This window comes from Exiguobacterium sp. s64 (genome assembly GCF_018618035.1).
GTDB classification, from domain to species: Bacteria; Bacillota; Bacilli; order Exiguobacteriales; family Exiguobacteriaceae; genus Exiguobacterium; species Exiguobacterium mexicanum_A.
Window position 1 is genome coordinate 341,222 of record NZ_JACSLH010000002.1, and the last position, 57,671, is coordinate 398,892.

Consider the following 57,671-nt stretch of genomic DNA (forward strand, 5'->3'; position numbering starts at 1 on the left):
CTTGAACACATGCCGCGATGGCCGCTCCGGATGAACTTCCGACGAGCAAGCCTTCTTGTTTAGCGAGATGAGCGACATAATAAAACGCCTCTTCGTCCGTAATCGTGTAAATCCCGTCGACGAGGTCGTGCGGCAAGAACGCCGGCCACGCCTCGACCCCAATTCCTTCTGTCTTATGGGGGCCAGGAGCTCCCCCGTTCAAAATCGACCCTTCCGGCTCGACGACGATCGCCTTCGTCCCGTTCGGCCGCAACTTGCTCGCGACACCGGTAAACGTCCCCCCTGAGCCGGCTCCGGCGATGAACACATCGATGTTCGGAAGGTCGGCCTGAAGCTCGAGCGCGAGCGTGTCGACGTACGCGTCCGGGTTATCCGGGTTCGAGAACTGTTCCGGCACATAGGCGTCATGTTCGATGGCGAGCTCTTTCGCCCGCGCGATGGCGCCTTTCATCCCAAGTTCGGTCGGCGTGTTGACGACGGTCGCCCCGAGAAGCGTCATGAGCGCCTGCTTCTCTTGACTGAACTTCTCCGGGGTGACGGTCATCAACTTGATGCCGTGTCGTTGACAGGCGAGCGCGAGCCCGATTCCGGTGTTCCCGGCCGTCGGTTCGACGACCGTTCCCCCGCGTTCAAGTTGTCCACGTTCAAGCGCCCGTTCAATCAATTGCAGACCGAGCCGGTCCTTGACGCTACCGCCCGGATTCATCATCTCGAGCTTGCCGTATACTTTGACGCCCGCAGGTACCGGCAACGTCCGTAACTCAAGCAGAGGCGTCTCACCAATCAATTCATAGACGCTTTGGACAATCATTTACGCTTCGTCCTTGAAGATGATGTGCCACTCGTCACGCTTGGCAAGCATATCGGCCGCGAGCTTCTTCGCGCCTTCGAAATCGTGATGGTTCGCGCTCCCGCATTGAATTGGGTTTTGTGCCGGCAACTCCGTCGCATTTGCTGCGTCGCGGAGTGTCGCTTCGACGAGGTCGAGCATCGCTTCGTAATCCCCATCGTTCAACATCGTCCAATAGAAGCCTGTCTGGCAACCCATCGGCGAGACGTCGATGATTTGATTCGAATGGCTACGGCTGTTCTCGGCGATCAAATGCTCGAGCGAGTGGACGGCCCGCATTGGCATGAGCCCTTCGTTCGGTTGAATGAAGCGAATGTCATATTTATAAATCGTATCGGCCGTCCCTTTCTTCACTCCGGCTAAACGGACGTAAGGCGCTTGTACTTTTGTATGGTCTAAATTGAAGCTCTCGACTTTATAACTTTTCATGATTGAGTTCCTCCTGATTGTTTCGTGGCCACGACGAGCCAGACGAATTTATTTTTTTGCGTGAGCGTAACCGTATAGCCGTTTGCTTCGAGCATCGCTTGAATCGTCTGGGTATACGGATAAAACTCTCGATTCAAATCCTCGAGTAAATCGGTATAGCCGTTCGCTTCGGCCCAGTCCAAGATGTCCCGTTTCGCTGTTGGCGAGGCGAACATCGTATCGAGCAAGACGAAGCGCGGGGCGTCGAGGTGTTCGACGTAACTTCGAATCGCCGTCCGTTTCTCGTCATCCGTCAAATGATGGAACGCATACGACGACACGATCGTATCGACGGACTTGTCCGTCGGATAGTTGAGAAAATCACCGTCAATGATATCGAGCTGTAACTTCTCAGCCGCGACGGCCCGCATCTCTGGCGACGGTTCGACAGGGATGAGGCCGTGCCTCTCTAGAATTCTTGCGCTTAAGTTCCCCGTCCCAATCCCGAACTCCATCACTCGGCCTTCTAATTGGTCGACGACCTCGCCGAGCATCGTCTCGTACCCCGCGAATACTTCGCGATATTGTTCGTCGTGTCCGGTCACGGCCGCGTCATATTCCGACGCCCACTCCTTAAAAATGTCCATGAACTGTAATCCCATGTTGTCACCCCATCATCTTTATTCCGACTATATCGATAAGTTTTATATGATTTATCTACTACAGACTGTATCAACTTACGCTAGAAATCTCAAGTAAATTGTTCATTTTGTTTTAGAGACTTCATTTTTTTGAGAATTGGAGGCCTACACTGGAAAAAGACCTATATGCCAATTTGAGCACATAGGTCCAAAGTAATTGTCAGAATCTTTTAATTTGTTCAAATTCATTACCCTTCCGTTTAAAAAACAGGAGGATTTTTAGATTTAAATCCGCTATCATTTTCCACAAATGGATTTATTTTTTCAAAAAACGATTGGAGGATACTAAATTGCCACAACCAAAATTTTATTTGAACGTCTCCCTCGCGACATGTCTCGCGTTGACCCCTGGCCTGCTCGGTCTCGGTGCCGAACCGGTCTTGGCCAAACCGTCCGTCAAACAAAGCGTGAACACGACGGACAAACACGAGAAGTTACGTGTCGTCGTCGAACTCGTCGGTGCCCCGGCGATCGATCAAGCGAAAAAGAAAGGCAAGAAATTCAATGAATTGACGAAGACCGAGAAAGATGGCGCCCAAAAGGTCGTCAAAGCCGAACAAAAGAAAGCAAAAGCGGCCATCTCGAAAAAAGGCGTTAAAGCCGTGACGCTTGAAGAGTTCACGACCGTCTTCAACGGGTTCAGTACGATGCTCACAGCGACCGACGTCAAAAAAGTCGAGGCGTTACCTGAAGTTGCGCACGTCCACGTCGTCAATGAGTACGAACGTCCAGAAGTCAAACCGGATATGGTCACGAGCAACGGCATGGTCCAATCGCAACAGACGTGGGGCGACTATGGCTTCACGGGCGAAGGCACGATCGTCGCCGTCATCGATACAGGCGTCGACGCCGACCATCGCGACTTCCGTCTTACGGATGATTCGAAGGCTGAGTTATCGCAAACCGAAGTCGAGACGGCCGTCAGCACGTTCGGCATGCCTGGAGCTTACATAAACGAGAAAGTCCCATACGCTTATAACTATTATGATGAGAACGATGACATCCGTGACGATTCGCCTGGCGCCTCGATGCACGGCATGCACGTCTCCGGTACCGTCGCCGCCAACGGTGATGAAGCCGCGGGTGGATTGAAAGGTGTCGCTCCTGAGGCACAAGTGCTCGGGCTCAAAGTATTCAGTAACGACCCGAACTACGCTTCGACATATGGCGATATTTACATTAAAGCCATCGATGACGCCATCAAACTCGGGGCGGACGTCATCAACATGAGTCTCGGATCAACGGCCGGATTCGTCGACGCCGACTCACCGGAACAACAAGCCGTCCAACGTGCCGTCGACAACGGTGTCTTCATGTCCATTTCAGCAGGGAACTCGGCCTACTTCGGGAACGGTTATGACCTTCCATACGCCAACAACCCGGACACGGGCGTCGTCGGTGCCCCGAGTGTCAGCTCGGCATCAACATCGGTCGCATCGCTTGAGAACGATCAAATCCAATTGGACGCGTTCTCCATCAAGTCAGGCGACAACACCGATAAAATCGGTTGGAAAAAACAAGACGGTCCCGCCTTTACACAAGGAGACTATGAACTCGTTTACGTCGGCGACGGGCAACCGAGCCAGTACGTCGGAAAAGATGTCAAAGGGAAAATCGTCCTCGCCGTCCGTGACGGCAGTTACTTCTATTCGAACATTCAGCAGACGGCCGAAGCGAACGGCGCGGCCGGTGTCATCGTCCGCGGTGCTGTCGGTCACGGCGACTACGTGAGCATGGCCTTGTCAAACCCGCAAGTCCCGATGGCCTCGCTCAGCATCAAGGACGGAAACGCCTTGCAACAACGTCTCCTTGCGGGCGAACAGATGACAATCGGCTTTGCCGGCGATCGACTCAGCGTCGTCAACGGTGCGGCCGGTCAGCTCTCGAACTTCACATCATGGGGCATGACGCCAAACCTTGACTTCAAACCAGAGATCTCGGCACCAGGCGGACAGATCTTCTCGACGTTGAACGATAACCAGTACGGCTTGATGAGCGGTACATCGATGGCTGCACCACACGTTGCCGGTGGAGCCGCCCTCGTCCTCGAACGCGTTGACCGCGACTTCAACTTGACAGGCACGGCACGTGTCACGATGGCGAAGAACTTGCTTATCAACACGTCAAAAGCTGTCACGGATATCGGACCGCTCAACAAACAGTTGCAACAAAACCTCCCTTACACGCCGCGTCGTGGTGGAGCTGGTCTCATGCAATTGCATGCTGCCGTTTCGACACCAGCGATCGCGTACGAAAAGAAAACGAAAGAAGCAAAAGTCGCGCTCAAGGAATTGAACCGCAGCAAAGCCACGTTCACACTCGTCGTCGAGAACTTGTCGGATAAGGCCGTGTCGTATAACGTGTCTTCGTCACTCCAGACCGACCTCGCCATCGAGCAGACGGCCGGACTCGTTCAGAACGCGATGGAAGCACAAGCACTCGAGAATGCAAAAGTAACGGTGAATGGCAAAAAAGTTCGCACGGTCAAAGTGAAACCAAATCAAAAAGTTGAATTGAAAATCGCGCTCGACGTCTCGAAAGCGAAAGTGCTCAATCCGAAAACGCTCGACGGCCTCGTACCGGCGAAAGACGTCTTCGAGAACGGTTACTTCGTCGATGGATTCGTCCGCTTGACGGACGTCAACGGTCCTGAGGGCAACCCGTCACTCGTCGTACCGTTCGTCGGTTTCGAAGGAGACTGGGGCAAGGCACCGATCTTCGATGCCTCCATCTATGAAGACGGCTCGTTCTATGAAGTATCAGGCATGGTCGACCAGACAGGAAACTATCTCGGATCGAACCTCGACAAGTCTGTCGATGCCGACGCAATCGCCTTCTCCCCAGACAAAGATGGCTCAAAGGATGTCGCTGTACCGGTGTTCTCGTTGCTCCGTAACGCCAAGGATGTCAAGTACCGCATCGTCGACGAGTCAGGGAACGTCGTCCGGACGCTGTTCCAAGACGAAGAACTTCGTAAGAACTACTTTGACGGTGGTGCCAACACGCCTTACTACTACTCGGCCGCTTACACGTGGGATGGTCAGTTGAACGGCAAGCCAGCCCCTGCCGGCAAGTACTTCTACGAAATCGAAGGAAGCATCGACTACATGAAGAAACAAGCCCAGACGCTTCGCTTCCCGGTCAAAGTCGATTACACGGACCCGACGTTCACGACGAAATGGCAAGGGGACAGCTTGGCCGTCCAAGCGAAAGATGAGTTCTCAGGCATCCATTCGGTCGAATATTTCTTGAACGGAAAATCCGTCGCCAAACAGGCTGACGACAAAGCGGCATACACGTTCGCAGGCGTCAGTGACGCTGATCAAGTCAGCGTTCGCGTCGTCGATCACGCCGGCAACAGCACGACGAAGACGGTCGCCTACTCGACAGACACCGATAAGCCGGGCGTGTTCGTGAACGCCCCGCTCGCATTGACGCCATACGCGACATCGGACATCCCGGTATCTGGAACGATTCAAGATGCATCTGCGATCCAATCGTTCCAAGTTGATGGCGTTGACGTGCCACTCACATGGGATGATGCGAAGAAAGAACACGTCTTCAACACGACCCGCAGTTTCGTGGACGGCGTCCATAAATTACGTTTCGTCGCCGAAGACGCGGCCGGCAACGTGACCAACTTCCAACGTGCGATTTTCGTGGACACGACACCAGCCGTCATCGAAATCGGGAAACTGCCGAAGAAAATCGGTAAAAAACAATCGACGGTCAACGTCGACGTGACCGTGAAAGACAACTTTGATGAAGTGAAGCTTCTCGTCAACGGTGACTTGAAATTCAGCCAGACGCTGAAGGCTCCGTATGAGATGCGTTCGTTCACTAAAACCGAGCGAATCGCGTTACCTGTGACATCAGGTGAGAACACGTTCACGTTCGAGGCGACTGACCTCGCCGGAAACGTGACGACGAAGACGATCACACTCGTCAAAAAATAAGTGGAAGGGTTCGCCTCTTAGATGCGAGCCCTTTATCTTTCCACAAAAGATGGCTCTCGCATATGCGAGAGCCATCTTTTGTGGTGTATCAATTCAATTCAAGGGCGTAGGAAATAGCTGAGAGCGCATAGAGCGGAGCCGTTTCCGAACGCAAGATACGCGGACCGAACGCACAAGGTACGGCACCCGCCTCGATCCAACCGGCCACTTCCGCTTCATCGAAGCCGCCTTCTGGACCAACGAGAAGCAGGAGCTTCGAGCCCGGTCGAGCGGATGTCAACACCGTCGCAAACGCGGAACCCTCTCCGTGTTTGGCCACCTCTTCGTACGCGAGAACGACCGCATCATATGCATTGAAACGAGCCGTTAGCTCTTTTGGGGTGAGATAAGCACATGTCGGGACGACGGCGCGGTACGACTGTTCGGCCGCCTCCTGCATGATTTTTTGGAGCCGTTCCAGCTTTTTCGGCACCTTCTTGGCGTCCCATTTGGCGACCGAGCGCTTCGACTCGAACACCAACAGATGATGCATACCGAGCTCGGTCCCTTTTTGGGCAACGAGTTCGACTTTATCCCCTTTCGGGAGCGCGTAGGCGAGCGTCACGTCAACCGGCAGTTCGGTCGTCGCTTCCCGCTTCTCGACGACGCGTGCCGTACCGGACTTCTTATCGAGCGTCACCACTTCGGCCACGTATTCAAATCCGGTCCCGTCCAAGAGCACGAGTTGATACCCAGGACCTCCCCGAAGCACTGTGCCGATGTGATGCACGACGTCGGCCGGCAATTCGACGAGATCGCTTCCAAACGCTTCACGTTGTAAAAAGTATCGTTGCATGGCTTACCCTTTCTTCGCGATGATGGCGACCCAATCTTCCATGACACGCGTCTCTTCAATCGTGAATCCAGCCGCTTCGAGCGCAGCTGTCACTTCGGCCCGCTTCTGACCGATGATTCCAGACGTGATGAAGTAACCGCCTGATTTGACGCGCGCATAAGCATCATCGATGAAGAGCATGATGACGTCGGCCAAAATGTTGGCGACGACGAGATCGTACTCGCCCGTCATCCCTTTCAGCAGATCTCCCGTCTTCACGTCGACGACGTCTTGGGCATCATTCGTCTCGACGTTTTGACGCGCCGATTCGACGGCGACCGCATCCAAATCAAGCGCCTCGACACGTTCGGCGCCAAGCTTCGCCGCGGCGATGGCGAGTACACCGGATCCGGTTCCGACATCGATCAAGCGGTCACCCGGCTCAATATAATTCTCGATTGCTTGAATACACAGCATCGTCGTCGGATGTGTCCCGGTGCCAAACGCCATGCCCGGGTCAAGCAAGATGACATTCTCTTCAGGTTGAGGCTCATAATCTTCCCAGAGCGGGACGATCGTGAGATGTTGCGAGATTTTGACGGGCTTGTAGTATTGCTTCCACGAATGGGCCCAGTCCTCTTCGTCCATCTCGACGACCGTCACTTCGCCGGTGCCGATGTCGAGCATATGACGCAACCCGTCCACTTCTTTTTTGAACGCGGCGAGGGTGTCTTGGAAATCACCCGACGCCGGGACGTACGCTTTCACGTAGACCCCGGACGTCGGATACGATTCGCGTCCGGAAACGTCCCAAATCTCTCCGAAATGGTCTTCGGCCATCATCTGGTCGTAGTCCTCGACGTCCTCGATGACGACCCCTTGTGCCCCCACTTCATGTAATAAGTTCGATACGGCTTCGACTGCCTGCTGTGTCGTGTGGACACAAATTTCAGACCATTTCATCGTTTCACACGCTCCTTTTACTGGCTAAAAAACTTCTTCATTTTTTGGAACAGGCCGTGCTGTTCTTCGACGCCTGCTTCCCCGCTAATCTCTTCGAACTCACGAAGCAGTTCTTTTTGACGGTCGGTCATGTTCGTCGGCGTCATGACGACAATATTGACGTACTGGTCGCCGTTGCCGCCGCCGCGGACGCTCGGCATCCCTTTGCCGCGCAAGCGGAATTTCGACCCGGTCTGCGTTCCGGCTGGTACTTTCAGGCTCACCTTGCCGTGGACGGTTGGCACTTCGAGCTCGGCACCGAGTGCTGCTTGTGCGTATGTGACCGGCATCTCCATCGTGATGTGTTGGTCGACCCGTTCAAAGATCTCGTGGGCCCGGACGCGGACAACGATATATAGGTCACCGGCTGGTCCGCCGTTATAACCTGGGCCGCCTTTACCGGAGAGACGGATTTGTTGGCCGTTGTCAATCCCGGCTGGAATCTTGACTTCGACTTGCTTCTGTTTCTTGACGTGGCCAGAACCATGGCACGTTTCACATTTTTCTTTAATCGTCTTCCCGCTGCCGTGACATTGGCTACACGTCCGCTGGTTGACCATCCGCCCGAGAATCGTGTTCTGTTCAACCGTCTCGACGCCGCTACCGCCACAACGGCCACACGTCTCTGGTTTCGTCCCTGGTTTGGCACCGCTGCCCATGCACGTGTCACATTCCACTTCGATCTCGAGGTCGATTGTTTCCGTCTTACCGGTTACGCTCTCCATGAAATCGAGATCGACGACGTATTGATAATCTTCGCCGCGACGTGGAGCGTTCGGATCTTGACGACGTCCGCCGCCACCGAAGAACATGTCAAAGATGTCACCGAAGCCACCTTGGAAGTCGCCACCGCCACCGAATTGGCTGGCCCCTTCAAAACCGAAGCGGTCATACTGGGCCCGTTTCTGCTCGTCTGACAGCACTTCATACGCTTCTCCGAGCTCTTTAAATTTATCGGCCGCATCCGGCTCTTGGTTGATGTCTGGGTGATATTGTCGTGCGAGCTTACGATACGCCCGCTTGATGTCTTGTGCCGAGGCCGATTTATCCAGGCCAAGCACTTCATAATAATCTCGTTTCGCCACGTTACTCTCTCCTCTACACTGTCTAAACTAAGATTCTACCGAATCTACCTTAACATGGAAAGAGCCAAAGCAGAAACCTGCTTTGGCGCTCTCCTATCTATCGGTTGCCTTATTTACGATCGTCGAGGTCTTCAAACTCCGCGTCGACGACGTTGTCGTCTTTCGCTTCCGTCTGTGTCTCGGCACCTTCAGCACCTTGCTCTTCAGCCATGTTCGCATATACTTTTTGCGTCAATTCTTGAACGACGTTTGACAATTCGTCTTTCGCCGTACGGATTGCTTCGAGGTCTGTGCCTTCGAGTGCTGACTTGGCTTTTTCTTTCGCCGCTTCAGCACGTTCTTTGTCAGCCGCATCGACTTTGTCGCCAAGGTCTTTGATCGCTTTGTCTGTCGCGAAGACGAGTTGGTCCGTTTCGTTGCGGAGTTCGGCTTCTTCTTTACGCTGTTTGTCCGCTTCTGCGTTCGCTTCCGCTTCTTTTACCATGCGCTCGATTTCAGCCTCATCGATACCTGAAGATGATTGGATTGTGATCGACTGCTCTTTGTTCGTACCGAGGTCTTTCGCCGATACGTGAACGATTCCGTTCGCATCGATGTCGAATTTGACTTCGATTTGCGGCACACCGCGTGGTGCCGGCGGGATGTCCGTCAATTGGAAGCGGCCGAGCGTCTTGTTATCCGGCGCCATCGGGCGTTCCCCTTGGAGGACGTGGATGTCTACGGCCGGCTGGTTGTCAGCTGCCGTCGAGAAGACTTGTGATTTCGAAGTCGGGATCGTCGTGTTACGGTCAATCAACTTCGTCATCACGCCACCCATCGTCTCGATACCGAGCGAAAGCGGAGTCACGTCGAGAAGGACGACGTCTTTGACGTCACCAGCGAGGACACCACCTTGGATGGCTGCACCGAGAGCAACAACTTCATCCGGGTTGACACCTTTGAACGGCTCTTTTTTCGTGAAGTCGTGAATTGCTTTTTGGACCGCTGGGATACGTGTCGAACCACCGACGAGGATGATCTTGTCGAGGTCAGATGGTGTGAGCCCAGAGTCTTTCAAAGCACGGCGTGTCGGTTCCATCGTGCGCTCGACGAGGTCGGCTGTCAACTCATCGAATTTCGCACGCGTGAGCGTCGTTTCAAGGTGAAGCGGACCAGCAGCTCCGGCCGTGATGAACGGAAGGCTGATGTGTGCGCTTGTCACGCCTGAAAGGTCTTTCTTCGCTTTTTCAGCTGCGTCTTTTAGACGTTGGAGCGCCATCTTGTCTTGTGCGAGGTCGATGCCATTCTCTTTTTTGAATTCAGCTACGAGGTAGTCGATGACTTTTTGGTCAAAGTCGTCACCACCGAGACGGTTGTCCCCTGCAGTAGCCACAACTTCGAAGACACCATCGCCAAGTTCGAGGATCGACACGTCGAACGTACCGCCACCGAGGTCATAAATCAAGATTGTGTGGTCTTCACCTTTGTCGAGTCCGTAAGCGAGTGCTGCTGCCGTCGGCTCGTTGATGATCCGCTTGACATCAAGTCCAGCGATTTTCCCTGCGTCTTTCGTCGCTTGACGCTCGGCATCGTTGAAGTAGGCAGGAACAGTGATGACCGCTTCTGTTACTGACTCACCGAGGTAGTCTTCTGCATCTTTTTTCAATTTTTGTAAGATAATCGCCGAAATTTCTTGCGGCGTGAACTTCTTGCCATCGACTTCTACTGTATGAGCCGTACCCATGTGACGTTTGATCGACTGGATCGTGTTCGGGTTTGTGATCGCTTGACGTTTCGCGACTTCTCCGACTTGACGCTCTTCCCCTTTGAAGGCGACGACAGATGGTGTCGTACGGTTCCCTTCCGCGTTCGAGATGACGACTGCTTCGCCACCTTCCATCACTGCTACACATGAGTTCGTTGTACCTAAGTCAATTCCGATAATTTTACCCATTGTCTATTCCTCCATCTAATTAAGTAATGTTATTCTGAGACTTTTACCATGCTCGGACGAATGACGCGCCCGTGCATCGTGTATCCTTTTTGAAGCTCCATCGTCACGATCCCTGATTCGAACTCATCGCTCGGCTCTTGCATGACCGCTTGATGATAGTTCGGGTCAAACGGTTGTCCGACCGCTTCGATCGCTTCGACGTTCTCACCGTTCAAGACGTCGAGCAACTGGCGGTGAATCATGTCGACACCGGCTTGAATCTGCTTGGCGTCGTCCGAATTCGCTTCAACTTGGAGCGCACGCTCAAAGTTGTCGATGAGCGGAATCAATTTCTCGACGACCGTCTGCGATGCGAATTTGACGCGTTTCGCGTTCTCTTCGTTCGTCCGGCGTCGGAAGTTGTCAAAATCCGCACGGATGCGGAGCTCGCTCGCCTTGAGCGCGTCGATTTCTTTTTGTAAATCCGTCCCCTCAGAAGTTTCTTCCACAAACTCAACATTTGAAACCTCTTCAGCTTCGACTGCTTCCGTCTGTTTCGGATCAAAATCTTTTTCTTCGAGCACTTCTTCTGGCTCTGGCCCATTCTGTTTGTCAGTTGTCATAATGAGGCTCCTTTCCATCACTCTTCTAATTTCGTTCGCCTGAGCGCCTCGATGATTTGTCCCATCATCTGAACCCCGTGTCGATAATCCATCCGGGTCGGTCCGATCATCGCGATCGTCCCGAACGTCTGACCGTCGAGCGTATAGTCGGACGTGATGACGCTACAATTTTGAAGCGCGACGATGCCATTCTCGCTTCCAATGCTCACATAAATCTCGCGGTTTGGCAACGATTCGAGCCAGTCGGTCAACCGCTCCTGCTCGTCGATCCATTCAAGGAACGGACGCAACGTATCAAGTGTCTGGAACTCAGGTTGGTTGAAGATGTTCTTCTTCCCGCCTAAGTAGAGCGAAGCAGGATGTTGGACGCCGACGGTCGATTGAATGAGTTGCATCATGAACTCGAATTGTTCCTGATGCGCGAGTCGAAGCTTGGACACTTCTTCTCCGATCCGGAACTTCAGCTGACCGAGTGGAGTTCCTTTCAGACGATCGTTCAAGAAGCGGATCGTCTGTTCGACCAGGTCCGGCGCCATCGGAGAGTCGAATACGACCGTCCGATGTTCGACGTGGCCTTGGTCGGTCACGATCAAGACGACGCCACGCCTTTCGTCGAGCGGCATCAAATCGATTCGGGCCAGCCGATTCATCTGGCTGTTCGGACCGAGCGCCACCGTCGTATAATTGGTCAGGTCAGAGAGTAGGTCGGCGGCTTGACGGATGAGCACTTCCGACTCTTGGGCCGAGGCACGTAGCCGTTCGCCAAGGCGATACGTCTCCCGCTCGTCGATGATTTTCGTCTCGACGAGATGGTCGACATAATACCGATAGCCGACTTCGGACGGGATGCGTCCGGCCGACGTATGCGGCTTTTCAATCAGACCCATATCTTCTAAATCAGCCATGTCGTTCCGAATCGTCGCCGAACTGAATGACAAGTCATCCCGCTTCGATAACGTCCGCGAACCGACTGGTTGGGCCGTTTGAATATAATCATCAATGATGGCTCGTAAAATGAGCAATTGTCTCTCTGTCAGCACAACGTCACTCCTCTCTGAAGGATTGGCCTCGCTTTATTAGCACTCATATTTACTGAGTGCTAATTACACTTCAAATATTATCATGTTCTCCATATTTGTCAATTCATTCGCATCATTTTTTCCAGTCCCATAGAGCCTTCCGGTATGCATGTTTCTTCAAGTTTCGGTATGATACGAATTGAGGTGATTAGATGTTTACAACACAACAATTTAACGTATTCACGCAAGACGGACTCGATGCCCGCATGGCAGGCATCCGCTCTGAGATTCAACCGCTGTTCCATCGTATCTATGAAGAGGTCGGTCCCCAACTCGAGGCCGATGTCGGTGTCCCACTTTACTTGCATGTCGCCAAACATGCCCGTCGGACGGTCAATCCACCGAAAGACACGTGGATGGCGATCGGCCATGACAAACGCGGCTATAAGAAGCATCCCCATTTCCAAGTCGGATTATTCGACGACCGGGTCTTCATCTGGCTCGCGTTCATCTATGAGATGCCGAACAAAGAAGCGATCGGCTGTCGACTCATGACGATCGACTTCAAATCAGAGTTCCCGGACTTCCATATCGCCGGGGATCATATGAAAAAAGACGCGTTCTTAGTCGAGGAGTCGTCAGCTGAATCGATCGAGGCGATCACAGAACGGTTCGCGACGGTGAAGAAAGCGGACTTCTTGATCGGTCGTCAACTTCCGGCCGATGCGTCGATTCTACAAAACGAAGCCGCGTTCCTAGCACTCGTCGAGGATACGTTCAGCCGGCTCATGCCGATTTACCGCGATCTTGTCTTATAACCAAAACAAGGGCGAACCCAATCCGGGTTCGCCCTTGTTTGTTATGACATCGATGTCTGTTCCGGTGAGTCGCTCATCCGTGCCTCGCCGATGAAGGCAGCGAACGCCTCGTTGGCGAGCGGGAGCCCAGATTCGGTCAAGCGGACGTGTGTGTCCGTCGTCTCGATCAACCGTTTTGCCTCGAGTTCCGACAAGACATGCCCGAATACCGAACGCATCGACACACCATACTTCGACTCGAACGTCGCAAACGACACGCCTTGACGCATCCGGAGTCCGAGGAACAGTTCCTCTTCCATCTTCTCGACCGTCTCGAGCGTCGTCGTATTGCGAACCGGTAGCCCTTCCGCCTTGATATAGTGCGGAATCGGCGCGATGTTCGCTCGACGCTCCCCGTTCAAATAACTGTGCGCCCCGGCCCCGAAGCCATAATACTCTTCGTTGCGCCAGTACACTTGGTTGTGACGGCTTTCGCGTCCTTCGAGGCTATAGTTCGAGATCTCATACTGTTTCAAGCCTCGACGTTCGAGCGTCTCCATCACTTTCAAGTACATCTCGACTTCGATATCCTCGCCCGGGAGGCGCAACTTCCCTTTCCGCTCTTGAATCGCGAACACGGTGTGCGGCTCGAGAATCAACGAATAGGAAGAAACGTGTTGGATTGGGAGCTGGAACGCCAAGTCGAGGTCGCGCTCAATCTGTTCGAGCGTTTGTTCCGGCAAGCCGAACATCAAGTCGATCGAGATGTTATCGAATCGCTTCGCCGCTTCCGTCACGGTCGCGAACACGTCATCGGCCCGGTGTGTCCGTCCGATTCGTTCGAGTCCACCGTCATCGAACGTCTGGACGCCGAAACTGACGCGGTTGACCCCTCCTTGTTTCATCGTATCGAGCTTCTCGGCGCTCACGAAGTTCGGATTCGCCTCGACCGAGTATTCGAGGTCCGGCGACGCGAGCGGGAGCAAGTGACGCGCGACCATGTCCATGAGTCGTTTCATCTGCGCCTCATTGAGGGCGGTCGGTGTCCCGCCGCCGATAAAGATCGTCTCGATCGTATCGGTCGGGTATTGTTCGAGCGAGAGTTTGATTTCTCGTTCTAATGCATCTAAATAGTCATCAACCGGTTGGTTCTTCAAGAACACCTTGTTGAAATCACAGTAATAACAAATATGTTCACAAAATGGAATGTGAAGATATACGGCTTTAGCCATGGCGGCCACCCCTTTCTTCTCTTCCATTTATAACGCTTTTCACGCCGTGACGCCACTCTGCACGTTCAATCGAACCGATGAATGAACAGACCGCTCTTTAATTTCGGTTCGAACCACGTCGATTTCGGCGGCATTTGACCGCTCTCGTCGGCGACGCGCATCAGCTCTTCCATCGCCGTGGCGTGACACGTCAACACGACGACGTCATCACGTTCAGCCAAGTCGGCGAGGCGCGTCGGGGCATCTTTGCCGCCGATGAAATCGATTCGTTTGTCCGTCCGTACGTCTTTGACATGGAAATACGGCTCGAGCACATCCCGTTGCAACGTCGCGACGTCGAGCGCCGTCGTCGTCTGCCGTTTTTTGAGCATGAAATGCTCGCCCCGGTAAGACAAACCGAACGTGCCCCGCTCGTTCGGGACGTGTAAGGCAGGCACCGATTCAATCTCATACGAGAAAGCTAAACCGTCAAGCAACGCTCTGACTTCTTCTGGCGCCACATCGTTCAAAATGCGATGATACGGCAAAATCGTCAGCTCATCGCTCGGGAACAAGACGCCGAGGAAGTGGTCCCGCTCTTGCTTTGATTCCGCTTCATGGATCGGATGACGAGCGACGACAGCTGCGGCTTTGGCCCGGTGATGTCCATCGGCGATATAGAGGGCTGGGATACTTGCCCCGAGCATGATGACGCGTGCTTGATGCTTGGATGGCACGGCATAGCCTTCATGGATGACACCTTCACTGTCCGTGAAGGCGAACAACGCCTCTCCTGTCGTCGCGTCGTCCAAGATACGACGCAATCCTTCTTCCGGGACGTGACTCATCAAGATCGGGCCGGTGTGCGCTTTCGTCGCCGATACGTGTTCGACCCGTTCGCGCTCTTTCACCTCACGTGTGTGCTCGTGGATTTTGATTCTCCCCGTCTCATAATCGGTCACCGAGAACGTGGCGACGAGTCCGGTCTGCACATGTCCATGGTCGGTGAGCCGGTAGACGTAAAACCCATGTGTCCGCTCGGTCAATTCTGATTCATAGAGCCGTTCGAGCTCATGACGGGCTCTGCGTCCCCAGGCGTCGAGCGGCATGTCCGCCGTGAACAGTTCTGGTTTATCGACCGAAAGAAAAGAATCAGGACGCTGTTCGACGTCTTCACGCGCCTGTTCGACAGTGACGATATCGTACGGGGCGGCAGCGACCGCCTCGGGGTGTTTCGGCATATACGGGGCAAACGGTTTAAATACGACCATGGTCATTCCTCCTTAAAATTCGCGGACGCGCATGACACCCTCGATGTCATATAGGGCATGCACGGATAACGTCTCATGTTTATGGTTGTCGATGTCAATCAACGTATAGGCCACATCGTTGCGGCTCCGGTTGACCATGTTATCGATGTTGATGCCGTTTTCGGCGAGCCGGCTCGCGATTTGACCGACCATATTCGGGACGTTCAAATGAAGTACCGCCAAACGCCGCTTGCCGACATACGGGAGCTCCGCGTTCGGGAAGTTGGCCGAGTTACGAATGTTACCGGTCTCTAAATACAGTTTGAGCGTATCGACGGCTTGAATCGCACAGTTCACCTCAGACTCGTGCGTCGACGCCCCGAGATGCGGGAAGGCGACGACTTGCGGATGACCGAGCAGCGCCTGTTTCGGGAAGTCGGTGATGTACGTCGCCACGTTCTCATCGAGCGCCTCGAGCAAATCGGAATCGTTCACGAGCTCACCGCGGGCAAAATTCAAGATGGTGGCGCCCGGTTTCATCTGTTTGAACCACGTCGCGTCGATCATGTGACGCGTGTCATCGGTGAGCGGCATATGAATCGACAGGATGTCGACATCTGCGAGCAATTCGCTCAACTGCTTCGCCCGCTTCACTTGTTGCGAGATGTTCCACGCCGCGTCGACCGATAAATGCGGGTCGTAGCCGACGACGTCGATGCCGAGGTGGAGCAAGTCGTTGGCGAGCGACGCGCCGATCGCACCGAGACCGATGATCCCGACTCGCTTGCCTCTTAGCTCAGACCCGACAAAGCGCCGCTTCTCGTCTTCCATCGCCTGCTCGAGCGACGCCTGATCGGAAAACGTATGATCATTGACCCAGTTCGCCCCTTCTAAAATCGGTCGGACCGACAACAGCATGCTGGCGAGCACGAGTTCCTTGACGGCGTTCGCATTCGCACCCGGTGTATGGAACACGACGACCCCTTGACGAGCCAACCGTTCGAGCGGAATGTTGTTCACACCGGCACCGGCCCGGGCGATGGCCAGCAAATAGGGCGGGATGTCCGCCTGATGGACGTCATGACTCCGAATGACCCAGGCGTCGGCTTGCTCCGCATCATTGACGGCGTACTCGCTCGGTTCGAAGCGTCTTAGCCCGTCTTGGGCGATTTGGTTATACGTTTTTATATGAAGCATCTTGTCCCTCCTGTTCAAACTCGTGCATCACGTCAATGAGACGCGTCACACCTTCAAGTGGCATCGCATTATAAAGGCTCGCTCGAAGACCCCCGACCGACCGATGACCCCCGAGCTCGATCAACCCGCGCATCTCCGCGAACTGCCGGAACGCTTCATCCGTCGCGTCATTTCCGCTCGTGAACGGGATATTCGTCAGCGACCGATCCTTGCCGGAGACGAGCGCGCGAAATACCGGTGACGTATCCAAGGCGTCATATAACAGCTTGCTCTTCTTTTCGTTGCGACGTTCCATCTCGTCGACGCCCCCTTCGGTCTCGACCCAGGCGAGAACCCGCTCAGCGACATATAAGCTGAACGTCGACGGGGTGTTGAGTAGCGTGTCGACATGCTTGCTGTAAGCCAGATACGACGGCAAATCGCGCTCGGTGACCAAGTCACGACGGATGATGACAATCGTCAAGCCGGCCGGACCGATATTTTTTTGGGCACCGGCGTACAAGAGACCATAGCGCTGTACATCGATCGCTTCCGCTAAAATGTTCGACGAGATGTCGGCGACGAGCGGGACGTTCGTATCCGGCAACGTCGTGTAGCGCGTCCCTTCGATCGTATTGTTCAACGTCACGTGAAGATAATCCACATCCTGAATATGTTCCGGCCACTCCGGGATTGCGTCGTAGTTGGATGACGCTGAACTACCGGCGACGATGACGTCACCGAAGTGTTTTGCGTCATTGATCGCTTTCTTCGACCATGTTCCACTGTCGAGATAGGCGAAGCGACCCGATTCCCGCAGGTTCATCGGCACCATTGAAAATTGAAGCGTCGCCCCACCTTGAAGGAACAGGACGGCATAATCGTCTGGAATCTGCATCAATCGCCGCAGTCTCGTCTCGAGCTGCTCGACGATTGTCGCGAACGTGTCGGAGCGGTGACTCATCTCGACGATGGACACCCCTTGTTTATAGGAAAGAAACTCGGCTTGCACTTCTCGTAAGACAGGTTCTGGCAATACGCCCGGCCCTGCTGAAAAATTATATATCGACACCGCCACTCCTCCTCTATTTATCTGTAAGTGGGTACTATTCCGTACCTGGCCCACCGAATCCTGCCAAATACGAAAAAAACGCCCTCATCCGTAGATAAGGGCGAACGATTATTCTTCGTCCATCGACAAGACGGACATGAACGCTTCTTGCGGCACTTCGACAGAACCAACCATCTTCATGCGCTTTTTACCTTCTTTTTGTTTCTCGAGCAATTTACGTTTCCGTGAGATATCGCCGCCGTAACATTTGGCGAGGACGTTTTTACGGAGCGCCTTGATCGTCGAACGGGCCACGATCTTCGTTCCGACCGCTGCCTGAATCGGCACTTCGAACTGCATACGCGGAATGAGCGCCTTCAATTTCTCAACGATGACCTTCCCACGTTCGTAGGCAAAATCGCGGTGCACGATGAAGCTGAGCGCATCGACAAGTTCGTTGTTGAGGAGGATATCCATCTTGACGAGGCGTGACGGGCGGTAACCAATCAAGTCGTAATCAAGCGACGCATATCCTTTCGTGCTCGACTTCAACTGGTCGAAGAAGTCATAGACGATTTCACTGAGCGGGATGTCATACGTGATTTTGACACGCGTCGTATCGATATACTGCATGTCGATGAAACTGCCGCGCTTCTTCTGACAGAGCTCCATGATGGCGCCGACATAGTCATTCGGTGTCATGATGGCCGCTTTGACGTACGGCTCTTCAATCGACTCGACTTTTTGTTGTTCCGGCATTTTCGACGGGTTATCGACATGGATAACGTCGCCCGCCGTCGTCGTGACGTGATAGATTACCGACGGTGCCGTCGTGATCAAGTCGATCCCGAACTCACGCTCGATTCGCTCTTGGATGATCTCCATGTGGAGCATGCCGAGGAATCCGCTGCGGAATCCGAAACCAAGTGCTTGTGACGTCTCCGGCTCAAATTCGAGCGCTGCGTCCGATAACTGAAGCCGTTCGAGCGCTTCGCGTAAATCGTTATATTTGGCAGCATCGATCGGATACAGACCACAGTACACCATCGGGTTCATTTTCCGGTAGCCCGGGAGCTGTTCCGTCGATGGATTTTTAGCGAGCGTGATCGTATCACCGACGCGGACGTCGCCGACCGTCTTGATTGACGCCGATAACGTACCGACATCGCCGACGTTCAGTTCCTTCACCGAGACCGGTTTCGGTGTCGAGACGCCGAGATCCGTCACGTCGAACGATTTGCCGGTCGACATCATTTGGACTTTGTCCCCAACTTTGACCGAACCGTTGACGATTCGGATCGAGGCAACGACGCCACGATAGGCGTCATAATACGAGTCGAAGATAAGTGCTTGGAGCGGTGCCGACGGGTCACCGGTCGGTGGTGGAACGAGTTCGACGACCTGCTCGAGAATCTCTTCAATCCCGATTCCCGCCTTGGCAGAAGCCGGCACAGCGTCACTAGCGTCAAGTCCGATCACATCCTCAATTTCTTGACGGACGCGTTCGACGTCAGCCGATGGCAAGTCGATTTTGTTGATGACCGGGATGATTTCAAGGTCGTTATCAAGCGCGAGATAAACGTTCGCGAGTGTCTGAGCTTCAATCCCTTGAGCCGCATCGACGACAAGGACCGCCCCTTCACAGGCTGCGAGCGAGCGCGACACTTCATATGTGAAGTCGACGTGTCCCGGTGTATCGATCAAATGAAGGATATACTCTTCACCGTCTTTTGCGGTATAGTTCAATTTAACGGCGTTCAATTTGATTGTGATCCCACGTTCCCGTTCGAGATCCATCGCATCAAGCGTCTGTTCTTTCATTTCACGCGCTGTGAGCGCACCAGTTCTCTCGAGAATCCGGTCAGCGAGTGTCGACTTCCCATGGTCGATGTGGGCGATGATGGAAAAGTTACGAATCTTCTTTTGACGATTCTCTAATTCTTGTTTGTTCATATATGGGTTCACCTATCCTTCTCATGCATACCGTGTCATTATATCAAAATCCTAAGTTAATGTGTACGACCTACTACAACAATACCACATATAGTTTTCAGAATAATCATCAAGTGGTTGCTTTTCGAATAACCGTTTGCTACAATTGTGCTTGTTCTGTTGAATGATTACTTGAAGTAATGAGAACATACACTTTCTTGTTTCAGGAGGTGAAATAACATGGCAAATATCAAATCAGCAATCAAACGTGCAAAAACTTCTGAAAAGCGTCGCGTAGCGAACTCGCAAGAGAAAGCAGCAATGCGTACAGCAGTAAAACGTGTTGATACTCTCGTTGTAGAAGGTAACAAAGAAGCGGCTCAAGAAGCTTTCGTCCTCGCTACGAAGAAAATCGACAAGGCTGCAGCAAAAGGTCTAATCCACCAAAACAAAGCAGGTCGTGACAAATCACGTCTCGCAGCTCGCATCGCAGCTCTCTAATTAGAGACTAAAACGAAACAGCCGCCTCCATTAGGAGCCGGCTGTTTTTTCGTACTTCATCACATAATGGGGTCCAATCCCTGGAATGTCGAACGCGTCACCGACCGTCACCAATCCGTTCCGTTCATAGAACCGGACGGCGATCGCTCGAGCGTTGCACCACCACGAATCACTGACCGCTTCATGCAACGCCTGTAAAAAGGACGAGCCAATTCCTTGGCTAGCAAATGCCGGGTCCGTTGCCATCCCTCTGAGCTGATACGGCACCGTCTGACCGTCGAAGTCACGCCCCACTTCCATCACGGTCGCAATCGACACGACACGACCGTCTTCGACCCAGGCATAGTGGCGTGTCGTCTCGGCGTCATCCCCTTCAAAATAACATGTCTCGACTGTCTGTCCCGGCCGTAACACTTCATGCCGGAGCGGAATCACGTCCACGAGTCTCACTTCCTGTAATCCCATGTCTTCACCTCACAGTAACGTTAATTGGCAGACGAGTGTGTCAAAGACGATTTGCTTGTCGCCCCGTCCCGTCTTCATCGCCTCGTCCGCATCGGCAATCATCGTCAGCGCCCGGGCGAGCTGGGCCTCTGAGAAATTCCGGCTCGCTTGTGAGGCGAGTTTTACCGTATATGGATGCGCCCCGATTTTCGAGGCGATCTGCTTCTCGCCATAACCTTTCTCGGTCAACTGTTTGGCCAGATACATATTCCGGTACTGCCGGGCGAGGAGCGACAACAGACCGATCAATTCCTGCCCCTGTTTCTCCAAGTCCCGTACAAGCCGAAGCGCAGCATCCGCACGTCGGGCCACTAAAAACTCGGATAGCTGGAATACGTTATCCTCGAGCGTCCGCGGGACCAAGTCGTTGACGATCTCCATCGGGATGTCGGCGCCTTCACTCGCATAGAGTTGTAATTTCTCAAGCTCGCGCACGAGTTTTCCCCAATCGTCCTGACAGAGGAACAACAGACGCTCGACGGTCGCCCGCTCCATCTTTTGACCACGACGATTCAATTCGTCGCCGACGTAACGCATTAATTCGGATTGGCTCGGTTTTTTCGCTTCGAGGACGATGGCCCGTTCTTTCAGGCGTTTGACAACTTTTTTTCGTTCATCGAGTTTTTCCGCTTCAATGACAAAGACGAGCACAGAGTAAGGCGCCGGTTGTAAGATGTAATCCGTCAAGCGCTCGACGTTTTGTTTCTGCTTTTCTTTCGCCCCCGTCAAAAACTGGGCATGTTTGACGATGACGGTCCGATACTCACTGAAAAAAGGTACCGTCTCCGCTTCATCAAGCGCCGTATCGAGTGACGTCTCGTGCAAGTCGAGCTGCATGACATCAAATTGATCACCAGACGGGTTGGCGGCTTTGATGATCGACCGTTCCCACGTCTCTAGTAAATATTTCTCTGTCCCAAATAGGACATACACGTTCGACAACTTTCCGTTATGCAGCCACGGTTCATTCAAAACACACACCACTTTCACAATTTATTCTTATCTAAACATAGATTATCCTTCACTGATTCGCTATACTTAGGACGGAACCATTTCAAGGAGGGACTCACTATGCATATTAACTCTGTTCGCCCACAAAGCGAAAACCCGTTCGAGAACGACGTGCAGTGCAAACGTAACGATGCCATCGATTCAGCAATCGGCTTCATCGTCCCGTTCGGCTTTTTCTTCACCATCTTCGCGATCGGTGTCCTCATCAAGTTCTTGAGCTTATAAGTCAGTCAGAAAGCGATTGCCCCGGGGGAGCAATCGCTTTTTTAGTTTATCATAGATTTCTTGGAGTGACCCCCCTCGTTACGATCCCGCGACAGCGATTTCGTTCACAGACGACCATCCCGTCCTCGTCCGTCCGCAATAACCGTCTTCCTTCGATTCGCTCTAACGTGTCGGGGTGGGGGTGACCGTAGCGATTGTTCGCCCCGACGCTGACGACAATCCATTCCGGATCGACCCGCTCAATCAACTCACGACTCGAGGATGAGTCCGCCCCGTGATGTCCGAGCTTGAATACATCGACGTCGACGGTCGGGATCATCCCTTCCCGTGTGTCCGGTAAGTCTCCGGTCAATAAATAAGTGAGGTCCCCGACTTTCATGAACAGTGACACCGAGTTCGCATTCTCATCCTCTCCTGACTCGTCCGGGGCGACGACCCACATCCACGGGTACGGCCTGTCCCCGCTCGACAGGAGCCGGACCGGGACCTGATAAGCCGCCAGCTCGGCCAGTAACACGTCTCGTTTGCCTTGATCCGCTACTTCCGCCGAGAGCCACACCTCATCGACTTCGATGGACGAGAGCAAACCGGACAGTCCGCCGACATGATCATGATCGGCATGGGTAAGCAGCAAGAAATCGAGACGCGTCTCCCCTCGCTTCCATATGTACGGGGCGACGACATCCGCTCCCGGATCATACGTGGACCGTTTCGATTCCTTCGGGTCTTGAAACACTCCGCCGACATCGATGACCCCGGTCACATCGCCATACTCGACGACGATTGCATCGCCCTGCCCGACATCTAGAAACGTGACGCGTGGCTGTTCGGTCCATTCCAACGAGACGTGAAGGAAGAAAAGGGAACTGACGGCCAGCGCCCAGCCCGTCCAGCGCTTCCATTCGAGTAAGATCAACCCACCCCACAGCACGGCAGCGAGCGTTACAGCGTGCCAAAACGTGAACTCGTGCAACGGGAGCCACGGCTGCCAGTCATGGTGCAGTTGGAACGTCCCGTTCAACCCGTCGAGGACCGGATAGAGGAGTGGTTCGGCCGTCGGTACGAGGTACGAGAGCAGTGTGATCAGGATGATGAACCAAGAGATCAACAGCCCGACGAGCACGTTATATACCGGTGCCAACATCGATAGAATTGGTTGCACGGGCCATAGGAAGACGAGACCGAACCATTGCGCATATATGGCCAATCCGAACGGCCCCTTCCACATCGACCGGGTCACGAGCAAAAATAGCGTCATCGCGACCGTCAATTGAAACCCTAGATTCCAGAACAGATAAGGTTGCACGGCGAGTAGCAACGCGGCACACCAACTCAGTAACCGAATCGGGTCACGGACACGGTAGCCGAACAGCGACAACCCGAGCAACAGATCGGCGACGAGAACGGCCCGTGCGACCGGTGGCGAAAACCCGGTCAGCCAGCCGAACAGCGTGACCGCGGCGATGATGAGTTGCGTCTTCGTCTCCTGACGAAACGGCAAACCGCGCATCAGCCAACGGAACGCCAAAACGAGGAGCGCGATATGTGACCCGGAGATGACGAGCAGATGAAGCAGACCCGTGACCCGGTAAGAGAACGAGGTGTCCTCATCGAGCAATCGGCTCTCCCCAAACAATAACGCCTCCATGTATAGCGCCACATCTGGTCGATACGTTGCCTCGATTCTCGCGAGCTGCCGTTCTTTCCAGCGGAGCATCCGCCCAGCTATCCCGTCACTCGGACGACACGCCTCGATGGCGACGTCACTCCCTTTGAACGTCAGACCGGCTCCGAGCGCCCACGCCGACTCATTGAATCCGCCCGTATTACGCAGCGGTGCGAACGGGATGTGCGTGAACGTGACGAGGCACGTCTCTCCGGGACGACCGAGTGCGAGGTCACGACCGGTCAACACACCTTCCGTCCCGTCGATTTGTCCATACAGCCGCGCTGATAGTCCGTTGTCCCGCCGGCTCTCGATGGCGAACAGATAGGGCCCGGCCTCCGGCAACGGTTCGGCGTCAGGACGTACGAACACGAACAGGACGAGCAGGACGGCGCCGATATGCGCATAGACGGATTGACCGCGACAGGTGAACGCGATGGCGACAGACAACAGGAGGCAGAGGGCGACCGACCCGTACATCCCGGCAATGAATAGGCTGATCGGCAATAGTGGATACAGCGGCATGTCACGGGACCAATAAATAGCCTTCCATGCTTTCTAACGTCTTCTCCCCGAATCCTTTGACGTTGCCAATCTCTTCGTATGACTTAAACGGCCCATGTTGTTTCAAATGATTGAGAATCGCCTCGGCTTTGGCCGGGCCGATGCCCGGTACGGTCATCAGTTCGTCCTTCGTCGCACTGTTGACATGGACCCCGTTCGTCCCCCCGCTCGCTTCTTCAGTGGCCGGCACAACGACCGTCTCTCCTTTTTTCGGGACGCTCACTTTCGTCCCATCGACGAGCAGTTGAGCCAAGTTCAATTGCTCAGGGTCGGCCTCATCCGTCAAGACAGCGAGTGACAACACGTCACCGACACGCGCCCCTTGTGGCATCGTATACATGTCCGGTGCCTCGACCGCCCCGGTCACATAGACGACGATTTCGGTCGGGACGCTCGGCTCGACTTCCGGTTCGGGTGTCGCAACGAACTGTTCGACCATCGGCGTCTCCGGTTCTTTCGAATAAAACATATAGCCCACCCCGATAAGCAGTCCAATCAGCAGCACGACGACATATCGTTTCCACTTCTCCATACGTCCCCTCCTCGAGCGAGTCTTTTCTATAGTATGAAGAAACGTTGTCATCTGTGCCGAGGCCAAACTCGTCGTTTTCCACGCGCCTATCGGACGAAGGCATCCGCTTCCCGTACATAACAAGACGACAAAAAAGAGACAAGCCGAAACTTGTCTCAGTGCTCTTCAAAATGTTGGACTTGGTTCGCGAGTGCCGCGGCTTGCCCTTCTAGCTCTTGCATCAAAGCGAAAATCTGATCGAAGCTCGCTTGCTGCTCTTTCATCGAGGCTGCGACTTCTTCGTTCCCCGCCGCAAGTTCCTCGGTTACACCGCTCACTTCTTCAACCCGTTTCAAGACGTTCGTCACTTCCGAACTCGAGGCGACCATCTCGCGTTCAATCGTACTGACAAACGAGGCGACGTGGTCCGTGCGGTCATGGATTCGGTTGAACGCCTGCTTCGTCATTCCGAACGCCTCGAGCTGTGCCGTCTGTTCCCGACTCGACTCTTCGACCATGTCCGTCAAGCGGACGACCTCGTCCCGGATCGTCTGGACGACACCAAAGATAGAACGTGTCGCCACGTTGCTCTCCTCGGCCAATTTCTTCACTTCGCTGGCGACGACTGCAAAACCTCGTCCTGCCTCCCCTGCCCGTGCAGCCTCGATGGCCGCATTCAAGGCGAGCAAGTTCGTCTGGGCGGCGACATCTTCCACGAGCTTCGCCATTTTTTCGATTTCTTCTGTTTTCCGGGCGAAATCATCCATCCGGTTGACGAGCGATGCGTTACGTTCGCTCGAACGTGCTAAAATCGCTTCCTGGTCCGTCAACGTCTCGATGCCGGCTGCGACTTCGCGTGTCATCTCAGACGTCTGTTCGGTCGTTTGCTTCGTCTGGTTCAAACTTGTCTCGAACGAGGTCGCCATGATGCCGACCGATTCAAGTGTCTCTTGCAGTTCGGTCGCGATCGACTGGGCCCCGTTCGCCATCTCATCGACCGCATTCGTGATGTTCGATGTCGTACTGACCACGGCCTCGTTCTCAGCAGCCGCCGTCTCTGTCATATCGTTCACTTTCATCGACGTGACACGGATGGAACCGATGACCGTCTGGAGCGACATCGTCATTTCCCGCATCGCTCGTTCTAAGCGTCCGATTTCATCACATCGCGTCGAATCCGGCAGCGTGATCAATCGTCCGGCCGCGATTGCTTCCGCCGCCTCGACATTGCGTTCGAGCGGGTGGGTGATCGAGCGGGCGAAGAAGAAGTTGTATACACTGAGTGCGACGATGACAAAGACCGTCAACAATATGGACACGAGCAGGAGACGTTTTGTCTCACTCGCCGCCTCGGCTTGTAACGCCTCGTAGAATGTTCCATTTTTCAAGAGGAGCGTATTCACATCGTTCAATACCCCTTCAAGCTTCGCCGCTTGAATCCGGGCGGCGATTCCGCCGGCCTCGGCCGCCTCGACCTCGGCTCCGATTCGCTCATACTTCATCGTCGCACGTTCGAGGTGGTTCGCAAATTCAGGAATAAGATATGTCTGTTTCAATGTCGTAAACGTCTCCGTGTTTGTCGTCCGAATCCGCTCGAGCTGCGTGAGCGTCGATTGGCTCATCTGCTCACCGAGCGAGGTCCACAGGGACTGCTCCTGCAAGAGCGACGTCTCGAGTTGGGACAACTCAATCATCTGGGTGCCGTACTGCTCGTTATAAGTTTGCAGACGATTCAACGTCGACAAGACATAACTCATCATCAAGACAATCAATAAGACCGTGAACACGGTCGAAAAGATGAACCGTTTCCGTAAGCTCATTTCAGCGTCCCCTCCATCAACTGTTTCTGAAACGCCTCGAACCGTTTTGTCTCGTCGTCATCCCATTGGACACGACGAAGAGCGGCCAAACCGACACCGCCTTGATCGATCCCGAGTTCGACGTGAGCGTTGAACGCCTTCGCTTCGACCCGATCCGCGATTTCGACGATGGCCAAATCGACTTGTTTCAACATCGACGTGATGACCGCGTCCGGTGCGATCATCGATTGGTCGCTATCGACGCCAATCGCTTTCACGCCGTTCCGTTCCGCTGCTTCTAAGACACCGACCCCTGTCAGTCCTGCAGCGGCGTACAGCACGTCTGCTCCGGCTTCAATCTGTTTCTCTGCCAACTTACGTCCGATTTCAGGCGAGGCAAAATCGTTGGCGTAATCGACGAGCATCGTTACGTCTTCATTCACGCCTTTTGCACCGAGCTCGAAGCCGGTCCCGAATTTTTGAATCAGCTCGTTGTCGACACCCCCGATGAAACCGATTTTATTCGATTCCGTCTCGAGCCCCGCGACTGCCCCGGCGAGTGCACTGCCTTCCGTCTCTTGGAACGTCACCGAGATGACGTTCGGTAACGTCGATACGGCATCAATCAACGCGAACTGTTGCTCTGGATGTTCAGCCGCCACCGCTTCAAGATCCGTCTGACATGCGAAACCAAGACCGATGATAACATCATGTCCGTCCGCGACGAGCTGTTCGAACCCCGCTTTATATGTCTCCGTCTCGGCAAGCTCGCGATAGTCGACGAACCATTTCCCTGTCTCCCGGAGTTGCCCCATGCCGCGCATAGCCGCGTCGCTGAACGATTGGTCCCCGAGACCAACATCGGACAAGACGACGCCCATCGATTGACGTGTTTCCACGGTTTGTTCCGGTTGGTCGATGACAGACTGACAACCGGGCAACCAAGTCACACATGCGGCCAACAAGCCGATGATGAGTGATTTCTTCATAATAGCTACTTCCTCTCTCTAATGGTCTGACATCTCCCTTATCGTCAGAAACCGATCGAGTTTGAAGTCTTTCCTATCAAATTTAGAGGAATCCGCACGAAACAAAAAAGCCACAGACGATTGTCTGTGGCTCTCGGCTCACTCTTCGGTCGCAGCGAACGTCGATTCGCTCAATTCGCGATTCGCGCTCGGCTGGACGTTGCCTTTCCCGGCAAAATTGTCGAGTAAATCTTTCATGTCGATTCCTGACGACGCTTTGAGCGTCTGTTGGAGCGATGCCATCAAGTCTGTAGCGTAGCCTGTGACTTTGCCGGCACCCCCATCTTTGCCGCTGCCCGTATCGACGACCGTGATCTTGTCGATATTGCCAAGCGGTGCTGCAATCTGTTTCGCGTAGTCCGGAAGCATCTTGACGACCATGTCGAGAATGGCAGCCTGTCCATACTGTTCGAACGCTTCGGCGATTTTTTGTTTCGCTTCGGCTTCGGCGAGACCCGTCAAGCGGATAATCTCGGCTTCGGCTTCCCCTTTGGCCCGTTCCGAGTCCGCTTCGGCCACACCGGCGAGACGAACGCGTTCGGCGTCAGCTTTCGCTTCCGCTTCGATACGATATTTCTCGGCATCGGCCGAGGCGATTTGACGCGCCTTGTCGGCTTCCGCTGACTGTTCGATGGCATAGCGGTCGGCGTCGGCCTTTTTCTTCACTTCTGAATCGTATTGTTTCTCACGACGCATGATTTCTTTCTCTTCGAGCTCGATTTGCTTTTGACGCTCGATGATTTGGACTTGCATCTGTTGCTCAGTGACTTCTTGTTTGGCGCGGGCTTCTTCAAGTTCATACGCTTGGTCGGCCCGAGCCTTGGCGACGTCTTGCTCACGACGATAGGCGGCGATGCGGAGCTGGTTCTCTTTCTCGGCTTCTGCGATTTCCGAAGCCCGTTCGAGTTCAGCTTTCTTCGCGTCTTTCATCGCTTCTGCTTGTTTGATGCGTGTCTCTTTGTCCGCTTCGGCCGTTGCGATATCAGCATCGCGTTTCACTTGCGCGATTCGTGGTTTCCCGAGTGATTCGAGATAGCCGTTCTTGTCACGAACATCTTTAATCGTGAACGACACGATGACGAGCCCCATTTTCGCCAAGTCTTGTGAGGCGACGCGTTGGACTTCTTGTGAGAACTTATCGCGGTTCTTATAAATCTCTTCAACTGTCATCGAACCGAGGATGGAACGGAGGTGACCTTCGAGCACTTCTTTCGCCTCGTTCTCGCGTTCGATTTTCGGTTTGCCGAGGAACTGCTCAGCCGCCGTGGCGATCTCGCTGATCGAGCCACCGATTTTGATGATGGCCGTACCGTCCGCCATGACCGGTACGCCTTGCTCGGTGTACACTTCCGGCGTCGTCACTTCAAGTTTGCTCGAAAGAAGGCTGAGCGGTTCCGCCTGCTGGAACACCGGCAATACGAACGTTCCGCCCCCGCGGATAATCTTTACACGGTTGCCCGACGCGTCGCTATGGACGTTCTTTTTCCCTAAGTAGCTGCCGGTGACGATGAGCGCCTCATCTGGTCCGACCGTGCGATACTTCAACACGAAGACGAAAATCAAGGCGAGCAAAATCACCCCGACGATAATACTGGCTAATATGGCTGTGCTCATAAGTTAAAACTCCTTTCGGATTGTCGGCTCGTCATATTCCATGACGACCGCAATGTTTCGTTCGACTTCGATGATGATGACCCGTCGATCACTCGGAATCGCTTTGCCGTCCACACTTTGAGCCGTCTTTAAAATCGAACCGATGACCGATTCGACGAGTACTTCCCCGTAACCGCCTTCCGGAACGGGGACGGTCAACCGTCCGACAAGTCCAACGAGCGATTCATCGGTCATCCCGATCGATTCTTCCGCGTTCGATAACGGCAAGAGGACGAATAAGTACAGGAGCGTCGTGAGCGCGAACGATCCGACGAGTGCGACGGCGAGCCCAATCATCGGGGACACATGGGCGAGCGCGTTCAAAATGAGGCCGATGCCCGCACCGAGTGCTAAAAATGACAGGATGACCGCTGGATTGAACCAACCATCGAATAAATCAAACGCATCTGAAAATAACATGTACAAAAATGTACCGAGACCGGCGATGATGAGTACCCACCAATACAGCTGATCTAACGATTCCATTACCACTCCTCCTCGGCGCGACGCTGTCGTTCATAGGAAAGAACACGACGCAAATGTTCGACTTCGAGTGCGAGTGCTTGCTCGATCGTGTCCCATTCGGACAAAGGCCGGGTCGGTTGATCGACCACCTGCCGCACACGTCCTAACGTCTGTTCGAGACGCAAGCGGTCGTAGCGATCGACCGCTTCCGCTCGCTCTTGTCGCAATAGCGATAAAAAATGATCGACTTCCGCTTGCAGCGCAATGATTTGTTCGGTCGCCGCGGCCGACGATTCTTGCATCAGCAGGCGACGCACCCTGACTTGATGGGCGATCAGCTTCGCAATCCTAGCCTCTAGCTCGAGAATATGTTTATAGAGAGATCCCGCCTCATCTTCATCCGTGTCATCGCGCCACCACATCTCCGACTCACCTCTCTTCTTTCTTTACTCACTTGTCTATACGTTTAGAGCGAAACTTTGGTTTCAAAATATCTAAAAAAAATGTAAGATTGATTTGCTAGAGTTAGAAAGGAAGTGCTCACGTTGGGCAATCAAGTCATCAAATTGTCGACCGCGGCCCAAGAAGAACTTATCGCGAGTTATCGGGCCCACGCGGTCAATCCACCGCCCCATGCACGATTCAGTGCCAAAACACCTCAGTGTGTGATTACGGTCTACAATTCGGGTAAAGTCATGTTCCAAGGACGCGATGCCGACAGCGAGGCCGCAAAATGGGGAAAGAGTATAAAGAAAGAACCAAGTGTGCCTAAAACCGTTCTACCGGAAGGCTTTTCGGACTGGTCTGTCATCGGGAGCGATGAAGTCGGAAAAGGAGATTATTTCGGACCGCTCGTCGTCGTCGCCGCCTATGTGCCGAAAGAGAAAATCGCCCTTGTCAAAGAGCTCGGGGTCAAAGACTCAAAACTGTTGTCCGATACAGAGATCGTCCGCATCGCCAAAGATTTACATGTTACCATCACCTATCAGAAAGCGACGCTGCACAATCCGGCGTATAATAAGATGCAGCGAACGATGACGCAAGGTAAAATGACGGCCATCGCTCATAATGCCGCCTTGTCGGCCTTATTACAGAAGCTCGATGCGACACCGGACGCGATTTTAATCGATCAGTTCGCTGAAAAGAACGTCTATTACAACCATTTGCGATCTGAAAAGGCGGTCGTCAAAGACGACGTCTATTTCTCGACGAAAGCGGAAGGACTGCACGTCGCCGTGGCCGCCGCCTCGATTCTCGCCCGGGCCTTGTTCTTAAAAGAAATGGACAAGTTAAGCGCGACACTCGGGGTCACGTTACCGAAAGGGGCCGGTGCCAAAGTCGATCAAGTCGCTGCCGAGTTGATCATCCGTTACGGTCAAGAACGTTTGAACGAAGTGGCGAAAGTCCACTTCGCCAACACGAAGAAAGCGATCCGTTTGAGTGAGCTGAAACGATAGTCCTCACTTCGAAGATATGGTATATTAATTTTAGGGTTTAATGAACTTAAAAATTTTTGGAGGATAGCGTTCATGTTGCATTATAAAACGTACACTTTAAGCGACGACCATCCTTGGGTCATCTTCATCCATGGCGCCGGTGGAAGTCTGTCGCATTGGTATCGTCAAATTCGGCCGTTCAAAAAAAAATATAACGTGCTCTTGCTCGATCTCCGTGGACACGGCGGCTCGTACAACGAAGAACAGTCGTTGAACCAACCGCTGAACGCATATACGCTCGACGTCGTCGTCGAAGACGTCGTCGAAGTCATGGATCATTTGAAGATTGAAAAAGGACATATGGTCGGCCTGTCGCTCGGGACAATCGTCATCCAGGCGATGTTCGAGCACCATCCGGAACGAATCGCTTCCGTCGTGCTCGGTGGGGCCATCGTCAAGTTCAACGTCCGCTCGACGTTGTTGATTCGACTTGGCAGTCTCGTGCAGAGCTTCGTGCCGTACATGTGGCTGTATCAGTTGTTCGCGTGGATCTTGCTACCAAAAAAACGTCATAAAAAATCACGGATGATGTTCGTCCGCGACGCGGCCAACCTATGCCAGCGCGAGTTCATCCGCTGGTTCAAGATGACCGAGAATATGAATCCGTTGCTTCGTCACTTCTCGTCAATCGAGACGAACGTACCGATTCTCTATATTATGGGTGATGAGGACTACATGTTCCTCGAAGCTGTCGAACGGACCGCGAAACATCAACCGACGGCTCGCGTCCAGGTCGTCTCGGACTCGGGTCACGTCGTCAACGTTGACCAACCCGATCACTTCAATTCGATCTCGATGGCGTTCATCGATCAACAAGTCGGCTCACTCGCCGCCAGCACATCTTAAAGAAAGACGGTCCTGCAAGGGGCCGTCTTTCTTTTTGAGCGGTTTTCAATTTTTTTCAAATGAATTTTCAGAAAATATTGATTATTGAAAAATATCATGTTACTCTTAGACAAATCTTAACAAACGGAGGAGCTGGCACTGATGAAAACCCATGCACAACACGGCCTACTGATTATTATTCGACTGAGGGACTGAAAATCGACTCGATGACCGAGACGAATTTTTGGGCCCTTGTTTCGATGGTTTCGGACGAGGCGCTCATGGTTTGACCGACGCGCCTATCCAATCTGGATAGGTTTTTTTATTGGAACGATACACATAGAGGAGATGATGGAAGTGAAACAGTACGCAATGGATCGGATGATCAAAATATCAGCAGGAATGGCAAGCGCCGTCCTTGTCACGCTCGGGGTCGGCCTCTTGATTGAAACGATTGGGAAGATGGCCGGAATCGAGACACTCGTCTTGATCGGCCAAGTCGCGAAATCGTTGCTCGCCCCGGCACTCGGTGCCGGTGTCGCCTACCAGCTCGGCGGCAATACCCTCGTTTTGTTCAGTGCGATGATTGCGGCAACCGTCGGTGGTGCGGCGCTCCAACCGACCGAGAGCGGGCTCGTGCTCGTACCTGGTCAACCGATCAGTGCTTTAATCGCGGCCGCGGCTGCGGTTTGGCTTGGTAAACGTGTCCTCGGCAAGACGAAGTTCGACATGATGGTCGTCCCGGTCACAGCCGTCCTCGGCGGCGGGATCGTCGGGGTCGGGGCAGCCGCCGTCACGACACCGCTCATCAACTCGATTAGTGCGAGCATCACCGCTTCGGTCAATACATCGCCAATCGCGACATCGCTCGTCATCGCGCTCGTCTTTAGCGTCATGCTCATGTCGCCTGCTTCATCGGCCGCACTCGCCATCGCGCTCCAGCTCGACCCGGTCGCCAGCGCCGCCGCGTTGATTGGATGTACGGCCCAGTTCGTCGGCTTCACCCTCATGGCGTATCGCCAAACGGATCCGGGCGGGTTGGTCGCCTCGTTTTTCGTCACACCGAAAGTGCAGTTCCCGAACGTCGTCAAAAACCCTCGCGTCGTCATGCCACCTTTTATCGCGGCGATGATCAGCGCTCCGATCGCGACGCTCGTCTTCTCGCTCGAGGTCCCATATGAGATCGCAGGGCTCGGCCTCAACTCGTTGATCGCCCCGCTCAACATCCTTGCCGCGCAAGGAATGGACGCGTTCCTCATCTTCGTCGGAACGGGTGTCGTCCTCCCGGCCGTCATCACGCTCCTGTTGTATAAAGTGACATGCCTCGTCGGTTGGACGAAGTTCGGCGACTTGGCTCTCGAGGTCCAGTAAACTCAAAAAAGGTGTCCACACGGGGTGGACACCTTTTTTAGGTTAGGCGCGAACTTCTGCGCCGTGGGCCGCTTGAACGGCCGCAAGGATTGCTTCATACGACGCGGTCACTTCTTCATCCTGAAGCGTGCGCGTCGGGTCTTGATATTTGAGCGAGAAGGCGATCGATTTTTCATCGTCTCCTACGTTCTCCCCGACATAGACATCGAACACGGCGAGGTCGATCAAGAGCGGTCCGGCAGCCTGTTTGATCGTTGCTTCGACTTGCCCCGCCGGGATATCCCGCTTCAAGACGAGTGCCAAGTCGCGTGAGATCGATGGGAAACGTGGCACATCTTCGTAGACGAGTTGTGCCGTCTGATGCAACACATCCAAGTCGAGCTCGAATACGTACACTTCTTTCAAACCGTACGCTTCTTTTGACACGCCCGGATGGACTTGTCCGACATAGCCGATGACACGTCCGTCCACGAGGACGTTCGCAGTCCGGCCCGGATGCATATCCGCAATCGTCGCCGCCTCATACGTCGCGTCGATACGAAGTGCATGCAACAGCGTATCGACGATGCCTTTGGCGACAAAATAGTCGACCGGGACACGTGTGCCTTGCGAGCGATGGTCGTACCAAAGCCCCGTCAATACACCGGCGACGCGTTCCGTTTCGCGTGGTAACGTCTCGCCTTCTTCCACGTAGACGCGCCCTGTTTCATACAAGCGCACATTCGCTTGTTGGCGTGACGTGTTGTATCGCGCCGCTTCGAGGAGACCTGGGACGAGTGAGGTCCGGAGCACTGAGCGCTCTTCGCTCATCGGCATCGCCAAGTTAACTTTGTCCGAGCCTTCCCCACTGAAGCGTGCGGCGTGTCCGACGCTCGTGAGCGAGTACGTGATCGCTTGCGACAATCCTGTCCCTTGAAGGACACGACGAACTCGGCGACGTAACACGTTCTCTCGTGGGAGGTACCCTTTTGAACGCGACGCCGGGAGTGTCGACGGCAGACTGTCATACCCATAGAGGCGCGCCACTTCTTCCGTGATGTCGGCCGGTAGTTCCAAGTCAGGCCGGCGTGACGGTACGTGGACCGTCAACGTCTCGTCTCCGGTCACGTCGAGACCGAGTCGCTCCAAGATGCGGACGATCGTCGCTTGTTCGAGGTCCATCCCGAGGCGATGGTTGATATAGGCGACCGAGACATCGATCGTCCGGGCCGCTGAAGCTTTGTCCCCAGCGACGACGATGTCGCTGATCGTGCCACCGCTCACTTCGACGATGAGCTCGGCGGCACGGTCGAGGGCCAGTTGCAACCGTTCCGGGTCGACTCCTTTTTCAAAGCGGGCACTCGAATCCGAACGCAATCCGAGCGTACGGCTCGTCTTCCGGACCGATGCCGGTGCGAAGTAGGCCGACTCGAGGATGATACTCGACGTCGTCGCATCGACTTCTGTGTTTGCACCGCCCATGACGCCGGCAATGGCGACAGGACGTTCACCGTCCGTGATGACCATCATCGAGGCATCGAGCGTGCGCGTCACGTCATCGAGCGTGACGATTTCTTCGCCGTCATGCGCTTGACGGACAGCAATCGTCGTCCCGAGTTTTGCCGTATCGAACGCATGTAGCGGCTGGCCGAGCTCGAGCATGACATAGTTCGTCACATCGACGACGTTGTTGATCGGCCGGACACCTTCGGCAATCAAGACGTTCTTCAGCCATTGTGGCGAATCTCCGATTGTGACACCATCGACGCGACGTGTCGCGTAGTACGGGCAGTTGTCTGTCTCAAGACGGACACTGACCGCGTTTGGTGCTTCCGTCGTCACATCTGCCGACGGAAGCGTGTAAGGGCGCTCGAGAATGGCCGCGACTTCATGGATGATTCCGTATAGGCTCAAGCAATCCGAGCGGTTCGGTGTCAACCCGAGCTCGATCACTTCGTCGTCAAGGTCGAGTAAGCTGATGACGTCCGCACCGACCTCGACCGATTCACGGAACGTATGGATGCCGTCCTGTTCATCTTCACGAATCTGCTTCTTCTCAAAACCGAGTTCCTCGAGTGAGCAGATCATGCCTTGTGACTCGACACCACGCAGTTTCGCTTTCTTAATTTTGAGTCCTGGGAGACGAGCTCCGACCGTCGCCACGATGACGTGCTGTCCGGTCGCGACGTTCGGTGCGCCGCAGACGATTTGCACCGGGCTGTCCGCACCGATATCGACCGTCGTCACGTTCAACTTGTCCGCTTCGGGATGCTTCTCGCACGAGAGGACGTGACCGACGACGAGTCCTGACAATCCTTCAGCGCGGCTGATGACGCTCTCGACTTCGATTCCGTTCTTCGTGATCAAGTCTCCGAGTTCTTGCCCGCTCAAGTCTGATACATCAATATATTGATTCAACCATTTTTTCGATAATAACATATGTGTTCCCCCTTAGAATTGCTCGATGAAACGTAGATCGTTTGTATAGAAGTGACGGATATCGTCTACTCCATGTTTTAACATCGCCATCCGTTCGACGCCGATCCCGAATGCGAATCCAGACATCTTCGTGGCGTCATAGCCAGCCATCTCGAGTACGCGTGGATGGACCATGCCGCCTCCGAGAATCTCGATCCAGCCTGTTCCCTTACAGACGTTGCAGCCTTTGCCTCCGCATTTGAAGCAAGAGATATCAACTTCGACTGATGGTTCCGTGAACGGGAAGAAGCTCGGGCGAAGACGAATCTCACGCGTCTCACCGAACAATTGCTTGACGAACACTTCGAGTGTGCCTTTCAAATCAGCCATCGAGATGTGCTCATCGACGACAAGCCCCTCGATTTGCATGAACTGGTGTGAGTGTGTCGCGTCGTCTTCGTCGCGGCGGTACACTTTCCCCGGGCAGATGATTCGAATCGGTTTCCCGTCGGCTTGGAGCATCGTCCGGGCCTGAACTGGTGACGTGTGTGTCCGGAGAAGCGTCTCATCCGTGATATAGAACGAGTCTTGCATATCACGTGCCGGATGGTCTTTCGGCAAGTTGAGCATCTCAAAGTTGTACAGGTCTGTCTCGACTTCCGGGCCTTCGGCGATTGTATAGCCGAGCCCGACGAACAAGTCTTCCATCTCATCGACGATTTGTTGAAGTAAATGGGTATGGCCCGGCAGCGCCGTCCGACCCGGTAGTGTGACGTCGATTGTCTCAGCCGCGAGTTTCGCTTCAAGTTCGACCGCCTTCACTTCCTCGATCCGTGCCTCTAACGTGTCTTGGATCGTCGTCCGGACCGTGTTGACCAACTCTCCGACGACCGGACGTTCTTCAGGAGAAAGTTTCCCCATCCCACGAAGCACCTCGGTCATCGGACCTTTCTTCCCTAAATATTTGATGCGGACATCGTTCAATTCTTTTTGCGACGAAGCCGCCTGAATCTCATGCAATGCCTCTTGCTGTAATTGTTCTAACTGTTCTTTCATCCTTATTTCCTCCTCTACAAAAAAAGTCCCTCCAGTCGATGACTGAAGGGACGAATAATCGCGGTACCACCCTACTTGGCCGAAATCGGCCCACTTGAGAGCATCGATATCGGGATGCTACCCCGGTGTTGTCTCCAACACGACTCGAGAGTGAATTCGGCGCCGACCAAGGCATCGGCTCGCAGTCTCGGCCCATGCTCTCTGTACTCGTTCGGTAGTTCGCGTACTATGCTCTTTCAACGTCTATTCGGTATGTTGTTCGATGTTATAAACCTATCACGATTTTTCAGTGCTGACAAGATTATTGTAATGCGATCCGGTACATGAGGATGCCCGCCGCAACAGCCGCGTTCAATGATTCGGCATCGCCGAGAACCGGGATATGAACGCGCGTGTCACATAAATCAAGTACGTCGTTATGGACACCTTGCGCCTCATTGCCGATGACGAGCGCGACTTTGTCCTTGAAGTCGACTTGTTCGTAAGACGTCGCTTTCGCGAGTGCGGTCCCATACACATGGAAGCCTGCGCTCTTCAGTTCTGGCAGCGTCTCGAGCAAATCGACCGAGCGCACGTTCACGTGGAACAACGAACCTTGCGTCGCCCGGACGACCTTGGCGTTGAACGGGTCGACCGTCCCTTTGCCGAGGAGGACCGTGTCAAATCCGGCCGCATCGGCCGTGCGAATCATCGTCCCGAGGTTACCCGGGTCTTGAATCCGGTCGAGGACGAGGACGTGCTTCATCTTCCGTTCGACCGGGGCCATCTTGACGACGGCGAAGACGCCTTGCGTCTTCTCCGTTTCAGATAACAGGTCGGCCACATGGTCCGATAGTTCGAGGACCGGCATCTCATCGAGGCGCCACGATCCTTTCGGGGTATACGATTCCCCCATAATCAGCTGAACGAGTCGTCCGGCACGAATCGCCTCGTCGACCAAATGCTCCCCTTCGACTAAAAATTGCCCGGACTCTTGTCTGCCTTTTTTTGTCATCAATCGCTTTAAGCGTTTGATCGTCTCACTTTTCGTAGACGTGATTTTCGTCATATTATCCCTCTTTCAACCATTGAACCGTTTCTTGGTCGAGTCGTTTCGTGAGCGCTACGACCAAATCGACGGCTGCTTCATAATCTGCTTTGTGAATGATCGAGACATTCGTATGCAAATAACGGACCGGCACCGTGAGCGCGACGGCCGGCATCCCGACTCCAGACAAATGGAACCGACCTGCGTCTGTCCCGCCGCCCGGCGTCAAATCCAATTGGTACTTGATGTCGTTCTCTTTGGCCACGTCGACAATCAAATCGATGAGGCGTGGGTTCGTGACGGTCGTCGCATCAAAGAAGATGACTTGGACCCCTTCCCCGAGTTTCGACAATCCTTCTGCCGGTGTCATTCCTGGCGTATCTCCAGGAATGCCTGTATCGACGGCGATGGCGACGTCTGGTTTGACCAAGTTGGCGGCCGTGACGGCGCCACGCAACCCGACTTCTTCTTGGACCGTCGCTCCAGTGTAGACGACACCTGGTACTTGTTCGTTCTTCAAACGTTTCGCCGCCTCGATCGCGATGGCACAACCGATTCGGTTATCCCATGCTTTCGCCATCAAGAAATCTTCGTTCTTCATGACCGTGAACTCACAATGCGGGACGACCGTATCGCCCGGACGAATGCCCCACTCGGCCACTTGTTCTTTCGACGTTGCACCGATATCAAGGAACATGTCTTTGATCTCAACCGGCTTCTTGCGTGCCTCGACCGGAAGGACGTGAGGTGGTTTGGCACCGATGACGCCTGGGATTTTCTCTCCCGAGCGTGTGACGACGTCCATGCGCTGTGCGAGGAGAACTTGGTTCCACCAGCCGCCGAGTGCTTGGAAGCGGAGGAAACCGCCCTCTTCAACGCGCGTGACCATGAACCCGACTTCGTCCATATGACCGGCAATCATGACACGCGGACCTTCCGTATCGCCCGTCACTCGACCAAACAGACTGCCGAGCCCATCCTGTTCGAACGTTTCGACGTGAGGTTCTAAATACTCACGCATGAGTGAGCGGACTTCACCTTCATTTCCAGGGACACCTGTGGCATCCGTCAAGCGTTTCAACATATGTAATGATTCGTTCATGGGGCATCGCTCCTTCGATTTTTGATTAGTAACCTTGATTTTGTCGCTCATGGTTCTTTTCATTTTTCGCCATATACGCCATCGCCATCAACTCTTCATTGATCCCGAGCGTATAGCCAAGTTCGAGATAAGCCGCCATCAGCGTCTCGTACATCGGTTCCGTTTTCGACAAACCAAAGTTCGTCACTTTGCGGAACACGTCTAAAAAAGCGTCAGTCGCGTCAAGATACGAGCTACCTGCCGGGAACGAATCACGTTCATACCCGAGGGCAAGTCCGAGCGACAATAAGAAATGAATGCCGTCGACATACTCTTCTAAGATCACGTCTTGAGGCGACGGGCCCTTCGTTGACCAAAATTTAAAACTACGGGTCTCATTGGCGAGTTCACCAAGCTCGACGAGCAAAGCAAGCAAACGCTCATCAAATTGGTTCCCGGATAATTGATGTTCTTCTTTGATCCGCTCATCTAATTCACGCTGCCGATCAAACAATGTTGTCCAGTTCACCGGTTGCTCCTCCTATTCTCCATTCAAAGCAGTACTAAAATCATTAAAGACCAGCCGACTGCCAAAATCAATACTTGTATTTGAACACGTTTTGGGGCATGAACCGCCTTTTTACGCGTCAAATGAAGTCCGAACAGGGCACCGATCGCACCGCCTGCGTACGCGTACAAGACGTTGAAATCACCTTCTCCGAGCGTATAACGTTTCGCCTGCAAATAGGTGTAGACGTTCAAGACGATGAGCGCCAATGCGACGATGGCTAAGACTGATTGATCCATGGGACGTCCTCCTTATCTTAAGTTTAAGGAAAAAATCTGAAAAAAGAAAGCGCCGAGATAAGGTCTCGGCGCTGTCGATTGAACGATTACGCGTTCAATTTTGATTTAGCTGTATCAGCAAGTGACGCGAATGCTTGTGCATCTGTCACAGCAAGCTCAGCAAGCATCTTACGGTTGATGTCGATCCCTGCGAGCTTGAGGCCGTGCATCATACGGCTGTATGAGAGGCCGTTTGTGCGTGCTGCCGCATTGATACGTGTGATCCAAAGACGACGGAAATCACGTTTCTTTTGACGACGGTCACGGTAAGCGTACATGAGTGACTTCATGACTTGTTGTTTTGCTACTTTAAATAGAATGTGTTTCGAGCCAAAATAACCTTTGGCAAGCTTGATTTGCTTTTTACGACGTTGACGAGTCGTATAACCGCCTTTTACGCGTGGCATATGGTTTCCCTCCTAAATTCTTTCGTATTACTTCGCGATCATGTTGCGAATGCGTTTGAAGTCTCCAGCTGATACGATAGCACCTTTACGGAGCTTACGTTTCGCTTTAGTCGATTTGTTACCAAACAAGTGACTTGTGTAAGCGTGTGAACGCTTGAGTTTACCTGATGCAGTACGTTTGAAACGTTTAGAAGCACCACGGTGCGATTTCATTTTCGGCATGAGTATTTCCTCCCCACTATGACTCGATGATTAATCTTCTTTCTTCGGAGCCAGCACTAAGAACATGCTGCGTCCTTCCATCTTCGGCTTTTGCTCAACTGTTGCCAAGTCGGCACATTCCGCCGCCAATTTTTCCATAACGCGTCGGCCGATTTCCGAGTGTGTGATGGCGCGTCCGCGGAAACGGATCGACGCTTTCACTTTGTTTCCATTTTCAAGGAATTTGCGAGCGTTACGCAATTTCGTTTGGAAATCGTTTTCCTCGATTGTCGGGCTGAGGCGTACTTCTTTCAATTGGATGACTTTTTGGTTTTTACGCGCTTCTTTCTCCTTTTTCTGGAGTTCGAAACGGTATTTCCCATAGTCCATGATTTTAGCGACCGGTGGGTTAGCTTTATCGGCGACCAAGACGAGATCGAGTTCAGCCTCTTCTGCTAAACGTAATGCTTCATTACGCGATTGCACACCGAGTTGTGCACCGTCCGCTCCAATTAAGCGAACTTCACGGGCACGAATGTTTTCGTTGATAAAGAGCTCTTTGCTAATGGTTAGCACCTCCATCGTGCGATTGCACGAGTTTTAGATTGATAAGACAACATGGCAATAAAAAAAGCGTCGGCAGTTTCCCGCCCACACATCATTTCGGAGTCAGCAGAGACCAAGGCTCGACTGCTTCACGTACATGATGGACCTGACCGAAGCTGTTCGGACGAGGTGAGAAGCGGGCGCTTCTGCTTTGTTGTATTTAATCACTATGTCATCTTAACACCAATAGAATTAAGATGTCAAGAATTCGCGCATGAATAATTGGTAGCTCACACTTTTATGATGATAACAGTCATTTCGTTGTTTCGCAATACCTTTTCCGAGGGAATAAAATAAAAAAGGAGGGATGGGCCGTGTCTTGGAGACAGCAAGTGAAAGGTGACCATGATTATCACGACCAAATCAAACACATCGTACAAGAGACGATGCGCCACCATGACGTGAGTGATGCCAAGCTCGAAGCGGTATTGACAGACCTTTTAGAAGAGATGAACCGAATCACGTTGAAGATTGTGGACGACCACGAGTCTGCTCGCGACTATATCCATAAACGATGGTATTGAAAAAGGGCCGAGGCCCTTTTTTCAATACCATTTGTCATGTACTCAAAGCCCGTTCAATTCGTCAACGACTTGAAGAAGTTGCTGAGCGCTTCGAACAAACGGGCGAAGAAGCCTTGGACTTCCTCGGTCTCGAGAAACGCCTGAACGTCTTGACCGGCCCCTTGTAACCCATTGCTGATTGCACCCCAGTCGAGGTTCGCCTGCTGCATGTTCTCGAACAACGTCGTCAATTGCGTCAACTGCGTATCAGACAGTTGGACGTTGTTTTGATTCAACACTTGGATGACGATATCTCGAATCTCGATGTTCGTCTCCGGTGCCTTATTCGCAATTTCTGCTTTGATCTCGTTCATGAGTCCGGCCACATCTTCTTGCCCGACCGTCTTCCCGATCTCAGAGGTGACCGCGAGCTCTTCTTGCGCCAAGTCTTTCCGTTCCTCGCTCAATTGAATGCCCGTCTCCGCGGCCGTCTGATCATAGGCTTTCATGATGCCCGTCAAAGCCGACGTCCCGGTGACGCGAATCGGCGACGTGATATAAATATCGGCATCCGTGACGCCTGCCGTCACGAGAGCATTCGCATACATATCTTCGGTCACCCATGTGACATTCTCCGTTTTGATATCGAGCCCGGTCCCGTCGGTCAGTTTGATGCGGGCTGATGAATACATCCCCCCGCCGCGCTGCGCTTGCGGGACGGCATCCCCTAAGTATTTATCTTCATCGGCTGCGGTCGTGATGATCGGCTCAATCCCCGCCGGTGCCTCAACCCGTTCGAGCACCCAGTCCCGTTGGCTCGCCGATAACGACTCTCCGAGTGTGACAATCGTATCATCGACGATGGCTTCTGCGTTTACTTTTGGAATCATGCTTGTCGCGACGACCGAACCGATCGTCAACGCCACTAATGGTTTCATATAATTCAAAATGAATCACTCCTTTCTTCTACCATACGTGTTTGATGAAGTCTTCCGCATCCGTCTCAAGACCGAAAAAACGACCACCCTTCCAATGAAGGATGGTCGACATATTAACGTGAACGGTTGGCGATCTCTGCTGTAAGTGACGACAAGAATTCATCGAGCGTGGCCGATACTTGTTCTTGTTGTCCATAACGACGGATGTTGACTGCACGCTCATCACGTTCTTTATCTCCGAGGACGAGCGTCATCGGGATCTTCTTCATCTGTGCTTCCCGAATCTTGTAGCCGAGTTTCTCGTCCCGAAGGTCCGTTTCGACGCGGACACCGCGCTTGACGAGCTCTGCTTTCACTTCCGCGACGTATTCGTCGTGGACGTGTGAGACCGGAATCAATTTGACTTGGACCGGGGCGAGCCATGTCGGGAACGCGCCTTTATATTCTTCAATCAAGTAGGCGACGAAACGCTCCATCGTCGAGACGACCCCACGGTGAAGGACGATTGGGCGATGGTCTTTGCCGTCTGGTCCTGTGTACGTCAAGTCGAACCGCTCAGGGAGCAAGAAGTCGAGTTGGACCGTCGACAACGTCTCTTCTTTGCCGAGCGCCGTCCGGACTTGGACGTCGAGTTTCGGTCCGTAAAATGCCGCTTCACCTTCCGCTTCGAAATACGGGAGACCGAGCTCATCCATCGTCTCTTTCAACTGGCGTTGGGCTGTTTCCCAAATTGCGTCGTTGTCGAAGTATTTCTCTTTGTCGGCCGGGTCACGGTACGACAAGCGGAAACGATAGTCTTTGATGCCGAAGTCAGCGTACACTTCTTGAATCAAGTGGACGATATCTTTGAACTCTTGCTTCATCTGTTCCGGTGTGACGAACGTGTGCCCGTCGTTCAACACCATGTAACGGACGCGTTGGAGGCCTGTGAGCGCACCTGACATCTCGTAACGGTGCATACCGCCGAGCTCGGCGATGCGAAGCGGGAGTTCGCGATATGAGCGCGGCTCATGTTTATAAATCGTCATGTGGTGCGGACAGTTCATCGGACGAAGGACGAGTTCCTCGTTGTCCATCTCCATTTTCGGGAACATGTCGTCTTGATAGTGATCCCAGTGACCAGACGTCTTATACAGGTCGACCGAACCGAGGACCGGTGTGTAGACGTGCTGATACCCGAGCTCGAGCTCTTTGTCGACGATATAACGTTCGACCGTCCGACGGATCGAGGCACCTTTCGGGAGCCACATCGGCAAACCTTGGCCGACTTCTTGCGACACGAAGAAGAGATCGAGTTCTTTCCCGAGCTTGCGGTGATCGCGCTCTTTCGCTTCTTCCAATAGACGCAAGTGTTCCGCGAGTTGTTCTTTCGTCGCGAACGCCGTTCCGTAAATGCGTTGGAGCATCTTATTGTCCGAGTCGCCGCGCCAGTATGCCCCGGCCACGCTCATCAACTTGAACACTTTCAACTTCGATGTCGACGGGACGTGCGGCCCACGGCATAAGTCGAAAAATTCGCCTTGATGGTAAATCGTGAGCGTCTCGCTCGACGGGATATCTTCAATCAATTCGATTTTGAGCGGGTCTCCGAGCGCCTTGTAGCGTTCGAGCGCCTCGTCGCGCGACACGACTTCACGTGTGATGTCCAAGTTCTCGTCGACGATTCGCTTCATCATTTTCTCGATTTCAGGGAGATCTTCTTCGTTGATGCGGCGATCCATCTCGATATCATAATAGAAACCGTTCTCGATTGTCGGTCCGATGCCGAGGTAGATGCTGCCTTCTTCCCCGTATAACCGTTTGATGGCTTGGGCCATCAAGTGGGCTGACGAGTGGCGCATCAAATCGATGCCCTCTTCCGAATCCGGCATGACGAGCTCGATTTTACCGTCCTGTTCAATCGGACGACGATAATCGATCATCTCACCATCGATTTTGGCGGCGATTGCTTTTTTTCGGAGTCCTGGACTAATCGAACCTGCTACTTCTTCTGCTGTGATGCCGGCCTCAAACTCTTTGACGGCCCCATCTGGAAATGTCAATTGAATCATGTGTCAACTTCCCCTCTCTACATTTAAAAATAAATAAAAAAAGCCCATCCCTATGAAAGGGACGAGCTTTGATTCTCGTGGTACCACCCTCGTTCCCAAGCGTAACGCTTGGCTCGAACACACGATAACGAGTGTGAATCGCCGCACGATTGGCCCGTACGGTGCTCTGAGGGAGTAAGGCGATCGGCGTGTTTAGGAAGCTCTCACCAGTCTTCCCTCGCTTTGAAACCCGTGACGACGTCTCATGTCCTCTTCGATGCATCGGTTATATGATTATTAGTATAGTCAACTCGTTCAAGAAATACAATCCCTTTACCGACGTCGGTTCTCACCTTTTAATTCGATTTGTGTCGTCGTCGTCGAGATGCGCTGCATGAGCCGCTGGGCTTTCATTTTGTTCTGAGGCGAACCGTCGATCGAGAAGTGCGTCTCGAGCTCTTCACCGCTGAAGTTCGAACTGTAAAGCGTCGGTAAGCGATGCATCATGCGATATTGCAAGATGATCCCGAACAGCTCGTCGCGTACCCACGGACTGATTGCCTCGGCACCGATGTCATCGATCAGTAACACCGGCACGTGTTGGAACGACGTCAAAAATGAGTCGAACGAATCGGTCCGGATCTTTCGTTTCGCTTCCGAGACGAATCCCGGGGCGTGGACGAGAATCGTCTCGATGTCCGCCACTTTCAGTTCGTTGGCGATCGCCGCAAGCAAATACGTCTTCCCGACCCCGAAGCTGCCGTGTAAGTACAGGCCGTTCACTTTTTGGCGGGTCTTCATGCCTGAGACGAACCGCATCGATTCACGGAGTGCGATTTTACGGGCGTCATCCGACCAGTCGAACGATTCAAAGCTCGCCTCTCGCACTTCTTCCGGCAAGAATAAGCTTTTAAACTTCCGGTCCATCTCTTTTTGGCGCCGTGCTTGACGATGCTTGACCGTCTCTTCATAACGAATCGCGATTTGACCGAGGTCGACATAGAGCACCGGCTGATGGCCCGGGATGACGGCTTGCTCCTCGACGAGCTTCTTGCCGTCCATCTGTTCTGCATATTCACTGAGCTTCGTAAAGCCGACCTCGACCGCCGTCTCGTCTAACTCCGGATGCGCCTTTAAAAAAGCGACGACTTCTGGATGTTCGAGGGTGCGCCGGCGAATCGATTCGTACGCTTCCCGCACTTCTTTCCGGTTCATCATTTGGGCGAGCGTTTGATTGATGCGTTCCATGTCCCTCATCCTTTCTCTTTCAATTCATTTAACAACTTGACGAGTTCCGCGTCGTCTGGGACCGATGCCTCGAGCTCTTGTTTTCGTTTTTGATCGTACGTCCGTTGCTCTTTCGCCTCGTCCTCGAGCCATTTTGGCATCTCGGTCTTGTCTTTGCGTCTCGAGCCGACGGTCGTCCGCTGTTGCACGTTCTCCCGCTTCTGCTGTTTCTTCTCGATGAGCGCGTCTTGCGTCGCTTCTTGTTCCAACGCGTCTTTGGCGTTCAAATAGCCTGCCGTCTTCCAACTCGTCGCGATTCGCATGACGTAGTTCTCACTGAGCCGAGTCTGCTTCTTCACTTCGATACAGTAATAGAACAACGCGTTGATGACACTTGGCGCGAGTCCGAGCGTATCGACGAGGTCGATGATGAGTTGCTCGTCGCTCTTCGACAACTGTGGCGTCTTCCGTAACGTCGACACGTACTGATGCGGATGCGCTTCTTCCATGACAGTCACGTCATGCAAATCACCGATTTCTGCCTTCTCCGTCTCATCCGACTTCACTTTCCGATGGCGCGTCTGTTTTTTCTTCAACTGCAACACCATCTGACGGCAGCCGTCGCGCTTCTCTTGCTCGCTGAGCGGTAGATACGCCTCGTGGACGAAGTACTCCTTCAACATCTCGGCCATCGTCTCTTCATCGATTTGGGAGACGTAGGCAAGCTTCGTGATCGTCTCATCGAGCTTCTTCGTGAAGAAGCCGACGGGGAAGTTCGTCAACTTTTTGACGATTTCCATATCGAACGTATAGTTGATCTCGATTTTGGCGCGGTCAGGTTTCTCGTAGTTCTTTTGTGTGAACGCCATATGATTGACCCCTTTGACGTCGAACACTTCATTAAAGTCTTTCGTCACTTCAACGATTCCGGCCGGCAACGGATCAATCGTGAATCGACCTTGTAACTGTTTGAAGCGGACTTCTCCGACTTTATAGAAGAGAAAACTCGACAATAGTCCGTCGTTCAAGAACGTATGGGGTGCGAGCGGGACCCGCAGTTGATACACGTACTGGGTCAAGCGCTCGTCTTTCGTCTTATACGTCCGGACGAGACCGATCGCTTCGAGCCGGAACAGACAGTCCGTCAGCTCGTTGATCGAGTAATCGAGCATCTCACAAAGCGCGCTGTGTGACATATAGTTCGATTTCATTTTCCCGGGCTTCAGCTCGCTCCAAAGCGTCTGATACATTGCGAGCGCCTTCACTCCGATGACCGGCTGATATAAATGGTACAGCGACTGATACGACTCGCGATCGATGAGTCCGGTGCTCATGATCAACAGTTCGTCAGTTCCGTACAGGATGCGTTCTTTTTCCATGGTAGGTCTCCCTTGAAAAAAGGCGACCAGCAGGCCGCCCGTTTAGTTGGTCGATTTTTCTTGCTTCATTAAATCTTCTAGTTCTTTAAAGAACACAGAGATATCTTTGAACTGGCGATAGACAGACGCGAAGCGGACGTATGCCACTTCGTCGACCCGCGCGAGCTCGTTCATGACGAGCTCCCCAACCTGTTCACTCGGAATCTCGGACTGGCCGAGGGCGCGTAACTGTTGTTCGACTTTCGTGACCACACCTTCAAGTTGCTCCAGCGTGACCGGACGTTTCTCGCACGCCCGAATAATCCCGCGAAGCACTTTCTCACGGCTGAACTCTTCCCGATTCCCGTCTTTTTTGACGATGATGAGCGGTGTCTGTTCGACCGTTTCAAACGTGGTGAAGCGATAGCCGCACTCCTCGCATTCGCGACGGCGACGAATCGAATAGAAATCTTGTACTGGCCGGGAGTCGAGCACTCTCGTTCCATTATGATCGCATTTAGGACAACGCATGCTCAGCCCTCCTTATCGTTCGACAGATTGATTCCCGATGGCGCGGAGCGGGAACTTCACGGATAGCGCCTCATAATATGTGGTGACGATTTGACCGAGGTCCGGTCCGAGCATCTGGTCACGGTTCAATGTAAAATCGACGGCCGTGCGTCCGCCGTCCACTTGGACGATGGTTGCCAATGCGTCCCATCCGTCTCCATGAAACGCCACTTCGCCCCGGTCTGCATCGACCCGGCGAACCGTTTGACCTTCTGCTTGAATCCGTTCGCGGAGCCATGTGAGCACGGCGCTTGGCGATGCCGCCACGTAACGCGTCCGTAATGCCTCATTTTTATGCGAATCGTCCGTTTGGACATGTGTTTGAAACTTATCAAATAATCCCATTATCCACCTCGACACCTTATTTATATAGGTTAAGCATATCAAAATTAAGCGGTTAACAAAACAATTAAAAGGGCTGACCGAAAATCGGCCAGCCTCATAAGGTCAATCTGATTATTTGCTGATTGCCACTTGCGCTTCAGGAACACGAATCGGTCCCATCCCACGGTCAAGTTTCACATCTTCACGAACTTTTGCTTCCAAGCCTTCTGCAATGTATTGCGAGGCTGTAGCTGGATCGATTCGATCCCCACATGTGAACACATCGACTGATGCGTAGCCATGCTCTGGGAAACTGTGAATCGTTAAGTGTGATTCTGAAATGATAACGACTCCACTTACACCGTGCGGCGCAAATTTGTGGAAAGCGACTTCGCGGACTTCAGCGCCCGAACGAAGTGCTGCATCGACGAACAAGCGCTCGATGTAGTCGATATCGTTTAATTTGTCGGGATTGCACTCCCAAAGTTCTGTAATAATGTGACGTCCCATAGTATCCATATTAGTGGATCCCCCTTTACATCAATGGTCTCAAAGTAGTTGATGATCACTCACTTTGTGCCTGAATCGCCCACAACCACGGGGGCAAGTTAGTCCTAAGAGGTCCTAACCCTTTAAGTTGCGTTTGTCAGACCAATTGAAGTTCACGAGTTAGAGTGTATCTTGTTTAGGACGTCGTTACAAGACATTTGTTTCAATTCTTTAAAAATATTTTTAGATAAATATATTTTTTCAGACGTGGGTTTCTTGTTGTCCGATTTGCAGGTAGCTCGCGACCATGTCCAACAAGTCGACGACGCGGCACGAATAGCCCCATTCGTTGTCGTACCAAGCGAGCACTTTGACATGGTTGCCCCCGAGCACCATCGTCGAATCGGCATCGATGATTGACGAACGCTCATCTCCATTGAAGTCGATCGAGACGAGCGGTTCGTTCGAGACGCCGAGAACGCCCGTCATTTCCCCGTGTGCAGCACGCTCGAACGCCTGATTCACTTCATCGACCGTCACATCTCGACGCAACTCGACGACGAGATCGACGAGCGAGACGTTCGGCGTCGGCACTCGTAGCGCCATCCCGTTCAATTTGCCCTGAAGTTCCGGCAAGACGAGCCCGATGGCTTTCGCAGCACCAGTCGAAGTCGGTATAATGGAACTGCCACAAGCACGGGCACGACGCAAATCTTTATGCGGATTGTCGATATTGTTTTGATCGTTCGTATAGGCATGCACCGTCGTCACGAGCCCCGTTTCAATCCCGAACGTCGAATCCAATACTTTGACGACCGGGCCGAGACAGTTCGTCGTACACGAGGCGTTCGAAATGACGTGATCGTGCTCCGGTAAATAATCCCGATCGTTCACCCCCATGACAATCGTCCGCAACTCGCCTTTTCCCGGTGCCGTCAAAATGACTTTTTTCGCACCGGCCGTCAAATGTTTTTTCGCCCCGACATCAGAATTGAATTTCCCCGTCGCCTCGATGACGATCTCGACACCGAGTTCAGCCCACGGCAACCGCTCCGGGTCTCGCTCGGATACGATCATGATGCGTTTACCATCGACTTCGAGTGCATCCCCATGCGCTCGGACCGTCAGTGTGAACGGTCCGTGGACCGTGTCGTGTTTGATCAAGTGCGCGAGCGTTTCCGCCGGATAACTCGCATTGATGGCGACCACGTCGTGACGCCCTTCGAGCATCAACTTCCGAAATACCATTCTGCCGATTCGACCAAATCCATTGATTGCAACTTTCGTCCCCATTCTGAATCCCCCTTTTTTCTGCGTTACGACACCATTATAACGGAAAAATGGAAGCGTTTTCACTATGAATCGTCACATTTTTTTCACTTTTTTTACAGTTTCAGATTTGAAAAAGAGGGAAATTTGGTGTAGAGCTTGGAAAGGAGCTAAGACTATATGTTTGATTGGACAGACCTAGATAAATTTGTCATCTCATTTTTCATCATCTTACCGATTGTGACGATTATCCATCAATTCGGTCATTTCTTCTTCGCGAAACTATTTGGGGGTTCGCTCGACATGGAGATTGGGACCGGGAAAAAATTGTTTAAAATCGGACGCCTTCAATTTAACCGCGTTTATTTTTATGACGCCTGGTGCCAATTCAGTGACTTGAAGTACAGCAATCGCCTGACGCGGAGTCTCGTCTACGCGGGCGGTTCAATTTTTAACTTATCGAGCATCTTGCTCGTGAACGCCTTCATCTTGATGCGAGAGATCGAGCCGACAATTTACACGTATCAGTTTGCATACTTCTCGTTCTATTATGTCTTCTTCTCACTCTATCCGATTTACTATTCGAACGGCCATCCGAGCGACGGACGCGCCATCTTCGACACGTGGAAAAAAGGGAAGCCTGACTCAGACCCACTCAACTGAACAAAAAAAAGAAGGCGTCGTCAGTCGCCTTCTTTTTTCATGTCTTCAAATTGTTCGACGAGGCGGATCACTTGGGCCGACAAGTCGCCTAACGCACCGTTGTTGTTGATTAAAAAATCAGCCTGTTGTTTCTTCTCCTCGATTGGCATTTGCGCATGAATCCGAGCGAGCGCTTCTTCTTTCGTCAACCCGTTGCGCTCCATGAGACGCATCAGCTGAATCTCTTCACGGCAATAGACGACGACCGTATAATCGACGAGGTCCCGCATCGTTCCCTCGAACAAGAGCGGGATATCGAATATGACGACCGTCTCCCCTGCAGCCTCGTATCCGTGCATCTCCTCGAGCATCTCTTCTCGGATGGCCGGATGCATGAGCTGATTCAGTAACTGACGTTTTGTGTCATCATGAAAGATTTCTCGTCCGAGCGCCTGCCGGTTCAACTCGTCGCCCGTGAAACATTGCGGGAACGCCTCGCGGACGCCCGCGAACGCTTTGCCGCCAGGCTCGATGACGATCCGTGCCATCTTGTCGGCGTCGATGATCGGGATGCCCTGCTTTCGAAACAGTCTGGATACGGTCGACTTCCCTGTCGCAATCCCACCTGTCAAACCAATTTTCAACATCATGTCCACCTCTTACTGTTGGCAGTGCGGACAGTAATGTGTGCCCCGTCCGCCTAATTTCATCTTTTCAATCGGTCGGCCGCATCGCTTACACGGCTCCCCGGTCTGTCCATATACGTACAGTGTCTCTTGATACGTCCCGCTCGCCCCATCCGGATTCGTATAGCTCCGAATCGTGCTTCCGCCTCGTTCAATCGCTTCCGTCAATACGGCCACAGCCTCTTGATGCACCCGACGGACCTCGTCAAGCGAGAGTGTCGCTGCCGGACGGGTCGGATGGACACCGGACCGATATAACGTCTCATCGACATAAATATTGCCGAGCCCGACGAAAATCGATTGATCGAGCAGCGCCGTCTTGATTGCACGAACGTTCATCCGCTTCAGACGGCTGTGAAGCGTCTCCGCTGTCACTTCAGGATCGAACGGTTCGAGGGCGAGCAGCGACAATGGCGGTGTCACAAACAACTCTTCATTCGTCTTCAACTCCATCGTCCCGAACTTCCTGACATCGTTATAATGAAGCGTAGTCCCGTCCGTGAAGGTGAAGACGACATGCGTATGCTTGACCGGACTGACCATTTCGTCATGCGGGAAGAATTTTCCTTCCATTCGCAGATGCGAAACGAGATAGCCGTTCGTCAATTTGAACAAAATGAACTTGCCGCGTCGCTCCACGTCTTGAATCGTCTCGTCGAGCAACTGTTGTTTCCAAATCTCCGGTTCGTGACCTCGAATGATTTTTGCGTCGAGCACCTCGACATTTGCAATTGTTTTTCCCGAGACGAATGGCCGCAATCGGCGACAGACCGTCTCCACTTCTGGTAATTCTGGCATATCAAGTTCCTTTCTCGTCTTTATTTCGTATCAAACCATGTCTCACCGAACGAACCGTCCGCGCGAAGCGGCACGTCCAAGGTGACCGTGTGTTCCATCGCTTGTTTGACGATCGTCTCGAGCGAGTCCATTTCTTCTTTAGGTCCTTCAAAGATAAGTTCGTCGTGGACTTGAAGCAATAACTTCGACTGAAGTCCTGACTCACGGAGTGCCACGTCGACATCAATCATCGCTTTTTTGATAATATCGGCGGCCGTCCCTTGAATCGGCGTGTTGATCGCTGTGCGTTCCGCAAAACCGCGCAAGTTGAAGTTTCGAGAATGGATGTCCGGGATATTGCGGCGACGCTTCAGCATCGTTTCAACATAGCCGTGTTCCCGCGCTCGTTCGATCGCGGCATCCATGAACCGTTTCACACCCGGGAACTGCTCGAAATACGTATCGATGAACGTCTGTGCTTCTTTTCGGCTAATGCCGAGGTTTTGCGACAGTCCATAGTCGCTAATGCCATAAATGATGCCGAAGTTGACGGCTTTGGCTTGGCGACGCATGAGCGATGTCACTTCTTCTTTCGCGACTCGGAACACGTTGGCAGCCGTCGACGTATGGATATCCTCATCATGGAGGAACGCCTCGAGCATCTTCTCATCTTGCGACATGTGGGCCATGATCCGAAGCTCGATTTGCGAATAGTCGACCGCATACAGCATCCAGTCGGCCTCACTCGCGGTGAACGCCTTGCGAATGCGCCGCCCTTCTTCCAAGCGGATCGGGATGTTCTGTAAGTTCGGGTTGACCGAGGACAACCGTCCGGTCTGCGTCAACGTCTGCGTATAGCGGGTATGGATCTTCCCGTCGTCTTTGATGACTTTTTGCAAGCCTTCGACATATGTCGATTGCAACTTGCCGAGCTCACGGTAATGCATAATATGTTCGACGATCGGATGCAGCGGCGCGAGTTTCTCGAGCACGTCCGCTGCCGTCGAGTAACCGGTCTTCGTCTTTTTGACCGGTGGCAACGCCAACTTCTCGAATAGAATGACGCCGAGCTGTTTCGGCGAGTTGATATTGAACGTCTCACCGGCGAGACTATGAATCTCCGCCTCGAGTTGAAGCAACCGTTCCCGCAAATCGTCTTCCATCACTTTCAGCGTCGCCACGTCGACGTGAATCCCGGCCCACTCCATCTCTGCAAGCACCGAGGCGAGCGGACGTTCCAAATCTTCATAGAGCGACGTCTGTTCGTTTTGGTCGAGTTCTTTGCCGACGTTTACGAACAGCGTCAAGATCGCCATCGCCTTCTCGCCGAGATGTTGCTCGAGCACGTCCTGTTCCGGGACGTGCAGCTTCGCACCCTTGCCATAAACCGCCTCGTCTTCCGGTAACGTGTAATCGAAATGAGCGGCAATCGAATCGAGTGTCGTCCCGCCCGACAGGTTCAGCAAATATCCGGCGACGAGCAAATCGTCATAGCCTCGGAGCGTCACACCATGTCGCTTCAATTGGACGATCGTCTGTTTCGCATCGAGACAAATCGTGGCTCGGTTCTCGTCGGCCAACCAGTCTCGTACTGCCGGGACGTCTAAAAGCGACACATCGCCGACCGTCACGCCGGCTTTCGAGGCGATGGCCACACCGATGACCGGTTCTTCGAAATAGTCGTCACGGAGTTGCTCGAGGATGAGGACCGCTTCTGTCAAATCTTGCTTGTCGATCGCGATATGATTCACCTCACGCGCTTCGACCGCTTCCTCGCTCGACGCTTCAAGGTTCAGTTTGCTCAGAAGCGATTTGAACTGAAGGCTCATGAACAACGACTTCACTTTTCCAGCGTCATACGGATGGAACGTAAGGTCGTCCGTGCTTATATCGATTGGGACATCCGTATAGATCGTCGCCAATTGTTTCGACATGAGTGCTTCCCGCTCGTTCGCCTCGACTTTCTCTTTTTGTTTCCCTTTTAATTCATGCGTATGTTCATATAGTCCTTCGACAGATCCGTAAGCCGTGAGCAGTTTAAGCGCCGTCTTCTCACCAACCCCCGGGATTCCGGGGATATTATCGGACTTATCCCCCATTAAGCCTTTCAAATCGATCATTTGGAGCGGGGTGAGACCGTCATAGCGCTCTTTGAACGCCTTCGCGTCCATCGTCTCCACATCGGTGATCCCACGCTTCGTCAAATAGACGGTGACGCGATCGTCAATCAGTTGCAGTAAATCTTTATCCCCAGTGACGACCGTCACTTGATCGAACGCCTCATTTTTTGAGAGCGTCCCGATAATATCGTCGGCCTCGTACTGGTCGAGTTCGAGCACTTTGATCCCGAACGCCTCACAAACCTCGCGGACAATCGGGAATTGCTCGCGGAGTTCCCCTGGGGTCTTCTGCCGTCCCCCCTTATAGTCAGCATACGTGTCGTGCCGGAACGTCTTCTTCGACGCATCAAATGCGACCGCGAAATGCGTGGGTTGCTCATCTTCCATCAGTTTTAACAACATCATGGTGAACCCGTACACGGCATTCGTATTTCGACCGCTCGCATCCGTCATCGGAGGCAGCGCGAAAAACGCACGATATGTGAGTGAGTTTCCATCAAGAAGTAGTAGTTTATTCATTGGTCAACCTCCATTCTATCTGATTCCATCATATCATACGGGCACATGCGTTCGAAAAAAAAGACCCTTTTCTAGTAGCTAGAAAAGGGTCAATCTTCCTGACCGAGTGGAGATGAGCACCGGCCGGGACACGAGATGATGAAGAGGTCTCATCTATAGAGTAGCATCGCTTTGTAAAGTCGGTATGAACCCGACATGAATTCCATGTTAAGCGATTGGGAATTTGATTGTGAACGTTGTCCCAGCACCTTCGACACTATCCACGTGAATCGTCGCATGATGAAGGTCGATGATATGTTTGACGATGGCAAGACCGAGACCTGTCCCGCCGGAGTTCCGGCTCCGCGCTTTATCGACCCGGTAGAATCGTTCAAAGATTCGGCTCACTTCTTTCGGCGCGATGCCAATCCCGTTGTCTTTGACAATCAAATATGATCCGTCCGTTCTCTTTTCGACCGCGATTTCGACACGGCTGTCTTCCGGCGAGTAGTTGATGGCGTTGGCGACAAGGTTCAAGATGACTTGCTTGATTCGGTTCATGTCCGCCTGCAAGATGACTTCCCCGTCGTGGCGCGACTCCAAATGAATCGATTTCTGCTCCGCTTTCTGGCTCAACACGAGACACACTTCCTCAACGAGATGATTGAGCTGGACCGGGGTGAAGTCCAAATGGAAATCTTCACGTTCAAGCCGTGACAGCTCGAGTAAGTCCTCAACGAGCATTTGCATGCGCGTCGCTTCTTTTTGAATGATATCCAAAAATTGATCGCGCAACTCGGGCACTTCTTTTGCCCCGTCAAGGAGTGTCTCACTGAAACCTCGGATCGATGTGAGCGGCGTCTTCAACTCATGGCTGACGTTCGCGACGAAATCTTTCCGCATCTTCTCGAGTCGTTTCAATTCAGAAATATCGTTAAATAGGAGCGTCGTCCCGCGCAACATGCCTGTATCACTGAAGATTGGTGCGGCCGACACCATATACGTCTTTTGGTTGAATCCAGTTCGAATCGACAATTGACGGCGGTGGGGCTCTTCGGTCAAATAGACGTCCTCGATCAACGTCTCGACGTCCGGACTCGGTAAAATGCCGTGATAAAATTGACCAATCATCAAGTCGTCGTATTGGAACATGTCACGATATGAGCGGTTGACGAGCGTCACGATGCCACGTTCGTCGACCAAAAGCAACCCTGCCCCCATGTATTCGATGAGTGACTCGAGCCTTGCCCGTTGCACGGATTCACCAAGTGAGATCGTCTCCAAGTTACGGGCGAGAACGTTGATCGACCCGGCCAGACTGCCCGTTTCTTCATCATTGCGCAATTCGTACACACGGGCCCGATAGTTTCCGTCGGCAAGTTCACGTAACACGATTGTCGCCTCATCGATCGGTCGGATAAACTGATTCGTCAAATTATGCAACACGAACAAAATCAAGAAGAATGAGAAAATCAAGGCCAAGGCAATCGTCAGCCAAATCCGGTTATATACCCCTTCTAGATCGGAGACGTAGCGGATGAAACTGAGATACACCGTATCACCCGAGGAGAGTTCGATCGGTTTTGTGAACTGAATCAAATCCTCACGCGTCTCGTTCCCAAACGTCCCGTCGTCTGGGATTGAAGCAGCGTCCATCCGAAAATCGAACGAACCGACCCGAAACGGAGTCCCGGCAATCACTTCCATCCGGCGATTGAGGAGCAGAATGTCGAAACTGCTCTCGTCATCGATTTGCCGGACATAGTCTTGAATCGCCTCGAGGTCGCCTCCTTCTAAATATAAGGCGGCGAGCTCCGTGTCCTCTTTCAAACGATCGCGTTCGGAGTCCAAATAGAAGTCTTTGAACAATTGACCAAGCACGATCCCGAGGGTCAACAAGACGCCCGTCACGAGCAGGATGAGCGTCGTCAAAAAACGCGAGCGGTACGTCTTCATTCGGGCATCGGCTCTTCCATCTTATAGCCGAGACCGCGAATCGTTTTGATATATGTCGGTTTTTTCGTCACCGGTTCAATCTTTTCCCGAAGGTGGCTAATATGGACATCGACGATGCGCGTATCGCCGACGAAATCGTAATTCCAAATAGCCGATAAGAGTTGATCACGCGTCAAGACACGGCCTTTGTTTTTAGCAAGATAGGCCAACAGTTCGAACTCTTTTGGGGTCAACTCAAGCCGCTCCCCGTTTTTGAACACTTCATAGTTCGAAGCGATAATTTTCACGTCACCGATTTCAATGACGTCCGCGTCCACCGCCGGCACCTCTTGTGGAGCCGAACGCCGTAAGATCGCTTTGACCCGGGCCACAACTTCACGCGGACTGAACGGTTTCGTCAAATAATCATCTGCCCCTAGTTCGAGTCCGAGCACTTTATCGAACTCATCGTCTTTTGCCGTCAACATCAGGATCGGCGTGTTCACTTTCTGTTGGCGGAGTCGCTTACAAACTTCGAGACCATCCATCTCGGGCAACATCAAATCGAGGACGATCAATACCGCATCCTGCTTCTCGGCGAGTTCGAGACCGGTCTTCCCATCATGGGCCGTCTCAACCTCAAAACCGGCTTGCTCCAAATTGAATTTCAATAACGTCGCAATCGACACCTCGTCATCGACAACAATCACTTTTTCGGCCACGCTTAGTTCCTCCTCTAATCTATCTGTTCTGTCACGTACACTACCTATTTTACAAATCAATGCCACGTCCGACCAACATCAAAGCAAATCTTTACAAAAACAAAACAAATCCACGTTCTTCTTTCAGTGTAGCACGCGACCCTCAAAAACCAAGCGTACAAAAAACCTCGCCTGCTCAGCAGACGAGGTGACGAATCAGTTAAGGACGTTCAAGACGGAGCGGACCGATTCAGCCGAGCGCTCAAGCGCGGCCGTCTCCTCTTCCGTCAATTCAAGTTCGAGCACACGTTCAATCCCGTTCGCGCCAAGTATCGTCGGGACACCGAGATACAAGTCGTGGAAGCCGTACTCACCGTCGAGATACGCGATGGCCGGTAAAATACGTCGTTGATCTTTCAAAATCGCTTCGACCATCTCGACGATGGCCGCTGCCGGCGCATAGTAGGCCGATCCGTTCCCGAGTAGCTGGACGATTTCGCCGCCACCTTTACGGGTCCGATTGACGATCGCATCGATTCGGTCGCTCGGCAATAGCTTCTCGAGTGGGATGCCTCCC

55 protein-coding genes (2 of these 55 running past the window's edge) are annotated in these 57,671 nt (G+C 53.1%); 9 read left to right on the forward strand and 46 right to left on the reverse strand.

The genetic code is table 11. The features are described from left to right. The 3 genes in view from KNP64_RS05355 to KNP64_RS05365 are tightly spaced (each overlapping or abutting the next) and all read right to left on the reverse strand, a layout consistent with a single transcriptional unit that may run on beyond the window. On the reverse strand, positions 1 to 811 hold the 5' portion of the coding sequence (locus tag KNP64_RS05355; protein WP_034778128.1) for a PLP-dependent cysteine synthase family protein. Its footprint begins 128 nt before the window's first position; only the first 811 of its 939 coding nucleotides appear in the window; its start codon is at positions 809 to 811; its stop codon lies beyond the left edge, outside the window. Beyond that, the gene (locus tag KNP64_RS05360; RefSeq protein ID WP_021065678.1) at positions 812 to 1,279 is read right to left on the reverse strand and encodes an S-ribosylhomocysteine lyase; all 468 of its coding nucleotides are present in this window, start codon (positions 1,277 to 1,279) and stop codon (positions 812 to 814) included. It lies immediately after the preceding gene. Then, positions 1,276 to 1,920, reverse strand: coding sequence for a class I SAM-dependent methyltransferase (locus tag KNP64_RS05365; RefSeq protein WP_214791864.1), 645 nt, complete (start codon positions 1,918 to 1,920; stop codon positions 1,276 to 1,278). Before KNP64_RS05365 ends, KNP64_RS05360 begins: the two co-directional genes overlap by 4 nt. Positions 1,921 to 2,249: 329 nt before the next feature. On the opposite strand from KNP64_RS05365, the gene KNP64_RS05370 reads away from it, so the two are divergent. Further along, complete coding sequence (locus KNP64_RS05370) at positions 2,250 to 5,915, forward strand: S8 family serine peptidase (RefSeq protein WP_214791862.1); 3,666 nt, start codon at positions 2,250 to 2,252, stop codon at positions 5,913 to 5,915. Between the two features lie 88 nt (positions 5,916 to 6,003). On the opposite strand, the gene KNP64_RS05375 is transcribed toward KNP64_RS05370, so the two are convergent. From KNP64_RS05375 to hrcA, 6 genes are all read right to left on the reverse strand, one after another. Continuing rightward, entirely contained in the window at positions 6,004 to 6,750 is a 747-nt protein-coding gene (locus KNP64_RS05375) for a 16S rRNA (uracil(1498)-N(3))-methyltransferase (RefSeq protein ID WP_138859218.1), read from the reverse strand. Between the two features lie 3 nt (positions 6,751 to 6,753). Further along, positions 6,754 to 7,692, reverse strand: coding sequence for a 50S ribosomal protein L11 methyltransferase (prmA, locus tag KNP64_RS05380; RefSeq protein ID WP_034778137.1), 939 nt, complete (start codon positions 7,690 to 7,692; stop codon positions 6,754 to 6,756). 17 nt (positions 7,693 to 7,709) lie between these two features. Beyond that, entirely contained in the window at positions 7,710 to 8,816 is a 1,107-nt protein-coding gene (dnaJ, locus tag KNP64_RS05385) for a molecular chaperone DnaJ (RefSeq protein WP_034778138.1), read from the reverse strand. Between the two features lie 109 nt (positions 8,817 to 8,925). Beyond that, complete coding sequence (gene dnaK, locus KNP64_RS05390; protein WP_138859216.1) at positions 8,926 to 10,749, reverse strand: molecular chaperone DnaK; 1,824 nt, start codon at positions 10,747 to 10,749, stop codon at positions 8,926 to 8,928. Between the two features lie 29 nt (positions 10,750 to 10,778). Beyond that, on the reverse strand, positions 10,779 to 11,351 hold the full coding sequence (gene grpE, locus KNP64_RS05395; protein ID WP_214788460.1) for a nucleotide exchange factor GrpE: 573 nt from the start codon (positions 11,349 to 11,351) through the stop codon (positions 10,779 to 10,781). Positions 11,352 to 11,368: 17 nt separating this feature from the next. Further along, positions 11,369 to 12,391 carry a heat-inducible transcriptional repressor HrcA gene (gene hrcA, locus KNP64_RS05400; RefSeq protein WP_034778141.1) on the reverse strand — a complete coding sequence of 341 codons (1,023 nt, stop codon included), beginning with the start codon at positions 12,389 to 12,391 and terminating at the stop codon, positions 11,369 to 11,371. Positions 12,392 to 12,582: 191 nt separating this feature from the next. On the opposite strand from hrcA, the gene KNP64_RS05405 reads away from it, so the two are divergent. Continuing rightward, on the forward strand, positions 12,583 to 13,188 hold the full coding sequence (locus KNP64_RS05405) for a DUF1054 domain-containing protein (protein WP_214791860.1): 606 nt from the start codon (positions 12,583 to 12,585) through the stop codon (positions 13,186 to 13,188). Positions 13,189 to 13,229: 41 nt separating this feature from the next. Here the strand turns inward: KNP64_RS05405 and hemW are convergent, their stop codons facing one another. From hemW to lepA, 5 genes are all read right to left on the reverse strand, one after another. Then, positions 13,230 to 14,399 (reverse strand): radical SAM family heme chaperone HemW, encoded by a 1,170-nt coding sequence (gene hemW, locus KNP64_RS05410; protein WP_214791858.1) that lies wholly within the window; start codon positions 14,397 to 14,399, stop codon positions 13,230 to 13,232. 65 nt (positions 14,400 to 14,464) lie between these two features. Then, positions 14,465 to 15,649 carry a DUF1015 family protein gene (locus KNP64_RS05415; RefSeq protein WP_214712721.1) on the reverse strand — a complete coding sequence of 395 codons (1,185 nt, stop codon included), beginning with the start codon at positions 15,647 to 15,649 and terminating at the stop codon, positions 14,465 to 14,467. 12 nt (positions 15,650 to 15,661) lie between these two features. Continuing rightward, entirely contained in the window at positions 15,662 to 16,825 is a 1,164-nt protein-coding gene (locus KNP64_RS05420) for a 3-phosphoglycerate dehydrogenase family protein (protein ID WP_214791856.1), read from the reverse strand. Then, complete coding sequence (serC, locus tag KNP64_RS05425) at positions 16,803 to 17,876, reverse strand: 3-phosphoserine/phosphohydroxythreonine transaminase (RefSeq protein WP_214791855.1); 1,074 nt, start codon at positions 17,874 to 17,876, stop codon at positions 16,803 to 16,805. The genes KNP64_RS05420 and serC overlap by 23 nt, the downstream gene beginning before the upstream one ends. 108 nt (positions 17,877 to 17,984) lie before the next feature. Further along, entirely contained in the window at positions 17,985 to 19,808 is a 1,824-nt protein-coding gene (lepA, locus tag KNP64_RS05430) for a translation elongation factor 4 (RefSeq protein WP_214763241.1), read from the reverse strand. A 219-nt stretch (positions 19,809 to 20,027) separates the two neighbouring features. On the opposite strand from lepA, the gene rpsT reads away from it, so the two are divergent. Then, positions 20,028 to 20,288, forward strand: a complete 261-nt coding sequence (gene rpsT / locus KNP64_RS05435) for a 30S ribosomal protein S20 (protein WP_034778152.1) — start codon at positions 20,028 to 20,030, stop codon at positions 20,286 to 20,288. Between the two features lie 30 nt (positions 20,289 to 20,318). On the opposite strand, the gene KNP64_RS05440 is transcribed toward rpsT, so the two are convergent. Together KNP64_RS05440 and holA are read right to left on the reverse strand one after the other, a co-directional pair. Next, a complete protein-coding gene (locus KNP64_RS05440) occupies positions 20,319 to 20,753 on the reverse strand; it encodes a GNAT family N-acetyltransferase (RefSeq protein ID WP_214791852.1) in 435 nt (144 codons plus the stop codon). 9 nt (positions 20,754 to 20,762) lie between these two features. Further along, complete coding sequence (gene holA, locus KNP64_RS05445; RefSeq protein WP_371815281.1) at positions 20,763 to 21,773, reverse strand: DNA polymerase III subunit delta; 1,011 nt, start codon at positions 21,771 to 21,773, stop codon at positions 20,763 to 20,765. A 90-nt stretch (positions 21,774 to 21,863) separates the two neighbouring features. Here holA and KNP64_RS05450 point away from each other — a divergent pair, with 90 nt between their 5' ends. Beyond that, positions 21,864 to 22,028: a YqzM family protein gene (locus tag KNP64_RS05450; RefSeq protein ID WP_016508105.1), complete on the forward strand. Its 165-nt coding sequence runs from the start codon at positions 21,864 to 21,866 to the stop codon at positions 22,026 to 22,028. A 49-nt stretch (positions 22,029 to 22,077) separates the two neighbouring features. Here the strand turns inward: KNP64_RS05450 and KNP64_RS05455 are convergent, their stop codons facing one another. The 7 genes from KNP64_RS05455 to KNP64_RS05485 all read right to left on the reverse strand — a co-directional run bounded on the left by KNP64_RS05455 (position 22,078) and on the right by KNP64_RS05485 (position 30,136). Continuing rightward, positions 22,078 to 24,219 carry a ComEC/Rec2 family competence protein gene (locus KNP64_RS05455; protein ID WP_214791849.1) on the reverse strand — a complete coding sequence of 714 codons (2,142 nt, stop codon included), beginning with the start codon at positions 24,217 to 24,219 and terminating at the stop codon, positions 22,078 to 22,080. A 1-nt stretch (position 24,220) separates the two neighbouring features. Continuing rightward, positions 24,221 to 24,790: a helix-hairpin-helix domain-containing protein gene (locus tag KNP64_RS05460; protein ID WP_214791847.1), complete on the reverse strand. Its 570-nt coding sequence runs from the start codon at positions 24,788 to 24,790 to the stop codon at positions 24,221 to 24,223. A 155-nt stretch (positions 24,791 to 24,945) separates the two neighbouring features. Beyond that, complete coding sequence (locus KNP64_RS05465) at positions 24,946 to 26,589, reverse strand: methyl-accepting chemotaxis protein (RefSeq protein ID WP_214791845.1); 1,644 nt, start codon at positions 26,587 to 26,589, stop codon at positions 24,946 to 24,948. After that, positions 26,586 to 27,557: a BMP family lipoprotein gene (locus KNP64_RS05470; protein ID WP_034778167.1), complete on the reverse strand. Its 972-nt coding sequence runs from the start codon at positions 27,555 to 27,557 to the stop codon at positions 26,586 to 26,588. Before KNP64_RS05470 ends, KNP64_RS05465 begins: the two co-directional genes overlap by 4 nt. Positions 27,558 to 27,695: 138 nt before the next feature. Beyond that, positions 27,696 to 29,210, reverse strand: coding sequence for a flotillin lipid rafts scaffold protein FloT (locus KNP64_RS05475; RefSeq protein WP_034778170.1), 1,515 nt, complete (start codon positions 29,208 to 29,210; stop codon positions 27,696 to 27,698). A gap of 3 nt (positions 29,211 to 29,213) precedes the next feature. After that, complete coding sequence (locus KNP64_RS05480) at positions 29,214 to 29,735, reverse strand: NfeD family protein (RefSeq protein ID WP_034778172.1); 522 nt, start codon at positions 29,733 to 29,735, stop codon at positions 29,214 to 29,216. Next, positions 29,735 to 30,136: a hypothetical protein gene (locus tag KNP64_RS05485; protein WP_034778175.1), complete on the reverse strand. Its 402-nt coding sequence runs from the start codon at positions 30,134 to 30,136 to the stop codon at positions 29,735 to 29,737. Before KNP64_RS05485 ends, KNP64_RS05480 begins: the two co-directional genes overlap by 1 nt. Positions 30,137 to 30,259: 123 nt before the next feature. Here KNP64_RS05485 and rnhC point away from each other — a divergent pair, with 123 nt between their 5' ends. From rnhC to KNP64_RS05500, 3 genes are all read left to right on the forward strand, one after another. Continuing rightward, on the forward strand, positions 30,260 to 31,171 hold the full coding sequence (gene rnhC, locus KNP64_RS05490) for a ribonuclease HIII (protein WP_214791843.1): 912 nt from the start codon (positions 30,260 to 30,262) through the stop codon (positions 31,169 to 31,171). Between the two features lie 72 nt (positions 31,172 to 31,243). Next, complete coding sequence (locus KNP64_RS05495) at positions 31,244 to 32,056, forward strand: alpha/beta fold hydrolase (protein WP_138859206.1); 813 nt, start codon at positions 31,244 to 31,246, stop codon at positions 32,054 to 32,056. 327 nt (positions 32,057 to 32,383) lie between these two features. Next, the gene (locus tag KNP64_RS05500; protein ID WP_034778182.1) at positions 32,384 to 33,406 is read left to right on the forward strand and encodes a PTS sugar transporter subunit IIC; all 1,023 of its coding nucleotides are present in this window, start codon (positions 32,384 to 32,386) and stop codon (positions 33,404 to 33,406) included. 42 nt (positions 33,407 to 33,448) lie between these two features. On the opposite strand, the gene pheT is transcribed toward KNP64_RS05500, so the two are convergent. From pheT to infC, 9 genes are all read right to left on the reverse strand, one after another. Further along, positions 33,449 to 35,824, reverse strand: a complete 2,376-nt coding sequence (gene pheT, locus KNP64_RS05505; protein ID WP_214791841.1) for a phenylalanine--tRNA ligase subunit beta — start codon at positions 35,822 to 35,824, stop codon at positions 33,449 to 33,451. Between the two features lie 12 nt (positions 35,825 to 35,836). Beyond that, entirely contained in the window at positions 35,837 to 36,859 is a 1,023-nt protein-coding gene (gene pheS, locus KNP64_RS05510) for a phenylalanine--tRNA ligase subunit alpha (RefSeq protein ID WP_034778187.1), read from the reverse strand. A 301-nt stretch (positions 36,860 to 37,160) separates the two neighbouring features. Then, complete coding sequence (locus KNP64_RS05515) at positions 37,161 to 37,907, reverse strand: TrmH family RNA methyltransferase (protein WP_214712737.1); 747 nt, start codon at positions 37,905 to 37,907, stop codon at positions 37,161 to 37,163. A 1-nt stretch (position 37,908) separates the two neighbouring features. After that, positions 37,909 to 38,988: a M42 family metallopeptidase gene (locus tag KNP64_RS05520; protein WP_214791840.1), complete on the reverse strand. Its 1,080-nt coding sequence runs from the start codon at positions 38,986 to 38,988 to the stop codon at positions 37,909 to 37,911. 25 nt (positions 38,989 to 39,013) lie between these two features. After that, complete coding sequence (locus tag KNP64_RS05525) at positions 39,014 to 39,496, reverse strand: dUTP diphosphatase (RefSeq protein ID WP_138859204.1); 483 nt, start codon at positions 39,494 to 39,496, stop codon at positions 39,014 to 39,016. 23 nt (positions 39,497 to 39,519) lie between these two features. Further along, on the reverse strand, positions 39,520 to 39,774 hold the full coding sequence (locus KNP64_RS05530; RefSeq protein WP_034778195.1) for a hypothetical protein: 255 nt from the start codon (positions 39,772 to 39,774) through the stop codon (positions 39,520 to 39,522). An 86-nt stretch (positions 39,775 to 39,860) separates the two neighbouring features. Next, a complete protein-coding gene (rplT, locus tag KNP64_RS05535) occupies positions 39,861 to 40,220 on the reverse strand; it encodes a 50S ribosomal protein L20 (RefSeq protein WP_021065642.1) in 360 nt (119 codons plus the stop codon). A 27-nt stretch (positions 40,221 to 40,247) separates the two neighbouring features. Beyond that, positions 40,248 to 40,442 (reverse strand): 50S ribosomal protein L35, encoded by a 195-nt coding sequence (rpmI, locus tag KNP64_RS05540; RefSeq protein WP_021065641.1) that lies wholly within the window; start codon positions 40,440 to 40,442, stop codon positions 40,248 to 40,250. Between the two features lie 30 nt (positions 40,443 to 40,472). Continuing rightward, positions 40,473 to 41,003 (reverse strand): translation initiation factor IF-3, encoded by a 531-nt coding sequence (gene infC, locus KNP64_RS05545; protein ID WP_021065640.1) that lies wholly within the window; start codon positions 41,001 to 41,003, stop codon positions 40,473 to 40,475. A 338-nt stretch (positions 41,004 to 41,341) separates the two neighbouring features. On the opposite strand from infC, the gene KNP64_RS05550 reads away from it, so the two are divergent. Beyond that, complete coding sequence (locus KNP64_RS05550) at positions 41,342 to 41,551, forward strand: hypothetical protein (protein ID WP_034778198.1); 210 nt, start codon at positions 41,342 to 41,344, stop codon at positions 41,549 to 41,551. Positions 41,552 to 41,604: 53 nt separating this feature from the next. Here KNP64_RS05550 and KNP64_RS05555 read toward each other — a convergent pair whose 3' ends face one another. From KNP64_RS05555 to KNP64_RS05590, 8 genes are all read right to left on the reverse strand, one after another. After that, a complete protein-coding gene (locus tag KNP64_RS05555; RefSeq protein ID WP_034779979.1) occupies positions 41,605 to 42,468 on the reverse strand; it encodes a DUF1002 domain-containing protein in 864 nt (287 codons plus the stop codon). 113 nt (positions 42,469 to 42,581) lie between these two features. Further along, a complete protein-coding gene (gene thrS / locus KNP64_RS05560; RefSeq protein ID WP_034778201.1) occupies positions 42,582 to 44,519 on the reverse strand; it encodes a threonine--tRNA ligase in 1,938 nt (645 codons plus the stop codon). Between the two features lie 312 nt (positions 44,520 to 44,831). Then, positions 44,832 to 45,746, reverse strand: a complete 915-nt coding sequence (dnaI, locus tag KNP64_RS05565) for a primosomal protein DnaI (RefSeq protein ID WP_021065636.1) — start codon at positions 45,744 to 45,746, stop codon at positions 44,832 to 44,834. A 5-nt stretch (positions 45,747 to 45,751) separates the two neighbouring features. Beyond that, positions 45,752 to 47,104 carry a DnaD domain protein gene (locus KNP64_RS05570; RefSeq protein ID WP_138859203.1) on the reverse strand — a complete coding sequence of 451 codons (1,353 nt, stop codon included), beginning with the start codon at positions 47,102 to 47,104 and terminating at the stop codon, positions 45,752 to 45,754. 42 nt (positions 47,105 to 47,146) lie between these two features. After that, the gene (gene nrdR / locus KNP64_RS05575; RefSeq protein WP_021065634.1) at positions 47,147 to 47,614 is read right to left on the reverse strand and encodes a transcriptional regulator NrdR; all 468 of its coding nucleotides are present in this window, start codon (positions 47,612 to 47,614) and stop codon (positions 47,147 to 47,149) included. A 12-nt stretch (positions 47,615 to 47,626) separates the two neighbouring features. After that, positions 47,627 to 47,998 carry a hypothetical protein gene (locus tag KNP64_RS05580; protein ID WP_034778204.1) on the reverse strand — a complete coding sequence of 124 codons (372 nt, stop codon included), beginning with the start codon at positions 47,996 to 47,998 and terminating at the stop codon, positions 47,627 to 47,629. Between the two features lie 111 nt (positions 47,999 to 48,109). Next, entirely contained in the window at positions 48,110 to 48,496 is a 387-nt protein-coding gene (gene speD / locus KNP64_RS05585) for an adenosylmethionine decarboxylase (protein WP_029595188.1), read from the reverse strand. A gap of 231 nt (positions 48,497 to 48,727) precedes the next feature. Continuing rightward, entirely contained in the window at positions 48,728 to 49,759 is a 1,032-nt protein-coding gene (locus KNP64_RS05590) for a glyceraldehyde-3-phosphate dehydrogenase (protein WP_138859202.1), read from the reverse strand. A gap of 156 nt (positions 49,760 to 49,915) precedes the next feature. Between KNP64_RS05590 and KNP64_RS05595 the strand changes: the two genes are divergently transcribed. Beyond that, positions 49,916 to 50,398 carry a site-2 protease family protein gene (locus tag KNP64_RS05595; protein WP_138859201.1) on the forward strand — a complete coding sequence of 161 codons (483 nt, stop codon included), beginning with the start codon at positions 49,916 to 49,918 and terminating at the stop codon, positions 50,396 to 50,398. Positions 50,399 to 50,418: 20 nt separating this feature from the next. Here the strand turns inward: KNP64_RS05595 and coaE are convergent, their stop codons facing one another. The 6 genes from coaE to mdh form a co-directional block, all read right to left on the reverse strand. Further along, on the reverse strand, positions 50,419 to 51,024 hold the full coding sequence (gene coaE / locus KNP64_RS05600; protein WP_138859200.1) for a dephospho-CoA kinase: 606 nt from the start codon (positions 51,022 to 51,024) through the stop codon (positions 50,419 to 50,421). A gap of 12 nt (positions 51,025 to 51,036) precedes the next feature. Next, the gene (mutM, locus tag KNP64_RS05605) at positions 51,037 to 51,861 is read right to left on the reverse strand and encodes a DNA-formamidopyrimidine glycosylase (protein WP_138859199.1); all 825 of its coding nucleotides are present in this window, start codon (positions 51,859 to 51,861) and stop codon (positions 51,037 to 51,039) included. A gap of 20 nt (positions 51,862 to 51,881) precedes the next feature. Continuing rightward, complete coding sequence (polA, locus tag KNP64_RS05610; RefSeq protein WP_138859198.1) at positions 51,882 to 54,479, reverse strand: DNA polymerase I; 2,598 nt, start codon at positions 54,477 to 54,479, stop codon at positions 51,882 to 51,884. A gap of 207 nt (positions 54,480 to 54,686) precedes the next feature. Continuing rightward, positions 54,687 to 56,414: a two-component system histidine kinase PnpS gene (gene pnpS, locus KNP64_RS05615; protein WP_138859197.1), complete on the reverse strand. Its 1,728-nt coding sequence runs from the start codon at positions 56,412 to 56,414 to the stop codon at positions 54,687 to 54,689. Continuing rightward, positions 56,411 to 57,115: a response regulator transcription factor gene (locus KNP64_RS05620; protein ID WP_034778217.1), complete on the reverse strand. Its 705-nt coding sequence runs from the start codon at positions 57,113 to 57,115 to the stop codon at positions 56,411 to 56,413. Before KNP64_RS05620 ends, pnpS begins: the two co-directional genes overlap by 4 nt. A gap of 195 nt (positions 57,116 to 57,310) precedes the next feature. Next, a protein-coding gene (gene mdh, locus KNP64_RS05625) for a malate dehydrogenase (protein ID WP_138859196.1) crosses the window boundary here: on the reverse strand, positions 57,311 to 57,671 show its final stretch. It continues 575 nt past the right edge of the window; the window shows 361 of its 936 coding nt (coding positions 576–936); its start codon lies off the right edge, out of view; the stop codon is at positions 57,311 to 57,313.

Bases quoted from the DNA above. Each gene is read 5' to 3' on its own strand.
- KNP64_RS05360 (WP_021065678.1), bottom strand. From the start codon at position 1,279: ATGAAAAGTTATAAAGTCGAGAGCTTCAATTTAGACCATACAAAAGTA.
- KNP64_RS05365 (WP_214791864.1), bottom strand. From the start codon at position 1,920: ATGGGATTACAGTTCATGGACATTTTTAAGGAGTGGGCGTCGGAATAT.
- KNP64_RS05375 (WP_138859218.1), bottom strand. From the start codon at position 6,750: ATGCAACGATACTTTTTACAACGTGAAGCGTTTGGAAGCGATCTCGTC.
- prmA (WP_034778137.1), bottom strand. From the start codon at position 7,692: ATGAAATGGTCTGAAATTTGTGTCCACACGACACAGCAGGCAGTCGAA.
- dnaK (WP_138859216.1), bottom strand. From the start codon at position 10,749: ATGGGTAAAATTATCGGAATTGACTTAGGTACAACGAACTCATGTGTA.
- grpE (WP_214788460.1), bottom strand. From the start codon at position 11,351: ATGACAACTGACAAACAGAATGGGCCAGAGCCAGAAGAAGTGCTCGAA.
- KNP64_RS05405 (WP_214791860.1), top strand. From the start codon at position 12,583: ATGTTTACAACACAACAATTTAACGTATTCACGCAAGACGGACTCGAT.
- hemW (WP_214791858.1), bottom strand. From the start codon at position 14,399: ATGGCTAAAGCCGTATATCTTCACATTCCATTTTGTGAACATATTTGT.
- KNP64_RS05415 (WP_214712721.1), bottom strand. From the start codon at position 15,649: ATGGTCGTATTTAAACCGTTTGCCCCGTATATGCCGAAACACCCCGAG.
- KNP64_RS05420 (WP_214791856.1), bottom strand. From the start codon at position 16,825: ATGCTTCATATAAAAACGTATAACCAAATCGCCCAAGACGGGCTAAGA.
- lepA (WP_214763241.1), bottom strand. From the start codon at position 19,808: ATGAACAAACAAGAATTAGAGAATCGTCAAAAGAAGATTCGTAACTTT.
- rpsT (WP_034778152.1), top strand. From the start codon at position 20,028: ATGGCAAATATCAAATCAGCAATCAAACGTGCAAAAACTTCTGAAAAG.
- KNP64_RS05440 (WP_214791852.1), bottom strand. From the start codon at position 20,753: ATGGGATTACAGGAAGTGAGACTCGTGGACGTGATTCCGCTCCGGCAT.
- KNP64_RS05450 (WP_016508105.1), top strand. From the start codon at position 21,864: ATGCATATTAACTCTGTTCGCCCACAAAGCGAAAACCCGTTCGAGAAC.
- KNP64_RS05455 (WP_214791849.1), bottom strand. From the start codon at position 24,219: ATGCCGCTGTATCCACTATTGCCGATCAGCCTATTCATTGCCGGGATG.
- KNP64_RS05460 (WP_214791847.1), bottom strand. From the start codon at position 24,790: ATGGAGAAGTGGAAACGATATGTCGTCGTGCTGCTGATTGGACTGCTT.
- KNP64_RS05465 (WP_214791845.1), bottom strand. From the start codon at position 26,589: ATGAGCTTACGGAAACGGTTCATCTTTTCGACCGTGTTCACGGTCTTA.
- KNP64_RS05470 (WP_034778167.1), bottom strand. From the start codon at position 27,557: ATGAAGAAATCACTCATCATCGGCTTGTTGGCCGCATGTGTGACTTGG.
- KNP64_RS05475 (WP_034778170.1), bottom strand. From the start codon at position 29,210: ATGAGCACAGCCATATTAGCCAGTATTATCGTCGGGGTGATTTTGCTC.
- KNP64_RS05480 (WP_034778172.1), bottom strand. From the start codon at position 29,735: ATGGAATCGTTAGATCAGCTGTATTGGTGGGTACTCATCATCGCCGGT.
- KNP64_RS05485 (WP_034778175.1), bottom strand. From the start codon at position 30,136: ATGTGGTGGCGCGATGACACGGATGAAGATGAGGCGGGATCTCTCTAT.
- KNP64_RS05495 (WP_138859206.1), top strand. From the start codon at position 31,244: ATGTTGCATTATAAAACGTACACTTTAAGCGACGACCATCCTTGGGTC.
- KNP64_RS05500 (WP_034778182.1), top strand. From the start codon at position 32,384: ATGATGGAAGTGAAACAGTACGCAATGGATCGGATGATCAAAATATCA.
- pheT (WP_214791841.1), bottom strand. From the start codon at position 35,824: ATGTTATTATCGAAAAAATGGTTGAATCAATATATTGATGTATCAGAC.
- pheS (WP_034778187.1), bottom strand. From the start codon at position 36,859: ATGAAAGAACAGTTAGAACAATTACAGCAAGAGGCATTGCATGAGATT.
- KNP64_RS05515 (WP_214712737.1), bottom strand. From the start codon at position 37,907: ATGACGAAAATCACGTCTACGAAAAGTGAGACGATCAAACGCTTAAAG.
- KNP64_RS05520 (WP_214791840.1), bottom strand. From the start codon at position 38,988: ATGAACGAATCATTACATATGTTGAAACGCTTGACGGATGCCACAGGT.
- KNP64_RS05530 (WP_034778195.1), bottom strand. From the start codon at position 39,774: ATGGATCAATCAGTCTTAGCCATCGTCGCATTGGCGCTCATCGTCTTG.
- rplT (WP_021065642.1), bottom strand. From the start codon at position 40,220: ATGCCACGCGTAAAAGGCGGTTATACGACTCGTCAACGTCGTAAAAAG.
- rpmI (WP_021065641.1), bottom strand. From the start codon at position 40,442: ATGCCGAAAATGAAATCGCACCGTGGTGCTTCTAAACGTTTCAAACGT.
- infC (WP_021065640.1), bottom strand. From the start codon at position 41,003: ATGGAGGTGCTAACCATTAGCAAAGAGCTCTTTATCAACGAAAACATT.
- KNP64_RS05555 (WP_034779979.1), bottom strand. From the start codon at position 42,468: ATGAAACCATTAGTGGCGTTGACGATCGGTTCGGTCGTCGCGACAAGC.
- thrS (WP_034778201.1), bottom strand. From the start codon at position 44,519: ATGATTCAATTGACATTTCCAGATGGGGCCGTCAAAGAGTTTGAGGCC.
- dnaI (WP_021065636.1), bottom strand. From the start codon at position 45,746: ATGGAACGCATCAATCAAACGCTCGCCCAAATGATGAACCGGAAAGAA.
- KNP64_RS05570 (WP_138859203.1), bottom strand. From the start codon at position 47,104: ATGGAAAAAGAACGCATCCTGTACGGAACTGACGAACTGTTGATCATG.
- nrdR (WP_021065634.1), bottom strand. From the start codon at position 47,614: ATGCGTTGTCCTAAATGCGATCATAATGGAACGAGAGTGCTCGACTCC.
- KNP64_RS05580 (WP_034778204.1), bottom strand. From the start codon at position 47,998: ATGGGATTATTTGATAAGTTTCAAACACATGTCCAAACGGACGATTCG.
- speD (WP_029595188.1), bottom strand. From the start codon at position 48,496: ATGGATACTATGGGACGTCACATTATTACAGAACTTTGGGAGTGCAAT.
- KNP64_RS05590 (WP_138859202.1), bottom strand. From the start codon at position 49,759: ATGGGGACGAAAGTTGCAATCAATGGATTTGGTCGAATCGGCAGAATG.
- KNP64_RS05595 (WP_138859201.1), top strand. From the start codon at position 49,916: ATGTTTGATTGGACAGACCTAGATAAATTTGTCATCTCATTTTTCATC.
- coaE (WP_138859200.1), bottom strand. From the start codon at position 51,024: ATGTTGAAAATTGGTTTGACAGGTGGGATTGCGACAGGGAAGTCGACC.
- mutM (WP_138859199.1), bottom strand. From the start codon at position 51,861: ATGCCAGAATTACCAGAAGTGGAGACGGTCTGTCGCCGATTGCGGCCA.
- polA (WP_138859198.1), bottom strand. From the start codon at position 54,479: ATGAATAAACTACTACTTCTTGATGGAAACTCACTCACATATCGTGCG.
- pnpS (WP_138859197.1), bottom strand. From the start codon at position 56,414: ATGAAGACGTACCGCTCGCGTTTTTTGACGACGCTCATCCTGCTCGTG.